At 69.2% G+C, this 57494-nt stretch carries 51 protein-coding genes and 1 pseudogene (1 of these 52 running past the window's edge); 26 read left to right on the top strand and 26 right to left on the bottom strand.

The features are described from left to right. Positions 1-246, top strand: partial view of a TetR/AcrR family transcriptional regulator gene (locus tag FHR72_RS24865; RefSeq protein ID WP_183473745.1) — the 3' end only. It extends 345 nt beyond the left edge of the window; the window shows 246 of its 591 coding nt (coding positions 346-591); its start codon lies off the left edge, out of view; the stop codon is at positions 244-246. Here FHR72_RS24865 and FHR72_RS24860 read toward each other — a convergent pair. From FHR72_RS24860 to FHR72_RS24850, 3 genes are all read right to left on the bottom strand, one after another. Then, on the bottom strand, positions 231-947 hold the full coding sequence (locus FHR72_RS24860; RefSeq protein WP_183473742.1) for a siderophore-interacting protein: 717 nt from the start codon (positions 945-947) through the stop codon (positions 231-233). The genes FHR72_RS24865 and FHR72_RS24860 overlap by 16 nt on opposite strands. A gap of 70 nt (positions 948-1017) precedes the next feature. Next, positions 1018-2169, bottom strand: a complete 1152-nt coding sequence (locus FHR72_RS24855; RefSeq protein WP_311736250.1) for an acyltransferase family protein — start codon at positions 2167-2169, stop codon at positions 1018-1020. Further along, positions 2166-3851, bottom strand: a complete 1686-nt coding sequence (locus FHR72_RS24850) for a DEAD/DEAH box helicase (protein WP_183473739.1) — start codon at positions 3849-3851, stop codon at positions 2166-2168. Before FHR72_RS24850 ends, FHR72_RS24855 begins: the two co-directional genes overlap by 4 nt. Before the next feature lie 144 nt (positions 3852-3995). Here FHR72_RS24850 and FHR72_RS24845 point away from each other — a divergent pair, with 144 nt between their 5' ends. The 5 genes from FHR72_RS24845 (at position 3996) to FHR72_RS24825 (ending at position 11825) form a co-directional block, all read left to right on the top strand. Continuing rightward, entirely contained in the window at positions 3996-4559 is a 564-nt protein-coding gene (locus tag FHR72_RS24845) for an LppP/LprE family lipoprotein (RefSeq protein ID WP_183473736.1), read from the top strand. 73 nt (positions 4560-4632) lie between these two features. Continuing rightward, on the top strand, positions 4633-5490 hold the full coding sequence (locus tag FHR72_RS24840) for a mechanosensitive ion channel family protein (RefSeq protein ID WP_183473733.1): 858 nt from the start codon (positions 4633-4635) through the stop codon (positions 5488-5490). 132 nt (positions 5491-5622) lie between these two features. Next, positions 5623-9054: a TM0106 family RecB-like putative nuclease gene (locus tag FHR72_RS24835; RefSeq protein WP_183473731.1), complete on the top strand. Its 3432-nt coding sequence runs from the start codon at positions 5623-5625 to the stop codon at positions 9052-9054. Continuing rightward, positions 9051-10409: an FAD-binding oxidoreductase gene (locus tag FHR72_RS24830; protein ID WP_183473728.1), complete on the top strand. Its 1359-nt coding sequence runs from the start codon at positions 9051-9053 to the stop codon at positions 10407-10409. The genes FHR72_RS24835 and FHR72_RS24830 overlap by 4 nt, the downstream gene beginning before the upstream one ends. Before the next feature lie 24 nt (positions 10410-10433). After that, the gene (locus FHR72_RS24825; RefSeq protein ID WP_183473725.1) at positions 10434-11825 is read left to right on the top strand and encodes an NAD(P)-binding protein; all 1392 of its coding nucleotides are present in this window, start codon (positions 10434-10436) and stop codon (positions 11823-11825) included. Here FHR72_RS24825 and FHR72_RS24820 read toward each other — a convergent pair. Further along, positions 11822-13651 (bottom strand): MFS transporter, encoded by a 1830-nt coding sequence (locus FHR72_RS24820; RefSeq protein ID WP_183473722.1) that lies wholly within the window; start codon positions 13649-13651, stop codon positions 11822-11824. The two genes, FHR72_RS24825 and FHR72_RS24820, sit on opposite strands and share 4 nt — an antisense overlap. 91 nt (positions 13652-13742) lie before the next feature. After that, complete coding sequence (locus FHR72_RS24815) at positions 13743-15038, bottom strand: multidrug effflux MFS transporter (protein ID WP_396888516.1); 1296 nt, start codon at positions 15036-15038, stop codon at positions 13743-13745. Between the two features lie 142 nt (positions 15039-15180). On the opposite strand from FHR72_RS24815, the gene FHR72_RS24810 reads away from it, so the two are divergent. Next, positions 15181-15924, top strand: a complete 744-nt coding sequence (locus FHR72_RS24810) for a hypothetical protein (RefSeq protein ID WP_183473719.1) — start codon at positions 15181-15183, stop codon at positions 15922-15924. A 258-nt stretch (positions 15925-16182) separates the two neighbouring features. Continuing rightward, a complete protein-coding gene (locus FHR72_RS24805; protein WP_221194387.1) occupies positions 16183-20031 on the top strand; it encodes a multifunctional oxoglutarate decarboxylase/oxoglutarate dehydrogenase thiamine pyrophosphate-binding subunit/dihydrolipoyllysine-residue succinyltransferase subunit in 3849 nt (1282 codons plus the stop codon). A 136-nt stretch (positions 20032-20167) separates the two neighbouring features. Here the strand turns inward: FHR72_RS24805 and FHR72_RS24800 are convergent, their stop codons facing one another. Then, positions 20168-20521 (bottom strand): DUF732 domain-containing protein, encoded by a 354-nt coding sequence (locus tag FHR72_RS24800; RefSeq protein WP_183473713.1) that lies wholly within the window; start codon positions 20519-20521, stop codon positions 20168-20170. Between the two features lie 377 nt (positions 20522-20898). On the opposite strand from FHR72_RS24800, the gene FHR72_RS24795 reads away from it, so the two are divergent. Continuing rightward, complete coding sequence (locus FHR72_RS24795; protein ID WP_183473710.1) at positions 20899-22341, top strand: PE family protein; 1443 nt, start codon at positions 20899-20901, stop codon at positions 22339-22341. 171 nt (positions 22342-22512) lie between these two features. Continuing rightward, entirely contained in the window at positions 22513-23343 is an 831-nt protein-coding gene (locus FHR72_RS24790) for an SDR family NAD(P)-dependent oxidoreductase (RefSeq protein ID WP_183473707.1), read from the top strand. A gap of 89 nt (positions 23344-23432) precedes the next feature. On the opposite strand, the gene FHR72_RS24785 is transcribed toward FHR72_RS24790, so the two are convergent. Together FHR72_RS24785 and FHR72_RS24780 are read right to left on the bottom strand one after the other, a co-directional pair. Continuing rightward, positions 23433-24287 carry a glycine betaine ABC transporter substrate-binding protein gene (locus FHR72_RS24785; RefSeq protein WP_396888517.1) on the bottom strand — a complete coding sequence of 285 codons (855 nt, stop codon included), beginning with the start codon at positions 24285-24287 and terminating at the stop codon, positions 23433-23435. Further along, on the bottom strand, positions 24284-25444 hold the full coding sequence (locus FHR72_RS24780; RefSeq protein ID WP_183473801.1) for an NAD(P)-dependent malic enzyme: 1161 nt from the start codon (positions 25442-25444) through the stop codon (positions 24284-24286). Before FHR72_RS24780 ends, FHR72_RS24785 begins: the two co-directional genes overlap by 4 nt. A 153-nt stretch (positions 25445-25597) precedes the next feature. Here FHR72_RS24780 and corA point away from each other — a divergent pair, with 153 nt between their 5' ends. Next, entirely contained in the window at positions 25598-26707 is a 1110-nt protein-coding gene (corA, locus tag FHR72_RS24775; RefSeq protein WP_183473704.1) for a magnesium/cobalt transporter CorA, read from the top strand. Between the two features lie 153 nt (positions 26708-26860). Here the strand turns inward: corA and FHR72_RS24770 are convergent, their stop codons facing one another. The 3 genes from FHR72_RS24770 to FHR72_RS24760 all read right to left on the bottom strand — a co-directional run bounded on the left by FHR72_RS24770 (position 26861) and on the right by FHR72_RS24760 (position 29273). Then, entirely contained in the window at positions 26861-27454 is a 594-nt protein-coding gene (locus FHR72_RS24770) for a suppressor of fused domain protein (protein ID WP_183473701.1), read from the bottom strand. Next, the gene (locus FHR72_RS24765; protein WP_183473698.1) at positions 27451-28626 is read right to left on the bottom strand and encodes an ABC transporter ATP-binding protein; all 1176 of its coding nucleotides are present in this window, start codon (positions 28624-28626) and stop codon (positions 27451-27453) included. Before FHR72_RS24765 ends, FHR72_RS24770 begins: the two co-directional genes overlap by 4 nt. 116 nt (positions 28627-28742) lie before the next feature. After that, on the bottom strand, positions 28743-29273 hold the full coding sequence (locus FHR72_RS24760; RefSeq protein ID WP_183473695.1) for a YflT domain-containing protein: 531 nt from the start codon (positions 29271-29273) through the stop codon (positions 28743-28745). Positions 29274-29397: 124 nt separating this feature from the next. Here FHR72_RS24760 and FHR72_RS24755 point away from each other — a divergent pair, with 124 nt between their 5' ends. Beyond that, positions 29398-30150, top strand: coding sequence for a DUF4190 domain-containing protein (locus tag FHR72_RS24755; protein WP_183473691.1), 753 nt, complete (start codon positions 29398-29400; stop codon positions 30148-30150). Positions 30151-30174: 24 nt separating this feature from the next. On the opposite strand, the gene FHR72_RS24750 is transcribed toward FHR72_RS24755, so the two are convergent. After that, complete coding sequence (locus tag FHR72_RS24750; RefSeq protein ID WP_183473798.1) at positions 30175-31131, bottom strand: HpcH/HpaI aldolase/citrate lyase family protein; 957 nt, start codon at positions 31129-31131, stop codon at positions 30175-30177. 37 nt (positions 31132-31168) lie between these two features. Here FHR72_RS24750 and FHR72_RS24745 point away from each other — a divergent pair, with 37 nt between their 5' ends. From FHR72_RS24745 to FHR72_RS24730, 4 genes are all read left to right on the top strand, one after another. Continuing rightward, positions 31169-32464 (top strand): magnesium transporter MgtE N-terminal domain-containing protein, encoded by a 1296-nt coding sequence (locus FHR72_RS24745; RefSeq protein WP_183473688.1) that lies wholly within the window; start codon positions 31169-31171, stop codon positions 32462-32464. Further along, complete coding sequence (locus tag FHR72_RS24740; RefSeq protein ID WP_183473686.1) at positions 32461-33015, top strand: DUF1003 domain-containing protein; 555 nt, start codon at positions 32461-32463, stop codon at positions 33013-33015. Before FHR72_RS24745 ends, FHR72_RS24740 begins: the two co-directional genes overlap by 4 nt. Positions 33016-33093: 78 nt before the next feature. Continuing rightward, positions 33094-34476, top strand: a complete 1383-nt coding sequence (locus FHR72_RS24735) for a lytic transglycosylase domain-containing protein (protein ID WP_183473683.1) — start codon at positions 33094-33096, stop codon at positions 34474-34476. Positions 34477-34530: 54 nt separating this feature from the next. After that, the gene (locus FHR72_RS24730) at positions 34531-35658 is read left to right on the top strand and encodes an Mrp/NBP35 family ATP-binding protein (protein ID WP_183473680.1); all 1128 of its coding nucleotides are present in this window, start codon (positions 34531-34533) and stop codon (positions 35656-35658) included. 9 nt (positions 35659-35667) lie between these two features. Here the strand turns inward: FHR72_RS24730 and tatB are convergent, their stop codons facing one another. The 4 genes from tatB to sigE all read right to left on the bottom strand — a co-directional run bounded on the left by tatB (position 35668) and on the right by sigE (position 38961). Further along, positions 35668-36105 (bottom strand): Sec-independent protein translocase protein TatB, encoded by a 438-nt coding sequence (gene tatB / locus FHR72_RS24725; protein ID WP_183473677.1) that lies wholly within the window; start codon positions 36103-36105, stop codon positions 35668-35670. Positions 36106-36107: 2 nt separating this feature from the next. After that, positions 36108-37598 (bottom strand): serine protease HtrA, encoded by a 1491-nt coding sequence (htrA, locus tag FHR72_RS24720; RefSeq protein WP_183473674.1) that lies wholly within the window; start codon positions 37596-37598, stop codon positions 36108-36110. 81 nt (positions 37599-37679) lie between these two features. Continuing rightward, positions 37680-38075 (bottom strand): anti-sigma E factor RseA, encoded by a 396-nt coding sequence (rseA, locus tag FHR72_RS24715; RefSeq protein ID WP_183473671.1) that lies wholly within the window; start codon positions 38073-38075, stop codon positions 37680-37682. 94 nt (positions 38076-38169) lie between these two features. Beyond that, positions 38170-38961, bottom strand: a complete 792-nt coding sequence (gene sigE, locus FHR72_RS24710) for an RNA polymerase sigma factor SigE (RefSeq protein WP_183473668.1) — start codon at positions 38959-38961, stop codon at positions 38170-38172. A gap of 177 nt (positions 38962-39138) precedes the next feature. Between sigE and FHR72_RS24705 the strand changes: the two genes are divergently transcribed. From FHR72_RS24705 to FHR72_RS24675, 7 genes and pseudogenes are all read left to right on the top strand, one after another. Continuing rightward, a complete protein-coding gene (locus FHR72_RS24705) occupies positions 39139-39819 on the top strand; it encodes an O-methyltransferase (RefSeq protein WP_183473665.1) in 681 nt (226 codons plus the stop codon). 204 nt (positions 39820-40023) lie between these two features. Next, on the top strand, positions 40024-40683 hold the full coding sequence (locus tag FHR72_RS24700; protein ID WP_183473662.1) for a TetR/AcrR family transcriptional regulator: 660 nt from the start codon (positions 40024-40026) through the stop codon (positions 40681-40683). Continuing rightward, entirely contained in the window at positions 40676-41578 is a 903-nt protein-coding gene (locus FHR72_RS24695) for an ABC transporter ATP-binding protein (RefSeq protein WP_183473659.1), read from the top strand. The genes FHR72_RS24700 and FHR72_RS24695 overlap by 8 nt, the downstream gene beginning before the upstream one ends. 77 nt (positions 41579-41655) lie before the next feature. Beyond that, entirely contained in the window at positions 41656-43194 is a 1539-nt protein-coding gene (locus FHR72_RS24690) for an ABC transporter permease (RefSeq protein ID WP_260156232.1), read from the top strand. Further along, a complete protein-coding gene (locus tag FHR72_RS24685) occupies positions 43191-43865 on the top strand; it encodes a methyltransferase family protein (RefSeq protein ID WP_183473653.1) in 675 nt (224 codons plus the stop codon). Before FHR72_RS24690 ends, FHR72_RS24685 begins: the two co-directional genes overlap by 4 nt. Before the next feature lie 18 nt (positions 43866-43883). Continuing rightward, positions 43884-44510: pseudogene (locus FHR72_RS24680) on the top strand (DUF4126 domain-containing protein). Positions 44511-44549: 39 nt separating this feature from the next. Beyond that, positions 44550-45032: an MSMEG_6728 family protein gene (locus tag FHR72_RS24675; protein ID WP_183473650.1), complete on the top strand. Its 483-nt coding sequence runs from the start codon at positions 44550-44552 to the stop codon at positions 45030-45032. Between the two features lie 6 nt (positions 45033-45038). Here the strand turns inward: FHR72_RS24675 and glgC are convergent, their stop codons facing one another. After that, the gene (glgC, locus tag FHR72_RS24670) at positions 45039-46253 is read right to left on the bottom strand and encodes a glucose-1-phosphate adenylyltransferase (protein ID WP_183473647.1); all 1215 of its coding nucleotides are present in this window, start codon (positions 46251-46253) and stop codon (positions 45039-45041) included. A 161-nt stretch (positions 46254-46414) separates the two neighbouring features. On the opposite strand from glgC, the gene glgA reads away from it, so the two are divergent. After that, entirely contained in the window at positions 46415-47578 is a 1164-nt protein-coding gene (glgA, locus tag FHR72_RS24665) for a glycogen synthase (protein ID WP_183473644.1), read from the top strand. Between the two features lie 6 nt (positions 47579-47584). Here glgA and FHR72_RS24660 read toward each other — a convergent pair whose 3' ends face one another. From FHR72_RS24660 to FHR72_RS24625, 8 genes are all read right to left on the bottom strand, one after another. After that, the gene (locus FHR72_RS24660) at positions 47585-47752 is read right to left on the bottom strand and encodes a DUF3117 domain-containing protein (protein ID WP_003931055.1); all 168 of its coding nucleotides are present in this window, start codon (positions 47750-47752) and stop codon (positions 47585-47587) included. A gap of 123 nt (positions 47753-47875) precedes the next feature. Next, positions 47876-48775, bottom strand: a complete 900-nt coding sequence (locus tag FHR72_RS24655) for an SAM-dependent methyltransferase (RefSeq protein ID WP_311736248.1) — start codon at positions 48773-48775, stop codon at positions 47876-47878. A 97-nt stretch (positions 48776-48872) separates the two neighbouring features. Beyond that, positions 48873-49478 carry a DNA-3-methyladenine glycosylase I gene (locus FHR72_RS24650; protein ID WP_311736247.1) on the bottom strand — a complete coding sequence of 202 codons (606 nt, stop codon included), beginning with the start codon at positions 49476-49478 and terminating at the stop codon, positions 48873-48875. Next, positions 49475-49870, bottom strand: coding sequence for a DivIVA domain-containing protein (locus tag FHR72_RS24645; RefSeq protein WP_183473641.1), 396 nt, complete (start codon positions 49868-49870; stop codon positions 49475-49477). Before FHR72_RS24645 ends, FHR72_RS24650 begins: the two co-directional genes overlap by 4 nt. Positions 49871-49913: 43 nt before the next feature. Further along, the gene (locus FHR72_RS24640; RefSeq protein WP_183473637.1) at positions 49914-50873 is read right to left on the bottom strand and encodes a glucosyl-3-phosphoglycerate synthase; all 960 of its coding nucleotides are present in this window, start codon (positions 50871-50873) and stop codon (positions 49914-49916) included. Further along, positions 50870-51745, bottom strand: a complete 876-nt coding sequence (gene folP, locus FHR72_RS24635; protein ID WP_183473634.1) for a dihydropteroate synthase — start codon at positions 51743-51745, stop codon at positions 50870-50872. Before folP ends, FHR72_RS24640 begins: the two co-directional genes overlap by 4 nt. A gap of 97 nt (positions 51746-51842) precedes the next feature. Continuing rightward, a complete protein-coding gene (gene fadD6 / locus FHR72_RS24630) occupies positions 51843-53648 on the bottom strand; it encodes a long-chain-acyl-CoA synthetase FadD6 (RefSeq protein ID WP_183473631.1) in 1806 nt (601 codons plus the stop codon). 39 nt (positions 53649-53687) lie between these two features. Then, entirely contained in the window at positions 53688-54245 is a 558-nt protein-coding gene (locus tag FHR72_RS24625) for a cytokinin riboside 5'-monophosphate phosphoribohydrolase (RefSeq protein WP_183473628.1), read from the bottom strand. 43 nt (positions 54246-54288) lie between these two features. Here FHR72_RS24625 and FHR72_RS24620 point away from each other — a divergent pair, with 43 nt between their 5' ends. Then, positions 54289-56280, top strand: coding sequence for an ATP-binding protein (locus FHR72_RS24620; protein WP_183473791.1), 1992 nt, complete (start codon positions 54289-54291; stop codon positions 56278-56280). Positions 56281-56283: 3 nt separating this feature from the next. Here the strand turns inward: FHR72_RS24620 and FHR72_RS24615 are convergent, their stop codons facing one another. Further along, the gene (locus tag FHR72_RS24615) at positions 56284-56481 is read right to left on the bottom strand and encodes a hypothetical protein (protein WP_183473625.1); all 198 of its coding nucleotides are present in this window, start codon (positions 56479-56481) and stop codon (positions 56284-56286) included. A gap of 104 nt (positions 56482-56585) precedes the next feature. Here FHR72_RS24615 and FHR72_RS24610 point away from each other — a divergent pair, with 104 nt between their 5' ends. Beyond that, a complete protein-coding gene (locus FHR72_RS24610) occupies positions 56586-57398 on the top strand; it encodes a type VII secretion target (RefSeq protein WP_183473623.1) in 813 nt (270 codons plus the stop codon). Positions 57399-57494 lie beyond the last annotated feature (96 nt).

Raw genomic sequence — 57494 nt, 5'->3', positions numbered from 1 at the left:
CGCCCGATCGGCGCGGAGATGGCCGAGGAGTCCGAGGTCATCAAAGCCCTGACGGAGGCCTTCGTCATCTCGCTGGGCCCCGATGACTCCGAGAAGGTCGCGCACCGGTCGCGATGGCTGGTGCGGGTGATGACCTCGCTGATGCTGTTCCCCGGCCACGACGAAGCCGACGAGCGCGCGATGCTCGAAGAGTTCGTCGTGCCGATCGTGCTGCCGAGCCAGGCCGCCGATCAGGCCACCCAGTAGGCCTGCGCCTTGACCGCTTTGCGCGGGATCTTGTATTCCTCGCGCAGCAGCTTGGCCACCGCGCGCGTGGTGCGGTTGTCGCAGCCGACCCAACCGAAGTGGTCGGACGCATCGAAGGCCGCAGAGCCCACCGCGGCCACCAGCGCCTCACCGGCGTTCTCCCGGTCCACCCACGTCACGTCCGCACTGCGCCGGACCGGGAGCTGCCTGTCGTCGTCGTGGGACGCCTCCAGGAACACCCGCGCGGGGGCGTCGCCGATCGCGTCGAGCAGCGAGTTGATCGCGGGCAGCGAGGCCGTGTCCCCGACGATGACGTACCCCGCCGGCTTCGGCTCCGGCAGGGAGAAGTTGCTGCCCAGGACCGTGGCCTCGATCCTGTCCCCCGGCTGCGCCTGCTCGGCCCACCGCGACGCGACGCCGTCGTGCACCGCGAACTCGATGTCGACGGTGTCGTTCTCCGGGTCGGGGTTGACCAGGGTGTAGCCGCGTTGGTGCAGCTTCTCCCCGTCGGTGAACCACATCCTGATCCACATCGTCGGGTGCAGGGCGCGGTCGGCGAGCAGACCGCCGGCCTCGAAGCTCAGCCGCAGGTAGTGCGGGGTCACCTCGGTGCGCCCCGTGACCGTCAGCTCGTAGTCGCCCGCGCGCAGAAGCTTGAGCACTGCGCCCGCGAAACCGCGCGACAACTTGGTGTCCGACATGAACTCATCACCCCTCGCTGCAGATAGTTAGGTCAGCTTAACCTAACTATCTGCCTGACCGGGTTTCCCGTCAGGTGCGGACGCGCGTGAAGCGGTGCAGCACCCACGCCAGTGGAATGGTCACGATCAGCGTTCCGAAGAACAGCAGCCACACCGACCCCGTGTAGATCGGGTAGCGCAGGATCTCGACCATCACCAGCTCCATGGTGACGAGATGGATCAGGAAGATCTCGTAGGAGATCTCGCCGAGGAAGATCATCGGCCGGCTCGCCATGCACCGCGCGTAGAGGCCCGTGTCCCGCAGCGCCAGGGGCGCCACCACCAGGGTGGCGATCGCGGCGTAGAACGCGGTCTTGAGAAGCGCTTCGTGCAGCCCGGCCGGCGAAGTGGTCGGCTCCCCGGCGATCGGCGTGGACACGATGACGTAGCTGACGACTGCCAGCGGCACGCAGACCAACGCGTAGGCGCGCACACCCATGGGCTGTAGAGCCGCCAGCAGCATCCCGCCGATGAACCACGCGAGGTAGCCCGGCAGCCACAGCTTCGCGCCGTCGGGCAGGAAGTCGGTCGTGTGCACCAGCCACATCCACCCCGGCGATGCCGCCGCCAGCACCACCAGCCCGGCCATCAGGAGCCGCGGACGCCACCGGCGCCGGCACACCACGACCAGCAGCAGGTAGGCCAACGCCGGCAACGCCACATAGAAGGCGACCTCCACCGCCAGGCTCCACATCTGCGTGAGCCCTTGGTGCAGAAACGAATACAGGTAGTCGTCGGTGTAGATCTGGGTCAGGGTCAGGTTACGGAACAGCCCCTCCCACGTGTGACCGGGGTTCGGGCCGGCGGTGCGGAAGTGGTAGACGAGGTAGGCCGCGAGGACGGTCACCGCGTAGGCGGGCATGATGCGGCGCACGCGATGCCAGGCGTAGCGCCGCACCGACGGTGACGGCGCACCGGCCTTCGCGGCCTTGACCCACGGAAGGAACAGCAGGAAACCCGACAGCACGAAGAAGATCGGCACGCCGATCTCCATCCGCGAATACACCAGGCCCACATAGCCTTGCGGGTACTTACCCGTCGTGTACGCCGCGTGGGTGAGCACCACCAGCAGGGCCGCGACAGCCCGGATGCCCGTCAGCGATGCGACCCGCTCCGTGGTGACCGACTCCAGTCCCCCGGCCGCCTCGACGCCAGACTCGCCCGAACGCACGGGCGAGGTCACTTCGTCGTGGGCTTCCCCCGATGCGGCTTGGGCCCGCGATCGGGTTGGAGCTGGATCAGCTGCCCCTGAATCCTGGTGTTCTCCAACGCCTTCAGAGTCTTGCCGGGAAGCTTGGCAGGCAGTTCGACGAGCGAATGATCCATCTTGATGGTGATGTGCCCGAAATCGCTGCGATGCAGCCCGCCTTCGTTGGCGATCGCGCCCACGATCGCGCCGGGGGCCACCTTGTGCCGTTTGCCGACGGCGATCCGGTAGGTGGCCAGGTCGCTGCGCCGCTCCCGCGGCTTGCGCGCCGGACCCTCACCCCGGTCACGGTCGGGGCGTTCGCGACGCTTCTCCGGCGGCGGCTCGGTCATCAGGAATTCCTCGCCGTTGCGGCTCTGCAGAGCCAGCGCCGCGGCGATGTCGGCCATCGGGACGTCGTGGTCGCGCTCGTAGCCCTCGATGAGCGTGCGGAACAGGTCGATACCCGGCTTGGCCAGTGCGTCGGTGATCGAATCGCGGAACTTGGCGACACGCTTCTCGTTGACGTCGTCGACCGAGGGCAGGTCGGACTCGACCAACTTCTGCCGCGTCACGCGCTCGATGGAGTTCAGCAGGTGGCGCTCGCGAGGCGTGACGAACAGCAGTGCCGTCCCCGACCGTCCGGCACGTCCCGTGCGGCCGATCCGGTGTACGTAGGACTCCGGGTCGTGCGGGATGTCGTAGTTCAGCACGTGCGAGATGCGCTCGACGTCCAACCCGCGCGCCGCGACGTCGGTGGCGATCAGGATGTCGATCGACCCGTCCTTGAGCGAGTTGATGGTGCGCTCGCGGACTGCCTGCGGGATGTCGCCGTTGATCGCGGCCGCGGCGAACCCGCGGGCGCGCAGCTTCTCGGCGACCTCCTCGGTGGCCTGCTTGGTCCGGACGAACACGATCATCGCGTCGCCCTGTTCGACCTCGAGCAGACGCGTCAGGGCGTCCATCTTGCGATTGCCCGCGACGAGCACGTAGCGCTGCGTGATGTTCTCGGCCGTCTGCGTCTTCGCCTTGACCGTCACCTCGACCGGATCATGCAGGTACTTGGCGGTGATCTTCTTGATCGCCGGCGGCATCGTGGCCGAGAAGAGGGCGACCTGCTTGTATTCGGGAGTGTCGGCGAGGATGCGCTCGACATCCTCGGCGAAGCCCATCTGCAGCATCTCGTCGGCCTCGTCGAGCACGAGGTAGTCGAGGTGCGAGAGGTCGAGGCTGCCCTTCTCCAGATGGTCGATCACACGGCCGGGCGTGCCGACGACCACCTGCGCGCCGCGCTTGAGGCCCGATAGCTGCGGTACGTAGGACGACCCGCCGTAGATGGGCAGGACGTTGACCCGCAGGTGGGCGCCGTAGCGGCCGAAAGCCTCGGCGACCTGCAGCGCGAGCTCGCGGGTGGGCGCCAGGACGAGCGCCTGGGTGTTGCGGCTGCCGGTGTCGATCTTCGACAGGATCGGGATGGCGAAGGCGGCCGTCTTGCCGGTGCCGGTCTGTGCGAGGCCGACCACATCGGAGCCCGCGAGCATCGCCGGGATGGTCTCCGCCTGGATGGGCGATGGCGATTCGTAACCGACGTCGGCGACAGCCTGCAGCACTGCAGGGTGAATCTGCAGGTCAGCAAAGGTCAGGTCGGCGGACGCAGGTTCCGCATTTGAGGACGTCATCGTCGTTGGAGTCTAGTGGCTGACGGCGGCTCTTCTCGCCTCCCGGCCGAAGCAGGGACGCGGCCCGCCGCGGTGCCCCCTACGCGGCCCGCCGCGGTGCGCCTCCGACGCGCTCCCCTCCCCCTCCCGGTACGGTGCGCAACTGTGAAGTGGGCAGCAGTCATCGGCTCGGCGATTGCAGCGGGCGCCCTCACCTTGACCGCCTGCAGTCCCGGCGACTCCACCGTGTCCAAAACGCCTGATCAGAGCACCCCGGCGCCTGCCCCGTCGGCGCCCACCACGTCGGCGCCGCCCTTGGGCCCGCCACCCGGGCCGGCCCCCGCCGCGGACCCGTGTGCCATCGATCTCGCCGCTCCGGAGATCACCAAGGCCGTCTCCGAACTCCCCCGTGACCCGCGCAGTAACCAGGGCTGGAACCCCGAGCCGCTGGCCGGCAACTACAGCCAGTGCGCCCAATTGTCGGCCGTCATCGTCAAGGCCAATACGAACGCCGAGAACCCGAACACCCGCGCGGTGCTGTTCCATCAGGGCAAGTTCATCCCGACCGGAGTGCCCGACACCTACGGCTTCAACGGTCTCGACACCACCCAGACCACCGGCGACACGGTCGCCCTGCAGTACTCCAGCGGCGTACCCGGCCTGGCCAGCGTCGTGAAGTTCCGCTGGAACGGTAGCGGTGTCGAGCTGATCGGCAACACTCCCCGCTAATTCGTTTCCCATCCCTGACGCCGGGTATGCCGCGGCCAGGTCGGGAAATTGACGCTCACGGAGGAGTGAACCCATGGAAGATGCCCTTCGGGACATGTGGCGCTCGGTCGCCACATTCGCCCCCAAACTGCTGGCCTTTATCGTCATCCTCGTCGTCGGTCTGATCGTCGCGAAACTGATCGCCAAGGCCATCGACAAGATCCTTGAGCGTGTCGGCTTCGACCGCGCGGTCGAACGCGGGGGCATCAAGCGTGCCCTTCAGCAAAGCAACTACGACGCGTCGACCATCGTCAGCAAGATCGTCTACTACGCGCTTCTGCTGTTCGTCCTGCAGCTGGCGTTCGGCGTCTTCGGACCCAACCCCGTCAGCGCACTGCTCGCCGGAGTGATCGCCTTCCTGCCCAAGCTGCTCGTCGCACTGATCATCGTCGTGGTCGCCGCGGCGATCGCCGCCGCGGTGCGCGACCTCGTGTCCAACGCCCTGGGCGGGCTGTCCTACGGACGCATGCTGGCCAACATCGCGAGCATCTTCATCCTCGGCCTGGGCATCATCGCCGCGCTGAACCAGGTCGGTATCGCCCTGACCGTCACGCTGCCCGTGCTCGTCGCGATCCTCGGCACCATCGGCGGCATCTTGATCGTCGGCGTCGGCGGCGGCCTCATCAAGCCGATGCAGCACCGGTGGGAGGACTACCTCAATCGCGCCGAGGAAGAAGGCCGCAAGATCCGCGAGGAGGCCGACAAGCGCCGCCCGGTGGACACCCCGACCCAGCAGATGCCGGCCTTCACCGGCGCGCCCACGGGTGTCCAGGGCGGATACGGCCAGACCCCGCAGCAGGGGTACCAGCCGACGTATCAGCCCACCCAGCAGCCCTACCAGCCGACGCAGCCGCCCTACCCGCCCACGCCCGGCTACAACGGGCCGCAGTAACCGCTCCTCCCCGCGGCCGCTCCTCCCGCGGCGCCGAACTGAGGTTCCGGGTCGTTGCGCGCAGCGCAATCGCAGCCTGGAACCTCAGTTCGGCGGTGAGTGGTGTCGGCGTGCTGACCTACAGTTGCGGGCGTGTTCGTCACCGACGACCGGGTCGTCTACAGCGCCTCGGACCTGGCCGCCGCGGCCCGGTGCGAGTACGCGCTGCTGCGCTCCTTCGACGCCCGGCTCGGCTGGGGTCCACCCACCTCCGGTGACGACGAACTGCTGGCCCGCACAGCAGAACTCGGAGCCCAACACGAACAGCGCCACCTCTCGGCGCTGCGTGGCGAGGCGGGTGTCGCGATCATCGGCCGGCCGCAGTACACCGTCGCGGGGCTGACGGCCGCGGCCGAACAGACCCTGGCCGCGATCGCCGACCGCGCGCCCGTCGTCTATCAGGCCGCCATGTTCGACGGCCGCTTCGTGGGCTTCGCCGACTTCCTGCTCCTCGAAGACGGCCCCGACGGACCTCGGTATCGCCTGCGCGACACCAAGCTGGCGCGCTCGGTCAAGGTCGAGGCGCTGCTGCAGATGGCGGCCTACGTCGAGACGCTGACCGCCGCCGCGGTGCCGGTCGCTCCGGAGGTCGACCTGGTGCTCGGCGACGGCGCCGTCGTCAGCTATGGAGTCGACGAACTGCTGCCCGTCTACCGGCCCCGCCGCGACGCCCTGCAGCGGCTGCTCGACGACCACCTGTCCGGCGGCAGGGCGGTCACCTGGGAGGACCAGCACGTCCGGGCCTGCTTCCGCTGCGCCGAATGCGACGAGCAGGTCCGCGCGTCCGACGACCTGCTGCTCGTGGCCGGAATGCGGGTCAGCCAGCGGGCCCGGCTGATCGACGCGGGCATCACGACCGTGCACGAGCTGGCCACCCACCAGGGCCCGGTCGCCGAGCTGTCCTCACGCACCGTCACCGCGCTGACCTCGCAGGCCCGCCTGCAGGTCGCCGACCGCGTCGTCGAGAACGGCACCGTGAAACCGCCCTACGAGCTCGTCGATCCGCAGCCGCTGATGGTGCTGCCCGACGCCGACAAGGGCGACCTGTTCTTCGACTTCGAGGGCGACCCGCTGTGGACCGTCGACGGCCACGACTGGGGCCTGGAATACCTGTGGGGCGTGCTCACCGTCTCCGACGACTTCCATCCCCTGTGGGCCCACGACCGCCACGACGAGCGGCAGGCCCTCAAGGATTTCCTGGCGATGGTGCGCAAGCGCAGACGCCGCTATCCCGGCATGCACATCTACCATTACGCCGCCTACGAGAAGAGCACGCTGCTACGGCTGGCCGGCCGGTACGGCGTGGGCGAGCTCGAGATCGACGAGCTGCTGCGCGACGGTGTGCTCGTCGACCTGTATCCGTTGGTGCGCAAGAGCATTCGCGTCGGCACCGAGAACTACAGCATCAAGTCGCTGGAGCCGCTGTACATGGGCACCGAGCTGCGTGACGGCGAGGTCACGACGGCGACGGCGTCGATCACCGAGTACGCCCGCTACTGCACGTTGCGCGACGAAGGCCGCACCGACGAGGCCGCGACCGTGCTCAAGGAGATCGAGGGGTACAACCGCTACGACTGCCGTTCGACGCGAAGGCTGCGTGACTGGATGATGGCCCGCGCCATCGAGTCCGGCGTTCCGCCGCGCGGGCCCCTCGCGGTGTCGAAGGACGCCGACACCGGTGTCGTCGAGGTCGACGACGTCGAACGCAGACTCCTGAAGTTCGCCGGTGACGGCATCGAGGCGCGGTCGGCCGAGCAGGTCGCCGCGGCGATGCTGGCCGCCGCCAAGGGTTTTCACAAGCGCGAGGACAAACCGTTCTGGTGGGGGCACTTCGACCGCGTCAACAACCCCGTCGACGAGTGGGCCGACGACAGCAGCGTGTTCATCGTCGACAATCACGAGATCGTGGCCGACTGGCACAAGCCGCCGAAAGCCCGCAAACAGCAACGCCACCTCCGGCTGCGCGGTGAGATCGCCACCGGTGAGCTGAACCGGGACATGTACGCCCTCTACGACCCGCCGTGCCCCGTCGGGCTGTCCGACGACCCGGACCGGCGCGGCTTTGCGACCGTGTCCGTCGCCGAATGCGACGACCCCGAAGCGCCGACTGAGGTCGTGATCGTCGAGCGTCAGCCCAAGGGCGGCGACGTGTTCGATCAGGTGCCCTTCGCGCTGACCCCCGGGCCGCCGATCAACACCGGCATGCTCGCCGACGCCATCGCCGACACCGCATCGCTGGTTGCGGCCGGCCTGCCGCAGCTGCCGCCCGACGCGCTCACCGACATCCTGCTGCGGCGCCCGCCGCGGACCCGCAGCGGCGCCGCGCTGCCTCGCACCGGTGACGCCGTCGCCGACATCACCTGTGCGCTTCTGGATCTCGACTCGTCGTACCTTGCCGTGCACGGCCCGCCCGGCACCGGAAAGACGTTCACCTCGGCGCAGGTGATCGCCGCCCTGGTCGCCGAACACGAGTGGACCATCGGTGTGGTCGCGCAGTCGCACGCGGTGGTGGAGAACCTGTTCGGTGATGTGATGCGTGCCGGGGTGGACGGCGCGCGGGTCGGCAAGAAGCTGCACACGGTCAGCAGCGGCTGGACCGAACTGGACCGCGACGACTACGCGGAGTTCCTCTGCCAGGGCGGCTGCGTGGTCGGCGGAACTGCGTGGGACTTCGCCAACGCCAACAAGTTCGAGCGCGACAGCCTCGATCTGCTGGTGATCGAGGAGGCCGGGCAGTTCAGCCTGGCCAACACCGTGGCGGTGTCCCGGGCGGCCCGAAACCTGTTGCTGCTCGGCGATCCTCAGCAGCTCCCCCAGGTCAGTCAGGGCACCCATCCCGAACCGGTCGACGGGTCCGCGCTGGGCTGGCTCGTCGACGGGCACAACACGCTGCCACCCGAACGCGGCTATTTCCTGGACCGCTCCTACCGCATGCATCCCGACGTGTGCGCGGCCGTCTCCCGACTCTCCTATGACGGGCGCCTGCACTCCCACGAGGCGGTGACCGCTGCGCGCACGCTCGACGGGGTGGCGCCCGGAGTCAGGACACTGACCGTCGATCACCTCGGCAATGCCAACGAGAGCCCTGAGGAAGCCGACGCGATCGTGGGTGAGATCCGCGGGCTGCTCGGGACGACGTGGACCGATCAAGACGGCACCCGGCCGCTGGGCCAGCGCGACATGCTGATCGTGACCCCGTACAACGCCCAGGTGGTGCTGCTGCGCCGGCGCCTCGACGCGGCCGGTCTGGGCGAGGTGCGCGCCGGCACCGTGGACAAGTTCCAGGGCCAGCAGGCGCCGGTGGTGTTCGTGTCGATGACCGCGTCGTTGATCGACGACGTGCCCCGCGGAATCTCGTTCCTACTCAACAGGAATCGACTCAACGTGGCCGTCAGCCGGGCGAAGTACCTGGCGGTCGTCGTCCGCTCCGGACACCTGACGGAGTATCTGCCGGGCACCCCCGACCGGCTGGTGGAGTTGGGCGCGTTCCTGTCCCTGGCCCCGTGTGATACACCGGCCCAGTGACCTCAGCCCTGACCGAGCAGCTCGCCGGGATCGTCGGAGCCGCCCACGTGATCACCGACGGCGACGTGCTCGACGGTCGCAGCATCGACCACACCGGGCGCTACCGGGGCCACGCGGCGGCGCTGGTGCGTCCGGGGTCGACCGACGAGGTGGCCGCTGTGCTGCGCGCATGCCGCGACGCCGGGGTCAACGTCACCGTCCAGGGCGGGCGCACCTCCCTGGTCGCCGGCACTGTGCCCGAACACGACGACGTCCTGCTGTCGACGGAGCGCCTGCGCGACCTCGGCGACGTCGACGTCGAGGAGCGCCGGGTCCGGGTCGGCGCCGGCGTGACGCTGGCCGAGGTGCAGCGGGCCGCCGCGGCCGCGGGCCTGGTGTTCGGGGTCGACCTCGCGGCGCGGGACTCCGCCACCGTCGGCGGCATGGCCTCCACGAACGCCGGCGGGCTGCGCACGGTCTGCTACGGCAACATGGGCGAGCAGGTGATCGGGCTCGACGTCGTGCTGCCCGACGGCACCGTGGTGCACCGCCACAGCCAGGTGCGCAGCGACAACACCGGCTATGACCTGGCGTCGCTGTTCGTCGGGGCGGAGGGCACGCTCGGGGTGATCACCGCGCTGGATCTGCGGCTGCACCCCCTTCCGCGTCACCGGGTCACCGCCATCTGCGGTTTCGCCGACCTGGACTCCCTCATCGCGACCGGCCGCGCCTTCCGCGACATGGAAGGCATCGCGGCTCTGGAACTGATCGACGCCCGGGCCAGCGCGCTGACCGCCGAACACGCCGGGGTGGCCGCGCCCGTCGACGGCGCGTGGCAGCTGTTGATCGAGCTGTCCGGCGACACCGATCTGACCGACCGACTGGCCGACGCGCTCGAGGACGCCGACCTGTGCGGCGAACCGGCCGTCGGTGTGGACACCACTGCCCAGCAGCGGCTGTGGCAGGTGCGCGAAGCGGTCGCCGAGGTTCTCGGCGTCTACGGTCCGCCACTGAAATTCGATGTCTCGCTTCCCCTTTCGAGCATCCAGGAGTTCGCCACAGACGCCGTCGCGCTGGTCGCCGAGCATGCGCCCGAGGCGATTCCGGTGCTGTTCGGGCACATCGGGGAGGGCAACCTGCACCTGAACATCGTGCGCTTCGACCTGACCGGAGAGGACGAACGTGCGCTCTACTCGGCGATGATGACGCTCATCGCGCGCCACGGCGGCAACGTCAGCTCCGAACACGGCGTCGGCACCCGCAAGCGCGACTACCTCGCGATGGCCCGCACCGAGGCCGACATCGCCACGATGCGCGCGGTGAAGGCCGCCTTCGACCCCACCGGCTATCTGAACCGCGCGGTGTTGTTCAGCTGACCCACTTCTGTACCGTGGCCCACGATGACCAGCATCGAAGCTGACTACCTCGTCGTGGGAGCGGGCGCCATGGGAATGGCGTTCGTCGACACCCTCCTGGCCGAGAGCGACGCGACCATCGTGCTCGTCGACGAGAACCACCAGCCCGGCGGGCACTGGAACTCCGTCTACCCGTTCGTGCGCCTGCATCAGCCCTCGGCCTACTACGGCGTCAACTCGCACGCACTGGGCAACGAGGACTCGGTCGACCGCAGCGGCTTCAACGAGGGGTTCTTCGAGCTCGCGAGCGGGCACGAGGTGTGCGCCTACTACGACCAGGTGATGCGCAACCACATGCTGCCCACCGGGCGGCTGACCTACCTGCCGATGACCCGCTACCTCGGCGACGGCCGGATCCGCACCCTCGACGGCCGCGAGCAGCAGGTGACCGTGCGGCGCCGCACCGTCGATGCGACCTACCTGCTGACCATCGTGCAATCGATGCGCTCGGCGCCGTTCTCGGTCGCCGACGGGATCGGCGTCGTCGCCCCCAACGACCTACCGAGGCGGGCCGGCGACCACGACCACTTCACCGTCGTCGGTGGCGGCAAGACGGGTATGGACTGCTGTTTGTGGCTGTTGCGCAACGGCGTCCCCGCGCAGAAGGTGCGGTGGGTCAAGCCGCGCGACTCGTGGCTGCTGAACCGCGCGAACATCCAGCCGGGCGCCGACTTCGCCTGGCGCCTGCGGGCGTCCATGGCGGCCAGGATGGAGGCGATCGCGGAGGCGTCGTCGCCCGACGACCTCTTCCGGCGGCTGGAGGCCGCCGAGATCCTGTTCCGACTGGACCCGTCGGTAGAGCCCACGATGTACCACTGCGCGATCGTGTCCGAGCGTGAGCTGGAGCATCTGCGGCTGATCGAGGACGTGGTGCGGCTGGGCCACCTCGAGCACGTCGAGCACGACCGGATCCGGCTGCGCGACGGCGCCCTCGCCGCCGGTCCGTCGCTGTACGTCGACTGCACCACCCAGGGCCTGCCGCGCCCGCCGTCGGTACCTGTGTTCGACGGCGACCGGATCACCCTGCAGAGTGTCCGCAGTTGTCAGCAGGTGTTCAGCTCGGCGTTCATCGCCCACGTCGAAGCGACCTACGGCGACGACCCGACGCGCAACGAGCTGTGTGTCCCGATCACCCATCCCGACGTCCCGATCGACTGGCTCCGGCACGCGATGGAGGACAACACCGCCACCATGCGCTGGGTGCAGGACCCGGAACTGATGTCGTGGCTGCAGGCGGCGCGGCTGAATGCGGTCCGCAACCTGTTCCCCGAATTCCCGCCGGGCAAGGAGCGGGTCCGCGATCGCGCGATGGGCGCGTTGGCGGTGGCGCTCACCAAAACCAACGGCGAGCTCGCCGCGCTGATGGGCGGCGCCTAGCTGCGGGAGTGCCGGCCGTCGACGGCCCCCGGGCCGTCGCCGACCGCCGGTACGCCGGAGCCGTTGTGCCCGCGTCCGTTCTGCTCGTCGAGCAGGTCGTCGAGGATGCTGCGCCACTCCCGCTCGGTTGTGGGCTCGCGCTGCGGCGGTTCGACGTCGGAGCCGCGCGGATCGGTGACCCGCTCGAGGACATCGGTGTCGACCAGGGCGCCGGCCGGCGCCGGCTCGTGGGCCTCGTCGTCCTCCCAGGTCACCTCGTACTCGACGTAGTCGTCCTCGCCGTCGGCCCAGTAGAGGTCGTGGTCGGGATCGAAAACCTCCTGCGGTTCCCGCGTCGCAGACGCCTGCGATGCCGGCCCCGACACTGCCGGCGTCCCGAACCACCCGAGCAGGAACAGCGCGGCGACGACGCCGAACAGCGCGACGAAGGCCGGTAGCAGCATGGACTGGGACATCGCGAGAGCGAACGGCGCGTGCAGGAACCCGGGGAGCTGGGCGACCTGGCCTCCGGCCTGCGCGGACGCGCCCCCCGGGCCCGGAAGCTTCGACGAGAGCTCGGAGGCCATCAGCGCTGCCATGCCGGCGCTACCCAGGACCGAGCCGACCTGCCGGGTGGTGTTGTACACACCGGAGCCCGCACCGGCCAGCTGCGGGGGCAGGTTGCGGGTGGCGGTGGCCGCCAGCGGAGACCAGATGAACGCCATCGCCGCACCCATCGCCGTCAGCGGCAGCACCAGACGCCAGATCGGGGTGTCGGGCGTCATCTCGATGGACAGCCAGGTAACGCCGATCGCCATCAGAGAGAAGCCGAAGCCGACCACCGACCGCGGGTGCGAGCGGTCGACGAGCCTGCCGACGAACGGGGCCAGCACCCCGGTGGCGACCGCCATCGGGGCGGTCAGCAGCGCCGCGCGCGTCGGGGTGAGCCCGCAGACCGCCTGGGCGTAGAACATCAGCGGCAGGATCATCCCGGTGGCGACGAAGCCGATGACCGCGACGCCGAGGTTCGACATGGAGAAGTTGCGGTCGCGGAAGATGACGAGGGGGATCAGGGGTTCGCCCGTGTTGATCTTCTGCCAGTAGACGAACGCCGCCATCACGGCGACGCCGGCGAGGATGGTGACCCAGATCCAGGCGGCCCAGTCGTGGGTCTGCCCCTCCTGCAGGCCGAACACGACGAGGAAGAGCCCGACGCCGGAAAGCACGACGCCGGGCACGTCGAACCGCTGGTTCGGTTGGGTGGGCAGCGACGGGACCAGCCAGACCGCCAGGGCCAGGCCGAGGATGCCCACGGGCACGTTGACGATGAAGATCCACTGCCAGCCCAGATGGTCGACGAGCACCCCGCCGGCCAGGGGGCCCACAAGCGTGGCCACCCCCGCCGTGGCGCCCCATACGCTCATCGCCACCCCGCGACGGTGCGCGGGGAACGTCCGCGTGATGACGGTCATGGTCTGCGGCGTCAGCATCGCCGCGCCCACGCCCTGGACGACCCGGGCGGCGACCAGCGTGCCGATCGAATCCGCCAGCCCGCACCACAGCGACGCCGCGGTGAAGACGGCGAGGCCGGCCAGGTACAGATTCTTGGGCCCGTACCGGTCCCCGAGGCGCCCCGCCACCAGCAGCGGTACCGCATAGGCCAGCAGGTAGGCGCTCGTCACCCAGATCACCGAGTCGTAGCCGGCGCCGAGGCCGGCCATGATCGCCGGGTTGGCGACCGCGACGATCGTCGCGTCGACCAGGATCATGAAGAACCCGATGAGCAGGGCCCACAGCGCATGCCACGGGTTGGCGCCCCGGGCGCGCGGCGTCACAGAATCGAACATGGTGGGAGTCAGTCAGATATCCATCAGGAGATGATCAGTTCGGCCCGACGCTACGGTCCGCCGGTTGTCCCGACAAGTCAGCGACGGCCGGTCAGCGCGGCGATGCGGGCTCGGCGACGGCGTCACCAGGCACGCGAGCCGGCGCAGTGTTCCGGTGCACACCGGTCACCAACAACGCCGTCAGCGCGACGATCACGCCCGCGGCCATCACGACCGCCATCGCCAGCTCGTCGTTGCCGAGCACGCCGACCACCGGTGCGATCGCGGCGCCCAGCCCGAACTGCACCGCGCCCAGCAGTGCCGCGGCGGTTCCGGCCGCGTCCGGGTGCCGCGTCAACGCGACGGCCGGTGCATTCGGGATGACCAGACCCATCGCCGCGAGGATCGCCCATACCGGGACGACGAAGCCGAAGAGCCCGCCGACGTGGCCGGCGGCCAGCGCGACGAACACCGCACCCGACACCGAAGCGGCGACCAGCGCCCACAGCATGATCTGCTGCGGGCTGAACCGCTTGAGCAGAACCACGTTGAACTGGGTGGTGCCGATCAGTGCGATCGCGCCGGCACCGAACACCAGCGCGAACGCCGTCTGCCCGAGGCCGAACCGGCCCTGCAGGACGAACGAGGCACCGGCGATGTAGGCGAACAGGCCCGACATTCCGAGCGCGCCGATGAGCACGAGGATGACGAATCGGACGTCGCGCAGGAGCTCGAGGTAGGTCAGCGAGATACCGCGGATCTTCAGCGGTCGGCGGTGGCTGACGGGCAGGGTCTCAGGGAGCGCGAGCACTGCCATGACCAGCAGGGCCCCGGCGACCACGACGAGCGCTGCGAATACCCAGTGCCAGGAGCCGTGCACCAGCACCGCGGCTCCCAGCGACGGCGCCAGGACGGGGGCCACGCCGAGTACCAGCATCAGCCGCGACATCACCGTCGCGGCGGCGGAATCTTTGTACAGGTCACCGACGACGGCGATCGCCACGACCATTCCGGCCGCAGCTCCCATGCCCTGGAGCCCGCGCGCGATGCCGAGCACCGCGATGTTCGGGGCGAACAGGCACAGCAGCGACGCGAGCATGTGCAGCACGATGCCGGCGAAGAGCGGCTTGCGGCGGCCCAGCGAGTCCGACAGCGGGCCGATCACCAGCTGGCCGATCGCCAGTCCGGCCAGGGTGCCGGTCAGCGTGAGCTGAGCGACCGACGACGACACCGACAGCTCCTCGGCGATCTTCGGCAGCGCGGGCAGATACATGTCGATCGTCAGCGGACCGAGCGCGACGAGCAGCCCGAGCACCACGATCATCTTGATGCGATTCGGCATCGGGAGCTGGTTCGGCGGCGACCCGACCGGCTGGGGCTTCACGTCCACGTCTGGGGATACTGCCATGCACTTGGTTAGCGACGCTTCTCAATATTTTCTTCCCCGATCCCGCAACAGTGAGCGCAATCACGTTCGGGCACGTGGGGTTCGCCGCCGTTCGTTGGACAACGGTTAGCCTGAAATCAGGTTCACACAGGGAGGTACGCCCATGAGTGCCAGATCACGAACCAAGAGCCAGGTCCCGGCTGTGCCCGACGACGATCCGGGTGTCGCCGCGAAGGTGCTGTCGCAGATCATCGAGCGCGGAGCGAAAGTCCAGGGTCCAGCGGTGAAGGCGTACGTCGACCGGCTGCGCGAGGGCAACCCGAATGCGTTTCCGGCGGAGATCATCGGCAAGCTGGACAAGCAGTACATGGCTACTGTCATGGCCAGTGGCGCCGCCGTCGGTTCGGCGGCCGCGTATCCCGGGATCGGCACCCTCATCGCCATGTCGGCGGTCGCGGGTGAGACGGTCGTCTTCCTGGAGGCGACGGCGCTGTACGTGCTGGCGGTCGCCGAGGTGCACGGCATCCCCGTCGAGCATCGCGAACGGCGCCGCGCGTTGGTGCTCTCGGTCCTCGTCGGGGAGGACAGCAAGCGTGCCGTCGCCGACCTCATCGGCCCCGGCCGGACCAGCGGCGCCTGGGTGTCGGACGGAGCGGCCACGCTGCCGCTGCCCGCGCTGTCGCAACTCAATTCGCGGTTGCTGCGCTACTTCGTGAAGCGCTACACGCTCAAGCGCGGCGCCCTGGCTTTCGGGAAGATGCTGCCGGTGGGGATCGGTGCCGTCGTGGGCGGGGTCGGGAACCGCATGATGGGCAAGAAGATCGTGGCCAACGCCCACAAGGCGTTCGGCGATCCGCCGCCGCGCTGGCCGTCGGCGCTGCATCTGCTACCCGCACCGCGCCGTTGATCGCGCCGGACCGACCGTTCGACGGGCGTCTGACAGCCGTCGCGATGTGACCGAAATGACCATAAGTACGTTGCGTGGGCTGCGCCCTAGCAGAAGCGCTAGCCTTTATACGGCGGAACCGCGGGAGAACCGCACACCGGGTTGAAAATGGGGTGGCCGGCTGCTTGCTGGGCGCTGGCCCGAAGCGAAGAATTGAGGCGAATAGCAGCCGTGAGCTCACCTTCACCATTCGGTCAGAACGAGTGGTTGGTCGAAGAGATGTACCGCAAGTTCCGCGAGGATCCGTCGTCGGTCGATCCCAGTTGGCATGACTTCCTCGTCGACTACTCCCCCGAACCCACGAACGACACCCCGCCCGAATCGAACGGCAAGCGCGCCACGGCGCCCACGTCTCCCCCCGAGCCCGCCCCGGCGCCCAAGCCCGCCGCGTCCAACGGGTCCTCGGCTCAGCAGTCGAAGCCGGCATCTAAAGCCCCCGAAAAAGCCTCTGAGAAAGCCCCCGAAAAGGAGTCCGAGAAAGCCCCCGAGAAGTCGGGCGAGAACTCGGCCGGGAAGTCCGCTCCGAAACCTGCCGAGAAGTCCTCGGAGAAGCCGGCGTCCAAGAGCACCGAGAAGTCCTCAGAGAAGGCCCCCGAGAAGGCCCCCGCGGCCAAGTCCGAGTCGAAGAGCGATTCTGCACCGGCGAAGGCCAAGGCGTCGTCGTCGAGTTCAAACTCCAACCAGGACGAGGCGCAGGTGCTTCGCGGCGCCGCCGCGGCCGTCGTGAAGAACATGTCGGCATCGCTGGAGGTGCCGACCGCGACGAGCGTGCGCGCGATCCCGGCCAAGGCGATGATCGACAACCGCATCGTCATCAACAACCACCTCAAGCGCACCCGCGGCGGCAAGATCTCGTTCACCCACCTGCTGGGATACGCGATCGTCCAGGCGGTCAAGAAGTTCCCGAACATGAACCGGCACTTCGCCGAGACCGACGGGAAGCCCACCGCGATCACGCCGGCGCACACGAACCTCGGCCTGGCGATCGACCTGCCCGGCAAGGACGGGAAGCGCTCGCTGGTGGTGGCGGCGATCAAGAACTGCGAAACAATGAAGTTCGGGCAGTTCATCGCCGCCTACGAAGACATCGTGCGCCGGGCACGCGACGGCAAGCTCACCGCCGAAGACTTCTCGGGCGTGACGATCTCGCTCACCAACCCCGGCACCATCGGCACCGTGCACTCGGTGCCGCGGCTGATGCAGGGCCAGGGCGCGATCATCGGCGCGGGCGCGATGGAGTACCCCGCGGAGTTCCAGGGCGCCAGCGAGGAGCGCATCAACGAGGTCGGCGTCGGCAAGCTGATGACCCTGACCTCCACCTACGACCACCGCATCATCCAGGGTGCGGAGTCCGGTGACTTCCTGCGCACGATCCACACGCTGCTGCTCGACGACGACTTCTACGACGAGATCTTCCGCGAGCTCGGCATCCCCTACGAGCCGGTGCGCTGGCGCATCGACAACCCGGATTCCATCGAGGACAAGAACGCGCGGGTCATCGAGCTGATCGCGGCGTACCGCAACCGCGGACACCTGATGGCCGACATCGACCCGCTGCGGCTGGACAAGACCCGCTTCCGCAGCCACCCCGATCTGGACATCAACACCCACGGGCTGACGCTGTGGGACCTCGACCGTGAGTTCAAGGTCAATGGTTTCGCCGGCCAGACGCACAAGAAGCTGCGCGACATCCTCGGCCTGCTGCGCGACGCGTACTGCCGTCACATCGGCGTGGAGTACACCCACATCCTCGAACCCGAGCAGCAGCAGTGGCTGCAGGAGCGCATCGAGGTCAAGCACGAGAAGCCGACGGTCGCCGAGCAGAAGTACATCCTGTCCAAGCTCAACGCCGCGGAAGCCTTCGAAACCTTCTTGCAGACGAAATACGTTGGGCAGAAACGGTTCTCGCTGGAGGGCGCGGAAACCGTCATCCCGATGATGGACGCCGGCATCGACCAGTGCGCCGAGCACGGCCTCGACGAGGTTGTCATCGGCATGCCCCACCGGGGCCGCCTCAACGTGCTGGCGAACATCGTCGGCAAGCCGTACTCGCAGATCTTCACCGAGTTCGAGGGCAACCTGAATCCGTCTCAGGCCCACGGGTCGGGCGACGTGAAGTATCACCTGGGCGCCGGCGGCACCTACATCCAGATGTTCGGCGACAACGACATCGCGGTATCGCTGGTGGCCAACCCGAGCCACCTGGAAGCCGTCGACCCGGTCCTGGAAGGGCTGGTGCGCGCCAAGCAGGACATGCTCGACAAGGGCAACGGTCCCGACGGCTTCACCGTCGTGCCGATGATGCTGCACGGCGACGCGGCCTTCGCCGGCCAGGGCGTGGTCGCCGAGACGCTGAACCTGGCGCTGCTGCGGGGTTACCGCACCGGCGGCACGATCCACATCATCGTGAACAACCAGATCGGCTTCACCACCTCGCCGTACGACTCGCGCTCCTCGGAGTACTGCACCGACGTCGCGAAGATGATCGGCGCACCGATCTTCCACGTCAACGGCGACGACCCCGAGGCCGCGGTCTGGGTGGCCAAGCTCGCCGTGGACTTCCGGCAGAAGTTCAAGAAGGACGTCGTCATCGACATGCTGTGCTACCGCAGGCGCGGGCACAACGAGGGCGACGACCCGTCGATGACGCAGCCGTACATGTACGACGTCATCGACACCAAGCGCGGGGTGCGCAAGACCTACACCGAGGCGCTGATCGGCCGCGGCGACATCTCGATGAAGGAGGCCGAGGACGCGCTGCGCGACTACCAGGGCCAGCTGGAGCGGGTGTTCAACGAGGTCCGCGAGCTCGAGAAGCACGAGATCGAGCCCAGTTCGTCGGTGGAGTCCGACCAGATGGTGCCCGCCGGGATGAACACCGCGGTGGACAAGTCGCTGCTGGCCCGTATCGGTGATGCGCACCTGGCGTTCGGCGAGGACTTCAACGTCCACCCGCGCGTCAAGCCGGTGCTGGAGAAGCGCCGCGAGATGGCCTACGAGGGCAAGGTCGACTGGGCGTTCGCCGAACTGCTCGCGCTGGGCACGTTCCTGGCCGAGGGCAAGACGATCCGGTTCACTGGTCAGGACACCCGACGCGGCACGTTCACCCAGCGCCACGCCGTGATCATCGACCGCCAGAGCGGACGCGAGTTCACTCCGCTGGACCTGTTGACCGTCGACAGCGACGGCAACCCGACCGGCGGCAAGCTGATGATTTACGACTCGGCCCTGTCGGAGTTCGCGGCCGTGGGCTTCGAGTACGGCTATTCGGTCGGCAACCCCGACGCGATGGTGCTGTGGGAGGCCCAGTTCGGCGACTTCGTCAACGGCGCACAGTCGATCATCGACGAGTTCATCAGCTCCGGTGAGGCGAAGTGGGGTCAGCTCTCCGACGTCGTGCTGCTGCTGCCGCACGGTCACGAAGGGCAGGGCCCGGACCACACCTCCGGCCGCATCGAGCGGTTCCTGCTGCTGTGGGCCGAGGGATCGATGACGATCGCGATGCCGTCGACGCCGGCGAACTACTTCCATCTGCTGCGCCGGCACGGCCTCGACGGGATCCACCGGCCGCTGATCGTCTTCACGCCGAAGTCGATGCTGCGCAACAAGGCTGCGGTCAGCGATCTGAAGGACTTCACCGAGATGAAGTTCCGGTCAGTGCTGGAGGAGCCCACCTACGACGAGGGCGACGGCGACCGTTCCAAGGTCAAGCGCATCCTGTTGACCAGCGGCAAGATCTACTACGAACTGGCGGCGCGCAAGAAGAAGGAAGGTCGCGACGACGTGGCGATCGTCCGGCTCGAGCAGCTGGCGCCGCTGCCGAAGCGACGGCTGGCCGAGACGCTGGACCAGTACCCGAATGCCGAGAAGTTCTTCTGGGTGCAGGAGGAGCCGGCCAATCAGGGCGCGTGGCCGACGCTGGGGCTGACTCTTCCCGAGGTGCTCCCGGAGAAGCTGGCCGGCATCAAGCGGATCTCGCGGCGGGCCATGTCGGCGCCGTCCTCGGGCTCGTCGAAGGTGCACGCCGTCGAGCAGCAGGAGATCATCGACGAGGCGTTCGGCAAGTAGGTCTGCCGGACTCGCACCGGCCTGCCGGACTCGCACCGACTCGCACCGACTCGCACCGCGAGCGCGCGTGTCTGCACGCTGACGCGCCGTGAACCGTGTGCATATGCGCGCGGTCACGGGCGTCGAGCGGTGCCGATCAGCCGAAGAACGAGAACGGCACACCGTCGGTCATCGCGGTGACCGCGCGCGGGCAGAAGATCGAGATCGCCAGGCCGGTGAACATCGTGGCGGGCCCGAGCGGGCGGCCCAGGTCGTCGGCGATGTCGGCGGCGACGTTCGCCGCGTTCTGACCCGGCTCCGACAGCATCGGGCACACCTCCTGGCCGACACGCACCGCTGTCGCGGGATCGATGTCACCGAGGCGGTAGTGCTGCAGCGTGGAAACAAACGCGTCGGTGGTCGGGTCTGCCTGTGCGGGCGCCGCGGACATCGTGGCGGCGACGGCGGCCGAGGCAACGAGCACGGCGACCGCGGGGTACTTCAACGTCATGCCTTGATTGTCGCCGTCTGGCCTTCCGGCATTACCCGGCCGCCCGGCGCGATACCCGGGTCGTCGTCGCGTGGCCCGTCGAGAATGGAGTAGTGCACTACGCACGCTGACCGCGGCATTCGCACCTACTTTGGGCGACGACACACGTCATCGACCGATCCCCGGGGGTTGCCATGTCCACTGCCGCACGTCAATCACGCTGCACAGAAGGCCGAAAAGTCACGACGACGGCGTCGCTCACCGCGGTTGTGGCCGCCGGCGCACTCGCCTTCGGCGGCGTCGCGACCTCGATGCCCCAGGCGCCGAGCAGGCCGGCGCCCCCTCAGGCGCAACTACCTGCCCTTCACGCGACCCCGCCCTCTCTCACGGAGCCGATCGTGCTGACGGCGCTGGGTATCCCCGTGACCGGCAACGGCCCCGCTGGCTCCCAGGACACGTGGGTCGCAGGGGTCTCGCCCGCAGAGGTCTCACCTGCCCCGGCCGGGTCCTCTGCGGTCACGGCGCCCGCGGGACCGCCCGCAGTACTGAGTACCGAAGACGTCGCTTCGCTGCTGCGGCTCACAGACCCGGCCACGTCGACCACTTCCTCGACCCGGGCTCATCAAGCGACGGTGCTGAATCTGCGCGGCGGCAACGTCGGTCCGTCTGCCGCCGCACCCGGCACGTCCGCGCTGCGTCCGATGATCGGTGACGGCGGCTGGCTCATCGGCAACGGCCTCGACGGCGCCGCGGGCGAGAGCGGCGGCGACGGCGGCATCCTGTGGGGCAACGGCGGCCGCGGCGGCGACGGCCTCGCGGGCCAGGCCGGCGGGAACGGCGGCCGCGGCGGGCTGCTCGGCGGCAACGGCGGTGACGGCGGAAACGGCGGAGTCGGCGGCGCTACGGGCGGAAACGGCGGCAGCGCACAGCTTTTCGGTAACGGCGGAGCAGGCGGCAACGGCGGCGTGGGCGCCACCGGAGCGGCAGGGGTGAATCCGTCGCCGACATACGATCCGCCCTCGACAGCGGCAAAAGGGCCGGACGGGATGGATGCGATCCTGCAGCCCGGCGACATCGGCAACGCCAGCGGGCAGGACGCCGGGAACGGCGCCAACGGTGTTGCCGGCCAAGCCGGCGGCAGGGGCGGCTGGGGCGGAACGGGCTCGGGATACAACGATTCCCACACCTACGGCGGCAACGGAGGTCAGGGTGGCGTCGGCGGCGCCGGCGCACCGGGTGGCGACGGCGGAAACGGCGGCGGCGCGAATCAGAGCGCCACCGATGAGTGGAACGCCGAGGGCGGCGACGGCGGCGACGGCGGGATGGGCGGGACCGGGGCTGACGGCGGCGATGGTGGCCACGGCGGAGGGGTCTCCGGCACCGGCGGGCCTGTCCGTGCGTTCGGTGGACGCGGCGGCAACGGAGGTGACGGCGGTCAGGGCGCGGCGGGCAGCCAGGGCGGCACCGGAGGTGCCGGCGGCAAGGGCGGCAACGGCGGCAGCATCTCCGGCAACGGCGGAACGGGCGGCAACGCCGGCAACGGCGGCAAGGGCGGCAGCGGAGCCTCCGGCGGCAATGGCGGCGGGGGCGGAGACGGCGGAAGCGTGTCGGACATCTTCGGCGTCTACGAACCGGGCGCCGGAGGCAAAGGTGGCCGCGGCGGGCTCGGCGGGGACGGCGGCGCAGGCGGTGCGGGCGGCCAGAACGTCGGCTCGGGCGGGCGCGGTGGGTTGTTCGGCAGCAAGGGAGGCGCCGGATCCGCCGGGAAGGCGGGGAGCGTCGGCGACCGGGGCGAGTCGGGCGAGGACGGCTCAGACGGAGATGCCGGCACCGTCGACTGAGCCATCGACTGAGCGATTGGCGAGCATGAGGGGCCGGTGGGCATCCGGGGCGTGCCCACCGTCCCCTCGCGTGCGGCGCGGCGCACCCCGTGTGACCCCGGACATATTAGGGACCCCGGGTAACGGGTAGGCTCGCACCCACTCAACACGCGTACAACACCAGGAGTGCATATGCAGGGCTTCGCGGGCAAGGTCGCGGTGGTCACCGGCGCCGGCTCGGGCATCGGGCAGGCACTGGCCATCGAGTTGGGCCGCTCAGGTGCCCTCGTCGCGATCAGCGACGTCGACACCGAGGGCCTGGCCGTCACCGAGGAGCGCCTCAAGGCGATCGGCACCCACGTCAAGAGCGACCGCCTCAACGTCACCGAGCGCGAGACGTTCCTGCAGTACGCCGACTCCATCGCCGAGCACTTCGGCCGCGTCAACCAGATCTACAACAACGCCGGCATCGCGTTCACCGGCGACGTCGAGGTCTCCGCGTTCAAAGACATGGAGCGCGTGATGGACGTGGACTACTGGGGTGTGGTGAACGGCACGAAGGCGTTCCTGCCGCACCTGATCGCCTCGGGCGACGGCCACGTCGTCAACGTCTCCAGCGTGTTCGGTCTCTTCGCCGTGCCGGGACAGGCTGCGTACAACTCGGCGAAGTTCGCGGTTCGCGGGTTCACCGAGGCGCTGCGCCAGGAGATGGCACTCGCTGGCCACCCGGTCAAAGTCTCGTGCGTGCATCCCGGCGGCATCAAGACCGCCATCGCCCGGAATGCAAGCGCCGCCGAAGGTCTCGATGCCGAGGCGTTGGCCAAGACCTTCGACAAGAAACTTGCCAGCACGTCGCCGGAAAAGGCCGCGAAGGTGATCCTCGACGGGGTCCGCAAGAACAAGGCCCGCATCCTGATCGGCAACGACGCCAAGATGTTCGAGATCGCGATTCGCGTGCTGGGCGCCGGCTACCAGAGCGTGTTCCCCAAGGCTGTCGCGCGACTGACCCCGCCGGCCAAATAGGCACGCTCGGCGGCGGTGAGCGCGCGCCGAATGCCAGAGTTTGCGGCGCGTCGGTGTGCAGACACGCGCGCTCGCGGTGCCCCTCGGTACTAGTTGCCGACGCCGAGTGGGTGTTCGTCGAGCCAACGGCCCGCGACCGCGTCCGGCGACGCACCTTCGGCGACCTGTCGCCGCATGTCGGCCAGCGAACCCGTGTCCAGCACGCCGGCGATCTCGTTGAGTGCCAGCACCTGCGATTCGGTGAGCTCGTTGCGCCGGTACAGCGGCACCAGGTTCTCCGCACGGATCAGCGACGTCTTGTCGCTCAACACCACCACGTCCGAGGGAACGTCGGGAGCCGCCGTCGTGGTCCACGCGGCCTCGATGCGGCCGGCCGCCAGCGCGTCGAACATGGATGCGTCGCTGGGGAATTCGCGTGGCCGCCCCAGCGTGCAGGTGCCCACCGACACGGGCCGCGGCGCAGACGCCACCGCGCCGAAAGACGCCCCATCGCACCGGCGGGCCAATGCCGACACGTCGCCGCCCCACGCCGCGGCGGTCCGCTCGGTCACCGCGACCGCGGGCTTGTCCTCCGCCGACGTCGTGTAATCGCCTGCGGCGATCCCCTCCGGCAGCACCGAGAGCAGCGTCCGATAGACCTGCACATCCGAACGTGCCGGGGCGTCCGGAGCGAACCGCTCCAACAGCCGCCCGGTGAGCCCGGGCACCACCCGGATCTCGCCGGTGTCCAGTTCCGCGAGCGGATCCTCGGTCACCTCGACATGTGCCGGGTTGCCGTAGAACCTCAGCGCGGCCGCGTAGAGATTCGCGACCAACTGCGACTCCGCGCCCCCCTGCGCCCCTACCGGGATCGACGGCGGGGAGGATTCACCACCACAGCCCGCCGCGACCAGCGCCGCGACGATCAGCAGGACGAACCGGTGTGCGCGGTTCAGCCGACTCAGTCCTCGGACGCCGCGGCCACCGCAGCCGCAACCGCGGGACCGACCCGCGGATCCAGCGCGCTGGGCACGATGTGGTCGACCGCGAGATCGTCACCGACGACGGAGAAAATCGCCTCCGCTGCAGCCACTTTCATTTTCTCGGTGATGCGGCGGGCGCCCGCGTCGAGGGCGCCACGGAAAACGCCGGGGAACGCGAGAACGTTGTTGATCTGATTGGGGAAGTCGCTGCGCCCGGTGGCCACCACGGCGGCGTACTTGCGGGCGGCGTCCGGGTGGATCTCCGGATCGGGATTCGACAGAGCGAACACGATGCCGTTGGGGGCCATCGTCGCGATGATCTCTTCGGGCACCAGACCTGCGGAAAGTCCCAGGAACATGTCGGCGCCGTCGAGAGCTTCGACCACGCCGCCGGTGCGCCCGGCAGGATTGGTCCGCTCGGCCAGCTCGGCCTTGAACGGGTTCAGATCGCTGCGGCTCGAATGGATGATGCCCTTCGAGTCCAGCACCGTGATGTCCGTGATGCCCTTGGCCAGAAGGATGTTCGCGCATGCGACGCCCGCTGCGCCCGCCCCGGAGATCACCACGCGCAGCGTGTGCATATCGCGGTCGAGCACCTTCGCCGCGCCGAGCAGGGCCGCCAGGACGACGATCGCCGTGCCGTGCTGGTCGTCGTGCATCACCGGGCAGTCGAGCGCCTCGATGACCCGCCGCTCGATCTCGAAGCACCGCGGCGCCGAGATGTCCTCCAGGTTCACCGCGCCGAAGGTGGGCCGCAACCGGATCAGCGTCTCGACGATCTCGTCGGGATCCTTCGTGTCGAGCACGATCGGGATCGAGTCGAGGCCACCGAAGGTCTTGAACAGCGCGCTCTTGCCCTCCATCACCGGCAGCGACGCCGCCGCGCCGATGTCGCCGAGGCCGAGCACCGCGCTGCCGTCACTGACCACCGCGACCAGCCGGCTCGCCCACGTGTACTTGGCGGCGAGCGTCTTGTCCGCCGCGATGGCACGGCTGACCTGCGCGACTCCCGGCGTGTATGCGATCGACAGCGCCCGCTGGGTGTCCAGTGGCGATTTCAATTCGACCGAGAGCTTGCCACCCTCGTGAGCTTCGAAGATTTCGCTGTCCTCGATGACAACCTGCGGAGTCCGCACCATTTCCGACACGGGCGTCAGGGTAACCGACCCCGCGAACTCACAGGAATGGGTTCCCCCTCGGTGAGAAGAACGCCGCTGGTGAGGCGCGTACGATTTGCCCGGGTGCCCCGACGGGCACACCGACGCGTACGCCCGCACGAAGGGAGGTGGCGCATGCCCTCGTTCCGCGCCCTACCGCCGTCTCTGCTACGCCAAGGCACCCGACCGCGCACCGACGCCGAACCCGACGCGCGCCGCATCCACGTCCCGGTCGCCCGCGCGATGGTCGACTGCGGCGTCTACTGCGACGGAACCCGACTGCCCGGCAAGTACACCCATGCCGCAGCGCTGAGCAAGGTGCGGGAGATCGAGGCCGACGGCCGCAACGCGTTCGTCTGGATCGGGCTGCACGAACCCGACGAACATCAGATGCAGGCGGTGGCCGACGTGTTCGGCCTGCATCCGCTCGCAGTCGAGGACGCGGTGCACGCCCATCAGCGTCCCAAGCTCGAGCGCTACGACAAGACGCTGTTCCTGGTGCTCAAGACGGTCACCTACGTCGAGCACGACTCGATGAACAAGGCCCGGCAGATCGTCGAGACCGGCGAAATAATGATCTTCGTCGGGGCCGACTTCGTCGTCACCGTCCGCCACGGCGAACACGGCGGGCTCGCCGGCGTGCGTAAGGACCTCGAAGACACCCCCGAATCACTCAAACTCGGCCCCTACTCGGTGATGCACGCGATCGCCGACCACGTCGTGGATGCCTACCTCGACGTCACCGACCTCATCGAGCACGACATCGACGTCATGGAAGAAGACATCTTCTCCCCGCTGGCGCACACCAACATGGAAAGCATCTACCTGCTCAAGCGGGAGGTGGTCGAACTGCGACGTGCGGTCAGCCCCTTGGTGCCCGACCTGCAGCGCATCGGCACAGAACACGACGACCTCATCAACGTCGAGATCCGCCAATACATGCGCGACGTCCTCGACCACACCACCAAGGTGTCCGAGCGCATCGCCAGCTACGACGAACTGCTCAGCTCCCTCGTACAGGCCGCACTCGGCAAGGTCGCGATGCAGCAGAACGTCGACATGCGCAAGATCTCCGCGTGGGTCGCGATCGCCGCCGTACCCACCGCGATGGCCGGCATCTACGGCATGAACTTCGAGCACATGCCCGAATTGCAGTGGACCTTCGGCTATCCCCTGGTGCTGCTGGTGATGACGGCCGTGTGCTTCACGCTCTACCGCAACTTCCGGCGCAACAACTGGCTCTGAAGCTCACGTCGGATCGGCGGCTCGCCGCTCACGTCGGATCGGCGGCTCGCCGCTCACGTCGGATCGGCGGCTCGCCGCTCACGTCGGATCGGCGGCTCGCCGCTCACGTCGGATTGGCGGCTCGCCGCTCACGTCGGATTGGCGGCTCGCCGCTCACGTCGGATTGGCGGCTCGCCGCCGGGCATCCGCGGTGTCGACCCCGTCCTGCACCCACGCCTCCCTCATCGCATCGGCACCTTTGAGCCGCACCCACGCCGCCTCGGTCGCCGTGATCGGCACCGCCGACAGCACTGTGACCGGGGACAGCGGCGCAGGCAGGTCGACGTCGTCGATGTCGCTGCGGCCCAACAGAAATGCAGTGAACGGGGCACCCTCCCACAGCGGCATCTCCAGGTCGACCAGCGCGTCGGGCGCCAGGATCAACCCCTCCACGGCGGGCGCAGCGGCGACCACCGCGACCGACCGCGGCAGTCCCGCCGGCGTGGGTCCACGCAACTCCACGACGACCTCCGCCCGCGGACCCGCCACCGGATCGGCGATCATCTCGGCGGGGTCGACCATCGGATGCCGCGAACATCCCAGCGAAACGTAGTGCACCGCAGCATCTCCCGGCCCGGCGAAACGCAGGACGTCGATGCGGTCGGTACCGAGGAAGGTGACGCTGGCCTGGTCGGGTTCCGACGTGATGCCGCGGCGGGCGAAGTGGTCGCGCACGTGGGCGCGGACCGAGTCGAGGATGTCGCTCATGCGCCGGCCGCCGGGAGTGACAGGTTCGCACCGGTCCGCGGATCGAAGATCATGACGTCGTCGGGGTCCAGCGCCAACTGCAGCGTCTCCCCGACCGTCGCCGCGGACTGCACCGGAACCCGAGCGACGAATTCGTTCTCGGCCGCCGCCGAGCCCGCCGCCACCTCCGCCAGCTGAACGGCTTCGGCGCGGGGCCCGTCCATGCCGAAGTACACATACTTGTCCGCGCCCAGCGATTCGACCATCTCGACGGTGACGTCGAAGACCAGCGCCCGGATCCTGGCGTAGGCATCGATGACGCCGGCGTCGGCCAGGTGCTCCGGTCGCACCCCGACCACCAGATCCGAGGCCGATCGATGGTTCTTCAGGCGGTCGTAGACCTCGCCGGTCAGCGGGATCTCGCCGAACGGAAGACGCACCCCGATCTCGGTCAGCGCCGCGGGGAAGAAGTTCATCGCCGGGGAGCCGATGAACCCGGCCACGAACAGGTTGGCCGGCCGCCGGTACAGCTCGTCGGGCGGGCCGATCTGCTGGACCGATCCGGCCAGCATGACCACCACGCGATCGCCGAGGGTCATCGCCTCCGTCTGATCGTGGGTCACGTACACCGTGGTGGTTCCGAGACGCCGGTGCAGCCGCGCGATCTCGGTACGCATCTGGACTCGCAGCTTGGCGTCGAGATTCGACAGCGGTTCGTCGAGCAGGAATGCCTTCGGATTCCGCACGATCGCGCGTCCCATCGCAACCCGCTGCCGCTGACCACCTGAGAGCTGGCTGGGCTTGCGGTCCAGAAGTTCGGTCAGGTCAAGGGTTTTCGCGGTCTGCTCCACCTTCTGGGCGATCTGCCGGCTGTCGGCCGCGGTCAGAGTCAGGGGAAACGCGATGTTCTGCCGCACCGTCATGTGGGGATACAGCGCGTAGGTCTGGAACACCATCGCGATGTCGCGGTCCCTGGGCGAACGCTCGTTCATCCGCTCGCCGTCGATGCGCACCTCGCCCGCAGAGATCTCCTCCAGGCCCGCGATCATTCGCAGCGTGGTCGATTTGCCGCAGCCGGAAGGTCCGACCAGGATGACGAACTCGCCGTCGGCGACGGTCAGCGTCACATCGTTCACCGCCGCCGTGCCGTCGGGGAAATGCTTCGTCACCCCGTCCAGAACGATTTCAGCCATCGAGCTCCCTTTCACGGCACAGGCATTGGGATCAGCCGATCCCGACCCGTCCGACGGGCTTCTCCTGCGGGGCAAAACTAGGGCCAAAGGTGCAGGGCGCGCAACATCGCCCTGGGCTAGATGGCCAAGCGTCCCAGCAGGTCCCGGCCCTTCTCGGCGCTCGGCGGATCGCACAGGACGTCGTAGCGGCCGGCGACCAACTGCAACGTGGAGCTGAAATCTCTTGTGCCACGGGCCATCGCATACGGGATCGCCGAGGTGATCAGCCCGAAGAACACGCCGGCGACGAGGCCGGTGATCAACGAGCTCCACGGGTTCGGGCTGAAGAACCCCAGGATCAGACCGATGAACAGACCCAGCCACGCGCCGGTCAGCACGCCGCCGCCCAGCACCTTGGGCCACGTCAATCTGCCCGTCACCCGCTCCACCTGCATCAGGTCGACGCCGACGATGGTCACGTGCTCGACGGGAAACTGCTGGTCGGAAAGGTAATCCACCGCGCGTTGGGCTTCGGCGTAGGTCGGATACGAACCGATCGGCCACCCCTTGGGCGGCGTAGGCAGGCCGACCTGGCGACCACGCCCCGCAGCGGGGCCGCCCGCGGCCGCCGCGCCGGGATTCTGCCCTGGCTGGAACGGACTGGTCATGATCTTCGCTCTCCTTCGATACCGCGCATACGACGCTAGTCCTTCGACAACGGGCAGGACAGCCCAAAGGTGCCCGCATGCAGGCTCACCTCGGCTTACCTGCCCTTAGGCTAGGTTGATCAGCATGACAAGTCCGGACAACGACCCCGACCGGGCCGAATCCTCCGGTCCCGCCTCCGGTGGGTCCGAGCCGTCCTCGGCGGGCTACGAGGCACCCCCGATCGAGCAGACGCAGAATCCCGCGACCACACCGGATCCGGCGCAGGACGACACGCCGCCGCAGGGGTACACCCCACCGCCGGCGTACAGCCCGCCGACCTACGTACCGCCGACCCCCGGCTACGACCAACCCCCGCACACGCCGATGAGCGGCTACCCGCCGCCAGGAGATTTCTCAGGTCAGGCCTATCCGCCGCCTCCGCCGTCGGGCTTCGCACCCCCGTATCCCGACGCGGGCCCGCCGCCCTACCCCGCGCCGCCCTATCCCGGGCCGGGATACGGCGCAGCGGGTTACCCGTCGCCGCCGGGATACGGCGCACCGGGATTCGGGACGCCGGGCTATCCGCCCTCGCCGTACGGAGCGATGCCCAACGGCTACCCGGGCGGCGACTACGGTTACGGCGCACCGGCTCCCCAGGGTTCCAACGGGTTGGCCGTCGGTTCGCTCGTCGCGTCGCTGATCGCGATACCGCTGAACCTGGCCTGCTTTTCGGGAACCGTCGCCTCCATCGTCGCCATCGTGCTCGGGATCGTGGCGCTGGGCCAGATCAAGAAGACCGGGCAGGGCGGCAAGGAAATGGCCATCGCCGGAACGGCGATCGGTGCGCTGGGCCTGCTCGGCGCGTTCGTGCTCGCGCTGCTGATCGCCGCCGTCTAGCTGAGACCCCGCCACGCCCGGTCCTCAGCTGGGCGGCGTGAAACGGGGGCCGGTGCGTTGCATTCCTGCGGCACGGCCCTTTCCGGCGATGACGAGCGCCATCTTGCGGCTGGCCTCGTCGATCATCTCGTCGCCGAGCATCACCGCTCCGCGCGCCCCGCCGGCGCGTGACGTGTGCCACTCATAGGCTTCCAGGATCAGCTCGGCGTGGTCGTACGCCTCCTGTCTCGGACTGAAAATCTCGTTGCCTGCGTCGATCTGATCGGGATGCAGCACCCACTTGCCGTCGTAACCCAAAGCTGCGGAACGCCCCGCGACACGGCGGAACGCCTCGACGTCGCGGACCTTCAGGTAGGGCCCGTCGATCGCGGCGATGCCGTTGGCGCGCGCGGCCACCAGGATCCGCATCAAGATGTGGTGATAGGCGTCGCCGACGTCGTACCCCTCGGGTTGCTCACCCACCTCCAGGGTGCGCATGTTCAGGCTCGCCATGAGGTCAGCGGGGCCCAGCACCAGGGCCTGCACCCGCGGCGCCGCGGCGATAGCGTCGACGTTGGTCAAACCCCGGGCGTCCTCGATCTGCGCGTCGATGCCGATGCGTCCCGCCGGCAGGTCGTGCACGGCCTCCAACTGGCTGAGCAACAGGTCCAACGCGACGACATGGGAGACATCGGTCACTTTCGGCAGCACCACGATGTCCAGCGACGCGCCCGCCCTCGCCACGACTTCGATGATGTCGGCGTGCGTCCACGGGGTCGTCCAGTCGTTGATGCGGACGCCGCGCAGTTGCCCGGCCCACCCGTCTTCGGCGAGGGCCTGCGCAACCTGTTGCCGCGCTTGCTCTTTCGCCTCAGCGGCGACGGCGTCTTCGAGATCGAGGAACACCTCGTCGGCGGGGAGCGACTTGGCCTTCTGGATCATCTTCGCGCTGCTGCCCGGCACGGACAGACATGTCCTCCGGGGCCGATACCGGTTTTCCACTGAATGCACCTCCGGACACTCTTCTACCCTTACATCCATGGCGTCGGTCAACAGGGTCTATGCGGCTCGTCTCGTGGGGATGGTGGTGCTCGGCCCCGACGGGGAATCCATCGGCCGGGTGCGAGACGTGGTCATCGGTATCAGCCTGGTGCGCCAGCAACCTCGGGTGCTTGGACTCGTGATCGAATTGCTCAGCCGCAGAAGGATTTTCGTTCCCATCCTGCGCGTCACGGCCATCGAGCCGGGGGCGGTCACCCTGTCCACGGGCAGCGTGTCGCTGCGCCGCTTCTCCCAACGGCCCGGTGAGGTGCTGGTGCTCGGTCAGGTCGTGGAGACGCGGGTGCGCGTCACCGACCCCGACCTGCCACAGCTCGAGGGGCTCGACGTCGTGGTGGTCGACCTCGGTATCGAACAGACCCGCACCCGCGACTGGATGGTCACCCGGGTCGCGGTGCGGCCGCAACGACGGCTGGGCCGGCGCAGCAACATCTATTCGACGGACTGGGTGCACGTCCAGGGCCTCACACCGTCCGGGCTGGCGATGCCGGACCAGGGTGTGGCGCAACTGCTCGAGCAGTTCCAGGGACAGCGGGCCGTCGAGGTGGCCGACGCCATCCGCGAGCTGCCGGACAAACGCCGCCACGAGGTGGTCAACGCGCTCGACGACGAACGCCTGGCCGACGTACTCCAGGAGCTGCCCGAAGAGGAACAGGTCGAGCTGCTGCGCCAGCTGAAGACCGACCGCGCCGCCGACGTGCTCGAGGCGATGGACCCCGACGACGCGGCCGACCTGCTGGGCACGATGACACCGGCCGACGCCGAGCAGTTCCTGCGCCGGATGGATCCCGAGGACTCCGAGGACGTCCGCCGCCTGCTCAGCCACTCCCCCGACACGGCCGGCGGTCTGATGACCTCCGAACCCGTCGTGCTGGCCCCCGACACCACGGTCGCCGAAGCGCTTGCCCGCGTGCGGGATCCGGACCTGACGCCGGCACTGGCGTCGCTGGTGTTCGTCGTCCGCCCCCCGACGGCCACGCCGACCGGCAGTTACCTTGGCTGCGTGCATCTGCAGCGGCTGCTGCGAGAACCTCCCGCCGCGCTGGTCAGCGGCATCGTCGACAAGGACCTCCCCAGCCTGCAGCCCGAGGACTCCCTGGGCGCGCTGACCCGCTACTTCGCTGCGTACAACCTGGTCTGCGGGCCGGTCGTCGACGACGAGAACCACCTGCTGGGGGCCGTCTCCGTCGACGATGTGCTAGACCATCTGCTGCCAGACGACTGGCGTGAACACGAAGCCGAACCCGTGATCGTGTCCGCGGAAAGGACGACATGAGCGAAACGTCGTCCCGGCAGCGTCTCGACACGCCCCGGACTTCACGGTCCCTCGCGTCGCGGTTCGACGTCGAAGCCGTCGGCAGGTTCAGCGAGAGGATCGCCCGCTTCCTCGGCACCGGCCGGTACCTGGCGATCCAGACGATCGTGGTGATCATCTGGATCCTGCTGAACTTCGGCGCGTTCGCCTGGCAGTGGGATCCGTATCCGTTCATCCTGCTCAATCTCGCCTTCTCCACGCAGGCGGCCTATGCGGCACCGCTGATCCTGCTGGCCCAGAACCGCCAGGAGAATCGCGACCGCGTCTCGCTCGAAGAGGACCGGCGACGCGCCGAGCAGACCAAGGCCGACACCGAGTTCCTGGCCCGCGAACTCGCGGCGCTGCGGCTGGCCGTCGGCGAAGTCGCGACCCGCGATTACCTGCGGCGGGAACTCGACGAAATACGGACGATGATCGAGCAACTGCACTCCTATGCCACGGTCGGCGGGCCCGAATCGAGCAAACAAGACGCAGGTGAGCGCAAGTCGAAGAAATCCGGACGAGACAGCTGAGCCATTGCTGTTACACCGCCGTAGCCGAATAGGTATGGTGACTTGGTTCACAAGCGATCTCACAGCTAGGACGGTCGAGTGCATATAGGGGGAGGACCGGCCCTCGGAGCCGCACGGCGTCGAGCAGGTCAGTTAGTCCGCACGCCCGCAGTCGGCGTTGCAGCCATGCTCACTCCCCTGGTGCTGGCCGGCGCCGTCGGGGCGTCGGCACCCACGACCACACCGACAAGCGACGCGGCCGTCATGCCGCTGGCCGCGGTCGCACCGGCGGGCAACGACCGGTCGGGCGCGTCCGTGGTCGCCGTCGCGAAGGCGCCCGCCCCGCTGCGCACCGTCGCGAGCAGCGCCTCCGCTCCGCCGCCGCCGGTGGTGGTCAACGCCCCGGGCACGCTGCGGATCCCGTCGATGGCGCTGTCCGCCTACCGCAACGCCGAAACGATGATGGCGGCCGCCTACCCGGGCTGCGGGGTCAGCTGGAACCTGCTGGCCGGCATCGGTCGGATCGAATCGATGCACGCCTACGGCGGAGCGACCGACTCCCGCGGCACCGCGGTGCGCCCGATCTACGGGCCCGCGCTCGACGGCACCCTCCCGGGCAACGAGGTCATCGTCGAGAGCCGCGCCACCGACCGCGTGGTCTACGCGCGGGCCATGGGCCCCATGCAGTTCCTGCCGGGCACCTGGTCGCGCTATGCCTCCGACGGAGACGGCGACGGCAAGGCCGACGTGCAGAACGTCTACGACGCCTCCCTGGCGGCGGCCCGCTACCTGTGCAGCGGCGGGCTGAACCTGCGCAATCAGGCCGACGTGATGGCCGCGATCCTGCGCTACAACAACTCGATGGCCTACGCCCAGAACGTGCTGAGCTGGGCCGCGTCGTACGCGACCGGCGTCGTGCCGCTCGACCTGCCCCCGATCACCGGTTCGGTGCCCGAGCTGCAGACCGCCGACGCGGACCTGACGGCACACCTGGACCGGCGTGCCGGGCTGGGGCCGGGCCTGCCGTTGAATGCGACCGGACTGCCGGCCAATGACCCGCTGGCCCTCATTCCGCTGATGGAGCGCACGGACGTCGCCAGCCAGATCAACACCGGGGTGCCCGGGTTCGTGCCGAGTCAGACGCTCGGCCCGCTGCCCGGTCCCGCTCCGCAGGCCGTCCCGCAGCCCGCGGCACCGCAGCCCCCGACCTGGGTCCCGCCGTGGATGCAGCCGCCGCCGCAGAAGCCCGCCCAGTGCGCGGTGTTCTGCATCCAGGACATGCCGGCCGCACCGGCCCCGGCCGCACCCGCGCCCGGCCCGCTCGGCCTGACACCTCCGGCGCCGGCCGCCCCGGCTCCGGGTCCGCTCGGTCCGACGCTGCCGGCACCGGCCGTGCCGCCGGCCCCCGCCGCGGCGCTGCCCCCGGCACCGGGACCCGCTCCCGGGCCGGCACCGGGACCCGCGCCCGGTCCCGTCGCCTGAGGCATCGCGCCCGAATTCGGGCCTTGAGGTCGCCGGAGCCTAGACTCGCAGGTGATGTCCTCAACTCCGAATGACCTGCACGCAGCGGTTCGTGCCGCGCTGACCAAAGTGATCGACCCCGAGCTGCGTCGGCCGATCACCGAAGTCGGGATGGTCAAGAACGTCACAGTCGACGCGGATGCCTCGGTACACGTCGAGATCTACCTGACCACCTCGGCGTGTCCGAAGAAGACCGAGATCTCCGACCAGGTGACGCGGGCGGTGCAGGACGTGCCGGGCACCGGCCCCGTGAAGGTCAGCCTCGACGTGATGAACGACGAGCAGCGCGCCGAACTGCGCAAGCTGTTACGCGGGGACTCCCGCGAGCCGGTCATCCCGTTCGCCCAGCCCGGCTCGCTGACGCGGGTGTATGCGGTCGCCTCCGGCAAGGGCGGGGTGGGCAAGTCGAGCGTGACGGTGAATCTGGCCGCTGCGATGGCGGCCCGCGGCCTGTCCGTCGGGCTTCTCGACGCCGACATCTACGGCCACTCGGTGCCCAGAATGATGGGGACGACGGACCGTCCGACCCAGGTCGACTCGATGATCCTGCCGCCGGTTTCCCACGACGTGCGGGTGATCTCCATCGCGATGTTCACCCAGGGCAACACGCCCGTCGTGTGGCGCGGGCCGATGCTGCACCGCGCACTGCAGCAGTTCCTCGCCGACGTGTACTGGGGTGACCTCGACGTGCTGCTGCTGGACCTGCCCCCGGGCACCGGCGACATCGCGATCTCGGTGGCCCAGCTGATCCCGGGCGCCGAGATCCTGGTCGTCACCACCCCGCAGCTGGCCGCCGCCGAGGTCGCTGAGCGTGCCGGGGCGATCGCCCTGCAGACGCGTCAACGGATCGCCGGAGTCGTGGAGAACATGGTCGACGGACCGGTCATCAAGATGTTCGGCGAAGGCGGCGGACGCCATGTCGCCGAGAGCCTCTCCCGCTCGGTCGGCGCCGATGTGCCGCTGCTCGGTCAGGTGCCGCTGGACCCCGAACTGGTCGCCGCCGGCGACTCCGGCGTGCCGCTGGTGCTCAGCGCCCCGGATTCGGCCGCCGGCAAGGAATTACGCAAGATCGCCGACGCGCTGTCGAGCCGCAAGCGCGGCCTGGCAGGCATGTCGCTGGGCCTCGACCCCGCCGGACGCTGAGTCCGGCCGTCAGGTCGCGTCCGCATCGAAGGGCGTCGACGTCGACGGTTCCGGGCGGCCGGCCGCAGGCGCGGACGGCTGCTGCCCCTGTACGGCACCGGGACCGGGACCCGACTGCGGCTTCTCCGGTGGGCTCTGCCCGTTCCTGTCCGCGTCGAACTTGCCGGTGAAGATCGAGTCGTCACCGTCGAGCAGGTGCTTGGTCAGCGCCGCGCGCGGCGTCATCCCCCGCAGCCTCTGCAGTTCCGACAGCGGTTCCCGCAGGTCGTCGAATTCGGGCCCCAGATCCTCCCGGAGTTGGCTCGTCGCGCCCGTGATGTAGTCCCGCGCCTGGCGCACAGCGCCCGCGGTCCAGCGGATGGCGCCGGGCAAGCGTTCGGGCCCTAGGATCACCAATCCGGCGATCACCAGGACCAACATCTCGCCCCAGCCGACGTTCGCGAACATCGTTACGTGCTGTCGTCGCCGTTGGGTGTGACCGTCAGCGTCACGTTGCGGCCGTCACGTACGACCTCGATGGGCGCGGGCTGGCCGATCTTGAGCTGACGCACGGCGACGATGAACTCGTCGGCGTCGGCGACCTCCCGGTCGCCCACCTTCACCACGACGTCGTTCTCCACCAGGCCGGCCTGCTCCGCGGGACTGCCGGGTTTGATGTCGGCGATCTGCGCACCCTTGGACACGTCGTTGCTGACCGAGCGCGCCGTCAGGCCGAGCGTCGGGTGGGCGATCTTGCCGTTCTGGATCAGTGTCTCCACGACCTGCTTGACCTCGTTGACCGGGATCGCGAACCCGAGGCCGCTGGCGCTGTCGGACAGCGACTTGCCCGCGGTGTTGATGCCGATCACCTCGGACTGCATGTTGATCAACGGGCCGCCGGAGTTGCCGTGGTTGATCGATGCGTCGGTCTGCACGCCGTCGATGACGGTGTCGGTGTCGGAGCCGTCACCCGAGAGCGGGACCGGCCGGTGCAGTGCGCTGATGATGCCGTGGGTGACGGTGCTGCGCAGCCCGAGCGGGGCACCCGCGGCGATCACTTCTTCGCCGACCTGGAGCTTCTCGGAGTCACCCATGCGCGCGACCGACAGGTTGTCGACGTTGTCCACCTTGAGCACCGCGAGATCGGTCTTCGGGTCGCGGCCGACCAGGTTGGCGGGGACCTCGGTGCCGTCGTTGAACACGACGGCCATCTTGAACTCGCTCGGATTGGTGGCGGCTTCGGAGATGACGTGGTTGTTCGTCACGATGTAGCCCCGGCCGTCGACGACGACGCCGGAGCCCTGAGACCCCTCGGTCTCACTCGTCGCCTCGATAGTGACCACCGAATCAGCAACGGCGGCAGCCACTTTGGCGAACTGGCCGTCCGGCTCGTCGCCGCTTCCGGCGGTCTCCAGCGTCACCTTCGAGGTGGTGAACGCACTGACGACCTCGGCGGTCTTGCGGCCGACGACACCGCCCACGATGCCGATCACCAGGGCGAAGATGCCGAGGGTGACCAGAGTGATCGCCGAGACCCTGCCGCCGAACAGCACGTCGCGGACACCGAGCTTGCCGACCGGACCCCCGGCGACGGGTGCGGCCGCGGTGTGGGCCAGCGCCGGTGTACCCAGCGCCACCGGGGCGCCCGGGTTGCGCCAGGGATCGTCGGGCTCGTCGTTGTCCCCGTCACGCTCGGCGGCCAGCGCACCGGCGTCGGTCGGATGCCGCTGCAACGAGTCGCCGCCGGCGTAGGGGCGGCTGAACGCCTCGGCCAGCACGGGGTCCGGGGGCTGATCCTTCGGGGTGAACTCGCCCTGGTCGCGGTGCTTGTCGGCGCCGAGGAAGGAACCGTCGACTCCGGCAGGCCGGCCGAACGCGCGCTGCGCCGCCGGATCCACCGGCGGGCGCGACACCGGTCGCGGCTCAAGACGTTCCCGACCGGTCTCGTCCAGATTGGTCACCCGTTCTTCGCCCTTCTCGATTGCCTCTGCCGAGGTGTCAGCAATCGCCGACACACGCCGGTGATTGACGTCGCACCCACCCTACCGACGCTTGCGTCGGGCGCGTTGCACGCCGTCGGCCAACTGCGGTGATTCGGCCGGCTCCGCAGCGTCGACCGGGGTGTGGTGCGGGATCTGGGACAACAGCCCCAGCAAATTGCTCGGCATCGCTACCGGCCGCGAGTCCCGTAAGGCCTCGCGGGCCTGCCGCTGCGCGTCGACCTCCAGGGCGCACTCGGGACACAGCGACAGGTGGTGAGCGGCGCGCAGGTGAGCCGTCATACGCAGCTCACCGTCCACGAACGCGGCGATGGCCTCGATGGAGAGGTGTTCGGTGGACCCGAACTGACGTGGCCCGACCGGAGCATCGCTTTGCGAAGCAAATTGCGACGGAAGCCACGAGAATGCCCGGCGGAACGCATGTCCGGGATCGAACACCGCCCAGCTCCTCTCCACGTGAGTCTCGTGCGCCTGCTTGTCGAAAGTCGCCCTTCGAATGTAGCGCGGCACGCGAGGACGCATCGCGCGAACGTCAGGCCGACTTGGCCGTGTCCTGCACGCTACCGTCGGAGTGGCGGGCCAGGTGTTCCCGAAGGGCCTGGCGGCCGCGGTGGATACGGCTGCGGACCGTGCCGAGCTTGACGCCCAGCGTCGCACCGATCTCCTCGTAGGACAGACCCTCGATGTCGCAGAGGACCACGGCGGCGCGGAACTCCGGCGCCAGCGAGTCCAGTGCGGCCTGCAGGTCCGGACCCAACCGGGAGTCGTGGTAGATCTGCTCAGGGTTGGGCTCGTCGGCCGGCACCCGGTCGTAATCCTCGGGCAGCGCTTCCATCCGGATGCGCCCGCGACGGCGGACCATGTCGAGGAACAGGTTGGTCGTGATGCGGTGCAACCAGCCCTCGAAGGTGCCGGGCTGGTAGTTCTGCACCGACCGGAATACGCGGATGAACGTCTCCTGCGTCAGATCCTCGGCGTCGTGCTGATTGCCGGACAGCCGGTAGGCCAGGCGGTACACCCGGTCGGCGTGCTGGCGCACCAGCTCGTCCCAGCTCGGCATCGCCGCCTTGTCACCGGTGGCATCGAACACAGCGGTGCCGGTCAGCTCGTCGGTCTGCTCCACCCACTCGGCGTCGGTGTACTGCTCACGGTGAGCCATCGACACGGGGGCGGCCACGGGGCCGTTGACGGTGGTCGTCGGATCCTCCAGTTCGTGATGAAAACGGGCCTTTGCTGCCCGATCAAAAGCGACAACGCGGCCTGCCTCGGTGTTGTTCCCCGGAAGGCCGGTGCCACTGCGTGCGCTGGATGCGCCGTCTGTCATGGGATCACCGTCTCCTGTGGGGGTGTGCCAGGCATATGAGCAAACTGAACATTTCCTGAGAAAGCCGCTACCCCTTTTCGGAGGGGTGAAAACGAATGGTCGCGACACGGAATTCTGACGTCCTGGGCCGGGCGTGTCGTTGCTGCAGGCCTCCGGGCTTGGCTCTACGCTGCGGGCATGGCCAGCACCGACGAGCCTGGAGCCGGCTCCGGCGATCCCAACGCGCACGCACGGCAGGCCGAGGCGATCGTCAACCACGCCGAACATTCGATCTCCGAGGACGCGATCGTCGCGGCTGCCCGTGAGCGTGCGGTCGACATCGGGGCGGGTGCGGTCACCCCCGCAGTCGGCGCGCTGATGTGTGTGCTGGCCAAGCTCACCGGCGCCCGTGCCGTCGTCGAGGTCGGCACCGGGGCGGGCGTGAGCGGCCTGTGGCTGCTCTCCGGCATGCGCGAAGACGGCGTGCTGACGACCATCGACGTCGAGCCCGAGCATCAGCGCATCGCCAAGCAGGCGTTCAGTGAGGCCGGCGTCGGTCCCGGCCGGACCCGGCTGATCAGCGGTCGCGCCCAGGAGGTGCTGACCCGGCTGGCCGATGAGTCCTACGACCTCGTCTTCATCGACGCCGATCCCGTCGATCAACCGCAGTTCGTCGTCGAGGGCGTGCGGTTGCTGCGTGCGGGCGGGGCGATCGTGGTGCATCGGGCCGCGCTCGGCGGACGAGCCGGCGACGCGTCCGCCAAGGACAACGAGGTGGCCGCGGTGCGCGAGGCGGCCCGCCTGATCGCCGAGGACGAGCGGCTGACGCCCGTCCTCATCCCGCTCGGTGACGGACTGCTCGCCGCAGCCCGCGACTGACCTTTTCCCGCACGGCGCGCGACTCACTTTTTCAGCCCGACTCTCAAGGCGGGCTTCGACGCGCGCTCGCGGCCGTCGACCGCGCGCTGCTGCACACAATTCACGGCGCGCCCCTGTGCAGACACGCGCGCTCGCGGTGCCGGGCCTTGACCTCGCGATGCCGGGTCTTGACGCCGCGCTGAACGGGTGTTTAGTGTACTGAACATGCGTTCAGCCGATGATCTGACCGCGGCCGCCCGGATCAGGGATGCTGCCGTCGACCTATTCGGTCGCGAGGGATTCGCGGTCGGCGTGCGCGCCGTGGCCACTGCGGCCGGCGTGAGCCCCGGCCTCGTCATCCACCACTTCGGTTCCAAGGAGGGCCTGCGCAAGGCGTGTGACGACCATGTCGCCGAGACCGTGCGCGCCGCCAAGAGCGAGTCGATCCAGACGTCGGATCCGGCGACGTGGTTGGCACACATGGCCGAGATCGAGGAGTACGCCCCGCTGCTGGCCTACCTGGTGCGCAGCCTGCACACGGGTGGTGATCTGGCAAAGATGCTGTGGCGCACCATGATCGACAACACCGAGCAGTACCTCGAAGAAGGCGTGCGGGCCGGCACGGTCAAACCCAGTGCCGACCCCCGGGCCCGCGGGCGATTTCTGGCGATGACCGGCGGCGGCGCCTTTCTGCTCTACCTGCAACTGCACGACAGCACCGATCTGCGCACGGTACTGCGCGATTACGGCGAGGACATGGTGCTGCCCGCCCTGGAGCTCTACACCCAGGGCCTGATGACGGACTCGACCATGTACGACACGTTCCTCGCCCAGCGCGCACAAGGCATCCCGTTCACCTCGACAGAAGGAGCGCACGATGACTGACACCTCCCCGGCGGTGGAGATCTGCGGTCTGCGGAAGTCGTTCGGCCGCACCAAAGCTCTCGACGGCCTCGACCTCACCGTCGCCCACGGCAGCGTGGCCGGCTTCCTGGGCCCCAACGGCGCGGGCAAGTCGACGACCATCCGGGTCCTGCTCGGCCTGCTGCGCGCCGACGGCGGCACCGCCAGACTCCTGAACGGAGATCCCTGGCATGACGCGGTCTCGCTGCACCGCCGGATCGCCTATGTACCCGGCGATGTCACGCTCTGGCCGAACCTCACCGGCATGCAGGCCATCGACTTCCTCGCCGGCCTGCGCGCCGACGGCACCGACGAGAAGCGCCGCGACCAGCTGATCGAGCGTTTCGAGCTGGACCCGCACAAGAAGGCCCGCACCTATTCGAAGGGCAACAGGCAGAAGGTCGCGCTGATTGCGGCGTTCGCGACCCGCAGCGAGCTGTTCATCCTCGACGAACCGACCTCGGGGCTCGACCCGTTGATGGAGCAGGCGTTCCAGCAGTGTGTCCGGGAGGTCGCCGAGCGCGGCGCGGCGGTGCTGCTGTCGAGCCACATCCTTGCCGAGGTCGAAAAGCTCTGTGACACCGTCACGATCGTGCGCGGCGGCCGGACGGTGCGTTCCGGCACCCTGGCGGACATGCGGCACCTGATGCGCACCACCGTCACCGCGCGCACCCGCGGCAGCGGACACGACCTGCAGCGCGCGCCGTATGTGCACGACCTGCGGGCCGGCGAAGGCGATGTGCACTTCGCCGTCGACCGCGACGATCTCGACCGCGCGATGTCCGATCTCGTGGCACTCGGTATCGATGAATTGACCGTCGCCCCGGCATCTTTGGAGGACATGTTCCTCCGCGAGTATCAGGGGGCGGACCGGTGAGCACCGCGACCTCCACGGTCCACGGCCGGCACCTGGCGCCGACGGCGACGTCACCGTGGACGGGCACGGGCCATCTCATGCGACTCGCGGTACGCCGCGACCGCGTACGGCTGTCGGTGTGGATCGCCGCACTGACGATGATGATGGTCTACGCGCCCAACGCCCTCGAGCTCGCCTATCCCGAAGAGGCCCAGCGTCAGACGCGGGTGAACCTGCTCAAGACGCCCGCGGGCATGATGCTGGGTGGTCCGATGTTCGGCGGCAACGAGACCGAGCTCGGCGCGATGATGGCCAACGAGCTGATGCTGACCCTGATCGTCGCCGCCTCGATCCTGAGCATTCTCACCGTCATTCGGCATACGCGTGCCGAGGAGGAGAGCGGCGCGGCCGAACTCGTGCTCGCCGCGGGAGTGGGGCGGTACGCGCGAACCACCGCCGCCCTGGGTGTCGCGTTCGGCGTGAACGTCGTTCTCGCGGTGACGATGACGGCCGCGACGTCGGCCGCCGGCTTCTCCGTCGCGAATTCCGCCGCGATGTGCCTCGGGGTCACGGCCGTCGCGTCCGTGTTCGCCGGCGTCGCTGCGGTGACGGCCCAGCTGTGGCGGGTCGCGCGAGCCGCCACAGGTGCAGCAATGGCAGTGCTGGCGGTGGCCGCACTGGTCCGCGGGGTCGGCGACGTGATCGACAACTCCGGCAGCGCGGTGAGCTGGTTCTCCCCCATCGCGTGGGCGCAGCAGATGCGGGCGTTCGTCGAGGTGCGGTGGTGGCCGCTGGCGCTCCTGGTCGGTCTGACCGTGGCGCTGGTCGCGTCGGCCGCAGTCCTGGAGTCGCGCCGCGAATACGACGACGGCATCATCGCCTCCGGTGGGGAGCGTCCCGACGCCCGCCCGATACACGGGGTGTTCGCACTGCACCTGCGGCTGCAGCGGGGCCAGATCATCGGCTGGTCGGCCGGGCTCGTCGTGGCCGGCCTCGCGTTCGGGTCGATGACGAAATCGCTGCTGGACGCTGCCGCGACCAACCCGCTGCTGGCGCGCGTGCTCTCGGCGCAGGGCACCGACGGGGTCTACACCACCATGTCGCAGTTCCTGGCGGCCGCTGCGGGTGCCTACGTGGTCTCAGCGGTGTTGCGGGTCCACGCCGACGAGCAATCCGGGCTCGGCGAGGCAGTGCTGGCCGGCGCGGTGTCCCGCCGGCGCTGGCTGGTCAGCTCCGTGGCCGCAGCGCTCGTGGGCGCGTTCCTGCTGATGTTCTGCGCAGGCCTGGGCAACGGGCTCGGGGCCGGCCTCACACTCGGGGAGCCCGGGACCGTGCTGCGGCTGACGCTGGCGGGCCTGGCGTTCGTCCCGGCGCTGTCGGTGCTCGCCGGTGTCGCGGCCCTCGCGGTCGCCGTGCGTGCGCCGTGGATCGCCTGGAGTGCAGTCGCTTTCGTCGTCCTGGCGCTGTACCTGGGTGCGCTCCTGCGGTTGCCACGCTGGCTGATCGACCTGTCGCCGGTCGGCCGCACGACCGCACCCACCGACGTCCCCGTCGTCCCGATGCTCGTGATGGTCGCGGCCGCCGCGCTGTTGACCGCGATCGCCGGCGTTCTGTACCGCCGACGGGATGCCGCATGACACCCGTGGTTCGGACCCTGGTCTCGTCGTCCGCCGGTGTCGTGTTCTTCGCCGCGGTGCTGTTCGTGCCCGCGGGCACGCTGAACTACTGGCAGGCGTGGCTCTTCCTCGCGGTGTTCATGGTGACCACTGCAGCGCCGAGCGTGTCGCTGGCCGTCCGTCACCCCGACGCGCTGGCCCGCCGGATGAAAGCGGGGCCGGCCGCCGAGACCCGGCCGGCGCAACGCGTGATCATCACTCTCACGGTGGGTCTGGTGCTGGGCACGATCGTGCTGTCGGCGCTGGACCATCGGTTCGGCTGGTCGGCGGTGCCGGTGTGGCTCGTCCTGGTCGGCGCGACGCTGGTCGCCGTCGGGCTCGGCATCGCCCAGTTGGTCATCGTGCAGAACCACTACGCCGCAGCCACGGTGACGGTCGAGGCCGGGCAGACGGTGGTGTCGACCGGCCTGTACGCCCTGGTGCGGCACCCGATGTACACCGGCACGGTGCTGATGATGATTGGCACACCGCCCGCGCTGGACTCGCTGTGGGGCCTGCTGGGCGTGGCGGCGTCCGTTCCGGTGATCGTCGCCCGGATCCTCGACGAGGAGAAGATGCTGACCGCGGAACTGCCCGGCTACCGGGAGTACGCCCGGCAGGTCCGCTACCGCCTCGTCCCCCATCTCTGGTAGCCGCCCCATACTGATCCCATGGAGCTGCTCACCGGCTTCGGCCTGGCCACCGCCGCCGGTCTCAACGCTTACATCCCGCTGCTGGCGCTCGGGCTGCTGGCCCGCTTCACCGACCTGGTGAGCCTGCCCGCGGGATGGGTCTGGCTGGAGAACGGCTGGGTGATGGCGATCGTGGCCGCGCTGCTGCTGATCGAGGTCGTCGCCGACAAGGTGCCCGCCCTCGACTGGGGGCACCTCCCCGCCGCAGGCTAGGGGGATGTGAACGACGTCGTGCAAACGTTCGTGCGGCCGACTGCAGGGGGCGTCGTGTTCGGTTCCGGCGCCGCCGCGCAGACGCACACGGTGACCGATCCGGCGGCGTTCGCACACTCCGGACAGTGGGTGCCCGTGACGTTCGGCGTGGCCGTCGCTCTGGTGGTCTCGCTGACCAAATCCACCGTGCGGCCCGCGGCCAACGTCGCGACGGCGGGCGTGGCCGCACCGGTGCTGAGCACCCTCGAAGATCTGGCCAGTGTTGCGCTGGTCGTCGTGGCCGTGCTGGTGCCCGCACTGGTCCTGGTCGCGGTGATCGCGCTGGCCTGGGCGGCGGCGCGGCTGTGGCGGCGGCGACGGACCCGATCGCGCGACGGCTCGCCGGCGGCATGACGGGCCCGTGACGTCGCCGACAGTGGGTACCCGGGCGCCATGCAGACGTTCCTGCCCTGCCCCGGCTTCGCCGACTCGGCGAGGGTGCTGGACACCAAACGTCTGGGTAAGCAGCGCGTCGAGACCATCCAGGTGGTCCGCGCGCTGACGGTCCCGGGCTACGGCTGGCGCCACCACCCCGCCGCCGCGATGTGGGCGGGTTACGAGGAAGCCCTCGTCCGGTACGGACTCGTGACGTGCGAGGTGTGGTGCAGTCAGGGTCGCAGCGACACCTGCGCGGCCACGATGGTCACCGACCTCACGGCCGGCACCGGGCTGGTCACCATCCGCACCGAGCCCGAACTCGCCGCGGCCGGCGAGCTGCCACCGTGGCTCGGCGACACCGCTTTTCACCAGAGCCACCAGTCAGCGCTGGTGCGCAAGGACCCCGGGCACTACCGGCCGATGTTCCCGGATGTCGCGGACGACCTGCCCTACGTGTGGCCGGGCTCGGACCGGCCCCGGCGCGTTCCCGTCAGCTGACGGTCGTCAGATCCAGACGCCCTTGCCGACGGCCACCACGCCGCCGGTGCTGACGGAGAATCGCTCGCGGTCCTTGTCGAGGTCCACGCCGACCATCTCACCGGGCCCGACGACGACGTTCTTGTCCAGGATCGCGTGCCGCACCACGGCCCCGCGTCCGATGCGCACACCCGGCATGATCACGCTGCCCTCGACGATCGCCCCGTCGTCGATGGCGACGTTGGACGACAGGACCGAATTGCGCACCGAGGCCGCTGAGATGATGCTTCCGGCGCCGACGACCGACTCCTGGGCGGACCCACCGTTGACGAACTTGGCGGGGGCCAGGTTCTCGGCGCCACCGCGGATCGGCCAGCGCTTGTTGTACAGGTTGAAGATCGGGTGCACCGACACGAGGTCCATGTGCGCGTCGTAGAACGCATCGAGGGTGCCGACGTCGCGCCAGTAGCCGTGGTCGCGCTCCGTGGCGCCGGGGACCTCGTTGTTGTTGAAGTCGTAGACCGACGCCATTCCGTCGGCCACCAGCCGCGGGATGATGTCGCCGCCCATGTCGTGGTCGGAATCGTCGTCCTCGGCGTCGGCGCGGATCGCATCGATCAGCACCTTGGTGGTGAAGATGTAGTTCCCCATCGACGCGAACGTCATCTCCGGGTCGTCGGGGGTTCCCGGCGGGTCGGCCGGCTTCTCCACCCAGCCGCGGATGCGCCCGGAATCGTCGGCGTCGATGCAGCCGAACGCGCTGGCCTCGGAGCGGGGCACCCGGATTCCGGCGACGGTCGCGCCGGCACCGCTCTCGATGTGCTGCTGGACCATCTGCTCGGGGTCCATGCGGTACACGTGGTCGGCGCCGAAGATGACGATGTAGTCGGGATCCTCGTCGTAGATCAGGTTCATCGACTGATAGATCGCATCGGCCGACCCCGTGTACCAGCGGGGTCCGAGCCGCTGCTGGGCCGGGACCGGGGTGATGTACTCGCCGGCCAGGCCCGACAACCGCCAGTTCTGCGAGATGTGGCGGTCCAGTGAATGCGACTTGTACTGCGTCAGCACGCAGATTCGCAGATAGCGGGCGTTGACCAGGTTCGAGAGCACGAAATCGATGAGCCGGTAGCCGCCGCCGAAGGGCACCGCGGGTTTGGCGCGGTCCGCCGTGAGCGGGTACAGCCGCTTTCCCTCCCCGCCTGCGAGGACGATGCCCAACACATGTGGCGCTTCCCTCATGCTGCCAACCTATCCGCACGTGGGGACGGCGGCTAGCCATTCCGGCTTTTGCCGCGTTGCGCGCACCGGTCGACAACGCTGCGACGACGCGTTTTGGGGCTGTCCGTCAAGACAATTGGGGATGGGGCGCAACGGGTCGCGAGATTGGATACGGTCACAGCATGCGGGTGGCGATGATGACTCGGGAGTATCCACCCGAGGTGTACGGCGGCGCTGGTGTCCACGTCACGGAGCTGGTCGCCCAGCTGCGGCACCTGTGCGAGGTGGACGTGCACTGCATGGGAGCAGACCGCCCCGGGGCGACGGTGGCCAAACCGGACCCGGCCCTCACCGGGGCCAACGCGGCGCTCGCGACGCTCTCGGCGGACCTGACCATGGTGAATGCCGCGTCGGCGGCGACGGTGGTGCACTCGCACACCTGGTACGCCGGGATGGCCGGGCACCTCTCGGCGCTGCTGTACGGGGTGCCGCACGTCCTGACCGCGCACTCGCTGGAGCCGATGCGGCCGTGGAAGGCCGAACAACTCGGCGGGGGCTACCGCATCTCCTCGTGGGTGGAGAAGACCGCTGTCGAGGCCGCGGACGCGGTCATCGCCGTCAGTGCGGGAATGCGCCAGGACGTCCTGCGCACCTATCCGGCGCTGGACCCCGACAAAGTGCACGTGGTGCGCAACGGCATCGACACCGACGTCTGGTACCCCGCCGCCCCCGAGGCCGAGGGCTCCGTCCTCGCCGAGCTCGGGGTGGACCCGTCACGCCCGATGGTCGCGTTCGTCGGACGCATCACCCGCCAGAAGGGCGTCGCCCACCTCGTGGCCGCCGCCCACCACTTCGCGCCCGAGGTGCAGCTGGTGCTGTGCGCGGGCGCCCCGGACACTCCCGAGATCGCCGAGGAGGTGGCCTCGGCGGTCCAGGAACTGTCCCGCGCGCGCACCGGCGTCTTCTGGGTCCGGGAGATGCTGCCCACCCACAAGATTCGCGAGATATTGACGGCGGCAACGACATTCGTGTGCCCGTCGGTGTACGAACCGCTCGGCATCGTCAATCTCGAAGCCATGGCGTGTTCGACGGCCGTGGTCGCCTCGGACGTCGGGGGCATCCCCGAGGTGGTCGCCGACCGCACGACGGGGCTGCTGGTCCACTACGACGCCGACGACGCAGCGAGTTTCGAGCGCGGCCTCGCCGACGCCGTCAACACCCTGGTCGCCGACCCCGAACGGGCCAAACAGTTCGGTCTCGCCGGGCGTCAGCGCTGCATCGACGAGTTCTCGTGGGCACACATCGCCGAGCAGACCCTGGAGATCTACCTCAGGGTCTCGGCGTAGCGGAGGCTAGCTCGTCACACCCTTGAGTTCGTCCCCGAGCGCAGCCGCCTCCTCGGGGGTCAGTTCGACGACGAGCCGTCCACCGCCTTCCAGTGGTACCCGCATCACGATGCCTCGCCCCTCCTTGGTTGCTTCCAACGGACCGTCTCCGGTCCGGGGCTTCATCGCCGCCATCGAGTGCTCCCTCCACATGGGCGTGCCCGTCAGGGCCTGGTCTGTCCGTGAGCCGGAGCCACGCACCGTTCGACGTGCACTGACAGCACCCGGCTCTGAACTGCTACAGACTGCCATTGTTCCCTATCCGGGCCTGCTCGTGTGCAAAGACCCGCTATAGCTGCCCGGAGGGGGCCTCCCGGGCGCGCGACCGGTGTCCTTGACCGCCTGCACGAAGTAGCCGCGCGGGGCCTGCAGGGCGTCCGCGGGAGCGGGGGGTGCCGGCCACCGTCCCCAGGCGTGACCCGGTTCGGCGATGTCGGTGACGGTGGCGGACCAGCCGTGTGCCTGGGCGAGCTCAGCCGGGGCGTCGGTGCCGAACAGCCACGGGGAGCCGCGTTCGGCCATCGAGCGGCGCACCTCGGCCAGGGCCGGTGAGTTCAGCAGCGTCTCACCGACGACGTCGTAGAGAAGCACCGAACCGGGCGCCGACAGCGAGTCGACGCCGCGGAACACCGTGCGCACGGTGGGCTCGTCGAGATACTGCAGCAGACCTTCGATGAGCCAGGCCGTCGGGCGCCCGGCGGCGTGACCGGCGGCCGACAACGCCGACACCCAGTCGGCGGCGAGGTCGGCGCCGATCGCGATCCGCCGGCAGCGCGGGCGCTCGGCGATCAGGGCCGCCTCCTTGGCGGCCAGCACCGTCGGCTGATCCAGCTCGTAGACAGTGGCGCCGGATGGCCAGGGCAGTCGGTAACTCCGGGCATCGAGGCCCGCCGCGACGAGGACCACCTGATCGACCGTCTGAGCCGCGGCCAGCAGCGCCTCGTCGAAGAACCGGGTGCGCACGACGATCTGGTGGGTCGGCTGCTCCCCCACCTCGGCGATCATCTGATCCAGCATGGCCATCCCCGCGTCGCCGGCCAGCCGCGCGGCGAAAGGATCGGCGAACAGTGGCGTATCCCGCCGAGATTCGCGCGCCCGGATGGCCGCGACGAGGACAGCCGTATCGGCGACTGCAGCCTTGTTCGAGGTGTCGTCCACCCTCCGATCATCGCGGTTGTCGCGACGAATGGCCGGCGATCGGGTGATCCGCGCGCGGCCGAAATGCGGTCGACAGCAACGGTTCAGGGTCGCGCGGTCAGTCCTGCGGCCGCGGCACCCAGCAGTTGGCGACGTGGTCGTCGACCATCCCGGTCGCCTGCATCAGCGCGTAGGCCGTCGTCGGGCCGACGAACCGGAAGCCCCGCTTCTTCAGGTCCTTGGCCATCGCCTTCGACTCGGCGGTCACCGCGGCGACGTCGGCGAGGCTCGCGGGGCGCGGCCGGGTGGCGCGGTCGGCCGGCGCGAAAGACCACAGCAGCTCGCCGAGATCCACCCCCGCGTCTGCCAGGTCGGCGACGACGCGCGCGTTGGCGATCGTCGCGTCGATCTTGGCCCGGTTGCGCACGATTCCCGGGTCACCCATCAACCGGTCGACGTCGCGGTCGCTGTAGCGCGCGACGCGTTCGACGTCGAAACCGTCGAACGCGGCGCGGAAGTTGTCGCGCTTGCGCAGGATGATCAGCCACGACAGCCCGCTCTGGAACGCCTCCAGACTCACCCGTTCGAACAGAGCCGTCGAATCCCGAAGCGGCCGGCCCCATTCGGTGTCGTGGTAGTCGCGGTACAGCTCGAAGTCCTTCTCGGACAGCCGCGACTGATCGATCCAGCCGCAGCGGATCCGCTTGTCGACCTCGACCGTCACGTGTCGTCCCGCGCGTACTGCGGCGGCAACGCATGGGCCCCGCCGGGGGCGTCACCGTCGCCGGGGGTCTCGGCATCCGGGTCGGCCGCGGGGTCCTCGATGCCGTGGGTGGCGCGCAGCGTGGCCAGCTCGCCGCGCAGCATGTCGAGTTCCTGGCCGAGCCGGTCGAGCACCCAGTCGACCTCGCTGGTCTTGTAGCCGCGCAGCGTCTGGGCGAACTTGACCGCTTCGACGTCGGCGCCGGTGACCCCGGAGGCGGGCAGCACCGTGGCCGTCGTCGCGTGCGGGAGCGGGGGCAGCACCTCGCCGCGGCCGAACAGCGCGCTGCCCACGGCGAACAGCACGATGCCGACGAGCACGAGCACCACGAGGTAGAGCAGGACGAGAGTCACACCCCGATACTGCCCGACGGCACCGACGCACCGCCGCAGATGTCTACCTCGGGCGCAGGGTGATCATCGGCGGTCGGTCGTTCAGCGAGACCGTCGACGTCCTCGGGGTGTAGTCCTGCCCGTCGGCGAAGAACTGCGTCAGCCCCACACCCGAATCCGGGATGCCGCAGCGCGACAGCAGAGTGGCGATGACCTGCCTGCTCATCGCAGCGAGCTCGGTCAGCGGCCGGTTGCGGTGCGTGCGGACGCCGAGGTTGACCTGAGCGATGGCGTCCAGCCCCAGGCGGTCGTAGGTGTCGATCAACAGCCCGATCTCCACGCCGTAGCCCGGGGCGAACGGCACCGCGGTCAACAGCTCGCGGGTGCCGGCGTACTCGCCGCCGAGCGGCTGGTAGAGGCACATCAGCTCCGGGCGCAGCGCCGCGAGCAGCGGTCGAGCCACCAATTCGGTCACCCGTCCCCCGCCGTTGGCGTCCTCGGTGCCGCTGACCTTCAGGGGCCGCCGGTAGAAGCCCTTCACCAGGTGCACACCGTCGCTGGTCAGCAGCGGGCCGAGCAGCTTCGGCACGAACATCGGGTCGGGGTCGATCAGGTCGGAGTCGACGAAGGCGACGATGTCGCCGGTGGTCGCGGCCAGCGACCGCCACAGCACCTCGCCCTTGCCGGGCTGGGGCACGACCTCGGGCAGCGCCACCTCGCGGCTCACGACGCGGGCGCCGGCGGCCACCGCACGGATCTCGGTGTCGTCGGTCGACCCGGAGTCGAGCACGATCAGTTCGTCGACGAGACCGCCCAGCAGCGGGGTGATCGTCTCGACGACGCTGGCGACGGTCTCCTCTTCGTTGAGCGCCGGCAGGACGACCGACACCGTGCGTCCCTTCTTGGCGGCTTCGAGCTCGGCGATCGACCAGCTCGGCCGGCTGAAGCTGTGCTCGCGATGCCAGCGGTGTCCAGCGACTCCGTGCGTGGCCAGCTCGACCTCGCGATCAGACAGAACAGTCATGCCAGTCCCCTCACCGTGCGTTTCGGTTGACGGGCGCCGTGGATCGACGCAACCATCTCCAGTACCCGACGTGTGGGCCCCACCTCGTGCACGCGGAACATCGCTGCTCCCTCGGCGGCCGCGAGTGCGGTCGCGGCCAGGGTGCCCTCGAGGCGTTCGGTGAGGCTCACACCCAGAGTTTCCCCGACAAAATCCTTGTTGCTCAGGGCCATCAGGACCGGCCATCCAGTTTTTACAAGGTCTTTCACGTGGCGCAACAAACTAAGACCGTGATAAGTGTTCTTGCCGAAATCGTGGGTCGGATCGATGAGGATGCGGTCCCTGGCGACCCCCATCGCGGCGGCCCGTTCGGCGGCCGCGGTCACCTCGGCGAGGACGTCGTCGACGACGCCGCGCTCGGACAGCCCGTAGTTCACCCGGAACGGGCGGGTGCGCGGGATCGCCCCGCCGGTGTGGGAACACACCAGCCCGGCGTTGAACTCGGCGGCCACACCGGCGAGGTCGGGATCGACGCCGCCCCAGGTGTCGTTGATGAGGTCCGCGCCCGCCGCGCAGGCCTGCTTGGCGACCTCCGCCCGCCAGGTGTCCACGCTGATGACCCGGTCCGGGAAGGTGCTGCGCAGCCATTCGATGAACGGGACGACGCGCGCGATCTCTTCGTGGACACCGACCGTCGCGCCCGGCCCCGCCTTCACACCGCCGACGTCGACGATGTCGGCGCCGTCCTCCACCACCCGGTGCGCCGCCTCCTTGGCCGCGTCGTCGGTGAAAGTGGCGCCGCGGTCGTAGAACGAGTCGGGCGTGCGGTTCACGATCGCCATGATCAGCGCGCGATCACCGGCGACCGGCCGTCCCAGAAACGTCGACTCCACCACTCAAGGCTACGTTTCCGCGCGGTTTCCCCGCGCGCCGCGCGGTTTCGGTGCAGTTGGTCGTCCTCAGCGTGACCAACTACACCGAAATCGCGCCCTACTTGGGCTTCTTGCCGTCCTTGACCTCGGTCAGGTACTCCTCGTAGAACGGCACGTAGCCCTCGCTCTTGCCCGACAGCACGTAGATGGGGTCCTCGACCTTGACGTCGTCGTCGTCACCCTCGCCGCTGGATCCGCCGAAGCCCTCCTTGCGCAGGTCGCCCTTCTGGCTCTTGAACGTCGACGTGTGGGCGAGCTCCTCGACGATGCGGACGAACAGCGGGACCGCGTAGCCGGGCAGCTTGTCGTAGGCGGCCTTGGCGAGCGCCTTGCCGTCAAACTCCCTGCCCTCCTTGAGCTGGATCGCCACCATGCCGGCCTTGCCGCCGGTGTCGGGCACCTCGACACCGAAGACGGTGCATTCCTCGACCTGTTCGTCGGTCGACACCGCCGCCTCGACCTCGGTCGTCGCGACGTTCTCACCCTTCCAACGGAAGGTGTCGCCGAGCCGGTCGGTGAACGCGGCGTGGCCGAAGCCCTGGGCACGCATCAGGTCGCCGGTGTTGAACCAGACGTCGCCCTCTTTGAACGCGTCGCGGACGAGCTTCTTCTCCGATTCTTTCTTGTCGGTGTAGCCGTCGAACGGCTGGAAGCTGCTGACCTTGGACAACAGCAGTCCGGGTTCACCGTTCTTGACCTTCTTGACCCGACCCTGATCGTCGCGCACGGGATCGCCCGACTCGTCGTACTCCACGAACGCCACCGGGCTGGGGCAGATGCCGGTGGTCTTGTCGAGGTTGAAGAAGTTGACGAACGCGGTGTTGCTCTCGCTGGCCGAGTAGAACTCGCAGACGCGCTTGATGCCGAAGCGCTTGGTGAAGTCGTCCCAGATGGCGGGCCGCAGACCGTTGCCGCAGATGACCCGGACCTTGTGCTTGCGGTCGGTCGGCTTCTCGGGCTGGTTCAGCAGGTACGCGCAGACCTCGCCGATGTAGACGAACGCCGTGGCGTCGTAGCGGATGACGTCGTCCCAGAACTTCGACGCCGAGAACGACTTGCCGATCGCCAGGGTCGCGCCGGAGTTCAGCACCGACGACAGCGCGACCGTCAGCGCGTTGTTGTGATAGAGCGGCAGGCAGCAGTAAAGGGTGTCGCTGCTGTTCAGCCGCATCCCGAGCCCACCGAAGCCGGCCAGGGCGCGCAGCCAGCGGTAGTGCGTCATGACACTGGCCTTCGGCATGCCTGTGGTGCCCGAGGTGAAGATGTAGAAGGCCTTGTCCTTGGCCAGTACCGCCGAGGTGGTCGCCGGGTTGGTGTTGGGGGCGGTCTCGGCGAGCTGGTTGAGCTCGTCGAGGGTGATGAGCCCGTCGGTGTCCGCGCCGGAGTCGGTGATGTGCTCGACGAATTCTGTCTCGGCGACCACGACTGCGGCATCCAGCAGGCCCAGGCTGTGCTTGAGCACGTCGTCGCGCTGGTGGTAGTTGAGCATCCCGGAGATGGCGCCGCACTTGACGGCCGCGAGCATCAGCAGGACCGGCTCGGGCGAATTGCGCATCATGATGCCGACCACGTCGCCGTGCCCGACGCCCTTGGCGGCCAGCACCGCGGCGTAGCGGTTCACCGTCTCGTTGGCCTCGTCGTAGGTGATCTCACGATCCTCGAAGCGCAGGAAGACGTTGTCGGAGTACTGGGCGGCCCGGTCCTGGAAGACCTTCCCGATCGAGGTCTTGGCCGACGGCCTGGCGCCGAAGCCGGTGACGACGCCGCGCACCATCGTCGGCGTGTCCTTCAGCAGACCCGGCATCTGTTTGGCGATGTCGATCAACCCGACGCTGCTGCGGGTCCCGGACTTCTGCTCGGTCATCGGCCGTTATTCCTCCGCTTCGATTTTTGTGGGGTCACCCTAGCCGGGCGCGCAGGCGTCCAGAGCGGCATCGATGTCGTCGACGACGGTGAGGCGACGCATCGCGCCGTCGGCGACATATCCCGTTCCGACCAACCCCCGCAGCCAAGCCAGGAGACCGTCGTAGTGCCCAACAGTGTCGAGCATCACGATCGGTTTGGTGTGCATACCCAAATAGCCCGCTGTCCAGGCTTCGAAGAATTCTTCCAGGGTGCCGATGCCGCCGGGAAGCGCGATGAACGCGTCGGCGCGGTCCTCCATGATCTGCTTGCGCTCCCGCATGGTGTCGGTGACCACGAGCTCGTCGGCGTCGGTGTCGGCGACCTCGCGGTGCACGAGGGCCTTCGGGATCACGCCGACGGTGTATCCCCCGTGCGAGCGTGCCGCGGCCGCCACGGCGCCCATCGCCGAGACGTTGCCGCCGCCCGAGACCAGGGTCCAGCCCCGGTCGGCGATGCCCTCGCCGACTTTGCGAGCCAGCTCCAGCAGGTCGGGATGGACGGGGCCCGACGCGCAGTAGACGCAGACAGCCCACTCACGGTCTGGATCTCGGGACACACCACCAACCTAGCGACATAGACTCCGCCATGTGCCCACGCCTCTGCCCCTCGGTTGGGTGACCGCCCCGACCGAACCGGCCCTCGACCAGCTGGAATTCGGGGTGCGCACCCGCGCGGGGGCTGTGCTGCTCGGCCCCGCCGGGGTCGGCAAGACGACGTTGGCGCGGCTGGCCGCCGAGCGCCTGGACGGCCGCTTTCCGCGTGTCGACTGGGTGCACGCGACGTCCTCGCGGCGCGCCGTTCCGTTCGCCGCGTTCGAGCGGCTCGTCGAGGTGCCCGAGAGCGGCACGACGGCGACCGTGCTGCGCGCGGCCCGCGACGAGCTGGGTGACGGTCGGCTGCTGGTCGTCGACGACGCGCACCTGCTCGACCCGCTCTCGGCGGCCCTGGTCTACCAGCTGGCCGTCGCGGGGACGGTGCGCCTGGTCGTGACCGCTTCTGTGGGCGAGTCGCCGGTGCCCGGCGAGATCTCCGCGCTGTGGCGCGACGGCCTGGTCACCAGGATCGACCTGCAGCCGCCCGGTCACGACGACGGCCGCCTGCGGGCCCACGTCGACGAGTTCGTCGAGACCCTGCCGGCCGGGGCTCACCGGGTCCTGGAGTTCCTGTCGGTATCGGATCCCCTGCCCCGTGCGGATGCCGAGGCGCTCGCGGGCGCCGAGGCCGTCGAGACGGCGCTCGGATCCGGGGCGGTCGTCGCCGAGCGCGACGAGCTGCAGGCGGCGCATCCGTTGTTCCTCGACGCCGTCCACGACGCGCTGGGCGGGCCGGACCTGCGTCGGCTGCGCACCGCGATGGTGGAGCGGATCGCCGCGGATCCACACCCGGGCGTGCTCCGGCGGCTGCGGATGGCGGCCCTCGCGATCGACAGCGATCGGCCGCAGCCGGCGACCGAGGTGTGCGACGCGGCCCGCGAGGCCCTGCGGCTCGGCGATCTGGAACTCAGCGAGCGACTCGGGCGCGCGGCGCTGGGGCAGTCCTCGGCCTTGGACGCGCGATTGACCGTCGGCTACGCGCTGGCATGGCAGGGCCGGGGCCGCGAGGCCGACGCGGTGCTGGCCGACATCGATCCGGGCTCGCTGTCGGAGGACGAGCTGCTCGCGTGGGCGCTGCCGACGGCGGCCAACCAATTCTGGATGCTGTCCGAACCGGAGCGGGCGACGGCCTTTCTTCGCGCCACCCGCGGGAAGGTGTCCTCCCCCACCGCACGCATCACCCTGGATGCGCTGTCGGCGACGTTCACGATGAACGCCGGCAACGTCGTGCGCGCCGCCGAACTCGCCGAGGAGGTGCTGTCCTCCGCGGACGCCGACGACACCGCGATCGGGTGGGCGGCGTCGGCGGACGCGCTCAGCTCGGCGCGCAGGGGCCGGTTCCAGGATGTCGACGGGTTGGCCGAGCGCGCGTTGTCCGCCGGCCAGCCTGGCCTACTGCGGTTCACCAGCGGGTACGGGCAGACCACCGCGCTGGTGATGACCGGCAAGAGCGGCGACGCGATCGCGCTGGCGCAGCAGCTCACCGACTTCGCGCAGCGCCGTCAGCCGGGGCGCGCGATCGGCGAGGTGGTGATCGCCGATGCGTTGATCGCCTCGGGAGATCTGCCGCGCGCGGTGTCGCTGCTGCGCGAGGCCGCGACGACGCTCGCCCCGACCGGCTACTCGTGGGGTCCGCTGGCCTGGATGCTGCTCGCGCAGGCGCTCGGGCAGCTCGGCCAGACGGTGGAGGCCGGAAAAGCGTTGTCGCGGGCCGAGTCCCGACATGGCCTCAAGTCGATGCTGTTCGCCCCGGAGCTGGCGCTGGCGCGGGCGTGGACGATGGCGGCCCGCCGCGACGCCCACGGGGCCGTCGCCGCCGCGCGGGACGCGGTCAAGGCCGCCGAACGGGGCGGTCAGCTGGCGGTCGCGCTGCGCGCGTCGCTGGACTGCGTGCGGCTGGGTGACCCGCGAGGCCGGGACACGTTGTCGCGGCTGGCCGGGCAGGTCGACTGCGCCTTCGGGCAGGCGGCGCTGACCCATGCCGCCGGAGGCACCTGAGGGTTACGCCCGGGGATCCTGGTCTTTCGCCCAGTCCGGAAGCGGTGTCGCGGGCCCGGCGCCGAAGTAGATCTGATCGAAATGGTCCGACGACTGCCGCGCCGGGAATCCTTTCGCGACGACATTGCGCACGAAGACCACCATCAGCGTCAGCACGGCGACGGCCAGGAAGACGAGCAACGCGATCTTGAGGACGTCCACCAGTCGACCATAGGCCTCTGAGCGTTCGCGCCCGTGCGTATTTTCGCGCGCAGCGGTGTCCCGCTGCGGATTTAGGATCGGGTCGACGAATGTGGAGGATTGAGATGACCGAGCCGTTGTCGGTGGATCCCTCAGGTGTGCACTCCCTCGGGGACATCCACACGAACATCTCCGCCGGGCTCGCGGCGCTGTCGGCCTCGACACCCGGCGCCCCTCCGGTTGCGGCGTCGCACGGACCCATCGCCGCGGCCGTCGGCACCGCGCTGACCGGGGCTCTCGGCAGCCGGTCGGCGAGCATGACGAGCACGCAGGCCGCAGGTGGTTTGATCTCCGAACTGCTGCATCAGGCGGCCGTGGCCTACGAGCGGGGCGACGAGAAGGGCGCCGAGGCGATTCGCGCCGCGGCCGACCAGATCGCCCAGGGCGAGTCCGGTCCCTCCGGTTCGGGCGGCGGCGCAACGCAATCGGCCGGGGCGCCCGCCGGCGCCGATGCCCTCGGGCAGGCCGTGGGTCAGCTGGGCCAGCTCGGAGCGTTGGGCCAGCAGCTCGGCGCTCCATTGGCCGCGCTCGCCCAACCCTTGCAGCAGCTGCCGCAGCAGCTCATGCAGGGGCTGCAGCAGATGGGTCACAAGTCCTCGGGAGCAGCGGGTTCGGAGAACGACGGCGTGCCCGGTGCGCGTGCCGCCCAGCCCGATTCGGACGCGCCGGATGCCCGAAAGGGCGAGGAGAGACCGGAATCCGAGCAGGAGCGCGAGGAACGCGAAGACCGCGAGGACCGTGAGGACCGCGCGGGAAGTGAGGGCGGCGCGGGGCGTGAGGGCGACGGCGCGGGCGCGGGTCAGGACCCCGCCGCCGGCCCCGCCCCGCTCCCACCCGCGGGCCCGCAGCCCGCGCCGACCCGGCCGTCGTTCGGCTAGGTGTACTGACCTGACATGTTAGGTACACGGCTGGCTGGTGGTTGACCGCCGAGTGCTGTGTGGCCGCGATGGAGATTGTAGGTGTGCAGCCAGAGC

The organism is Mycolicibacterium iranicum (genome assembly GCF_014190915.1).
Lineage (GTDB): Bacteria > Actinomycetota > Actinomycetes > Mycobacteriales > Mycobacteriaceae > Mycobacterium > Mycobacterium iranicum_B.
Note: the sequence above shows the minus strand (reverse complement) of the source record. Positions and strands in the feature narration are given on the sequence as shown.

Excerpts from the sequence above, each read along its gene's own strand:
- FHR72_RS24695 (WP_183473659.1), top strand. The coding sequence starts at position 40,676 with ATGACTGACACCTCCCCGGCGGTGGAGATCTGCGGTCTGCGGAAGTCG.
- FHR72_RS24740 (WP_183473686.1), top strand. The coding sequence starts at position 32,461 with ATGAGCGAAACGTCGTCCCGGCAGCGTCTCGACACGCCCCGGACTTCA.
- FHR72_RS24610 (WP_183473623.1), top strand. The coding sequence starts at position 56,586 with ATGACCGAGCCGTTGTCGGTGGATCCCTCAGGTGTGCACTCCCTCGGG.
- FHR72_RS24700 (WP_183473662.1), top strand. The coding sequence starts at position 40,024 with ATGCGTTCAGCCGATGATCTGACCGCGGCCGCCCGGATCAGGGATGCT.
- FHR72_RS24770 (WP_183473701.1), bottom strand. The coding sequence starts at position 27,454 with ATGAGCGACATCCTCGACTCGGTCCGCGCCCACGTGCGCGACCACTTC.
- sigE (WP_183473668.1), bottom strand. The coding sequence starts at position 38,961 with ATGACAGACGGCGCATCCAGCGCACGCAGTGGCACCGGCCTTCCGGGG.
- FHR72_RS24755 (WP_183473691.1), top strand. The coding sequence starts at position 29,398 with ATGACAAGTCCGGACAACGACCCCGACCGGGCCGAATCCTCCGGTCCC.
- FHR72_RS24815 (WP_396888516.1), bottom strand. The coding sequence starts at position 15,038 with ATGGCAGTATCCCCAGACGTGGACGTGAAGCCCCAGCCGGTCGGGTCG.
- fadD6 (WP_183473631.1), bottom strand. The coding sequence starts at position 53,648 with ATGACCGAGCAGAAGTCCGGGACCCGCAGCAGCGTCGGGTTGATCGAC.
- FHR72_RS24800 (WP_183473713.1), bottom strand. The coding sequence starts at position 20,521 with ATGACGTTGAAGTACCCCGCGGTCGCCGTGCTCGTTGCCTCGGCCGCC.
- glgA (WP_183473644.1), top strand. The coding sequence starts at position 46,415 with ATGCGGGTGGCGATGATGACTCGGGAGTATCCACCCGAGGTGTACGGC.
- FHR72_RS24840 (WP_183473733.1), top strand. The coding sequence starts at position 4,633 with ATGGAAGATGCCCTTCGGGACATGTGGCGCTCGGTCGCCACATTCGCC.
- corA (WP_183473704.1), top strand. The coding sequence starts at position 25,598 with ATGCCCTCGTTCCGCGCCCTACCGCCGTCTCTGCTACGCCAAGGCACC.
- FHR72_RS24730 (WP_183473680.1), top strand. The coding sequence starts at position 34,531 with ATGTCCTCAACTCCGAATGACCTGCACGCAGCGGTTCGTGCCGCGCTG.
- FHR72_RS24660 (WP_003931055.1), bottom strand. The coding sequence starts at position 47,752 with ATGGCGGCGATGAAGCCCCGGACCGGAGACGGTCCGTTGGAAGCAACC.
- FHR72_RS24805 (WP_221194387.1), top strand. The coding sequence starts at position 16,183 with ATGTACCGCAAGTTCCGCGAGGATCCGTCGTCGGTCGATCCCAGTTGG.
- FHR72_RS24765 (WP_183473698.1), bottom strand. The coding sequence starts at position 28,626 with ATGGCTGAAATCGTTCTGGACGGGGTGACGAAGCATTTCCCCGACGGC.
- FHR72_RS24825 (WP_183473725.1), top strand. The coding sequence starts at position 10,434 with ATGACCAGCATCGAAGCTGACTACCTCGTCGTGGGAGCGGGCGCCATG.
- FHR72_RS24690 (WP_260156232.1), top strand. The coding sequence starts at position 41,656 with ATGCGACTCGCGGTACGCCGCGACCGCGTACGGCTGTCGGTGTGGATC.
- FHR72_RS24860 (WP_183473742.1), bottom strand. The coding sequence starts at position 947 with ATGTCGGACACCAAGTTGTCGCGCGGTTTCGCGGGCGCAGTGCTCAAG.
- FHR72_RS24850 (WP_183473739.1), bottom strand. The coding sequence starts at position 3,851 with ATGACGTCCTCAAATGCGGAACCTGCGTCCGCCGACCTGACCTTTGCT.
- FHR72_RS24780 (WP_183473801.1), bottom strand. The coding sequence starts at position 25,444 with ATGGTGCGGACTCCGCAGGTTGTCATCGAGGACAGCGAAATCTTCGAA.
- glgC (WP_183473647.1), bottom strand. The coding sequence starts at position 46,253 with ATGAGGGAAGCGCCACATGTGTTGGGCATCGTCCTCGCAGGCGGGGAG.
- FHR72_RS24640 (WP_183473637.1), bottom strand. The coding sequence starts at position 50,873 with ATGACTGTTCTGTCTGATCGCGAGGTCGAGCTGGCCACGCACGGAGTC.
- FHR72_RS24745 (WP_183473688.1), top strand. The coding sequence starts at position 31,169 with ATGGCGTCGGTCAACAGGGTCTATGCGGCTCGTCTCGTGGGGATGGTG.
- FHR72_RS24685 (WP_183473653.1), top strand. The coding sequence starts at position 43,191 with ATGACACCCGTGGTTCGGACCCTGGTCTCGTCGTCCGCCGGTGTCGTG.
- FHR72_RS24820 (WP_183473722.1), bottom strand. The coding sequence starts at position 13,651 with ATGTTCGATTCTGTGACGCCGCGCGCCCGGGGCGCCAACCCGTGGCAT.
- FHR72_RS24675 (WP_183473650.1), top strand. The coding sequence starts at position 44,550 with ATGCAGACGTTCCTGCCCTGCCCCGGCTTCGCCGACTCGGCGAGGGTG.
- FHR72_RS24705 (WP_183473665.1), top strand. The coding sequence starts at position 39,139 with ATGGCCAGCACCGACGAGCCTGGAGCCGGCTCCGGCGATCCCAACGCG.
- tatB (WP_183473677.1), bottom strand. The coding sequence starts at position 36,105 with ATGTTCGCGAACGTCGGCTGGGGCGAGATGTTGGTCCTGGTGATCGCC.
- FHR72_RS24760 (WP_183473695.1), bottom strand. The coding sequence starts at position 29,273 with ATGACCAGTCCGTTCCAGCCAGGGCAGAATCCCGGCGCGGCGGCCGCG.
- FHR72_RS24810 (WP_183473719.1), top strand. The coding sequence starts at position 15,181 with ATGAGTGCCAGATCACGAACCAAGAGCCAGGTCCCGGCTGTGCCCGAC.
- FHR72_RS24790 (WP_183473707.1), top strand. The coding sequence starts at position 22,513 with ATGCAGGGCTTCGCGGGCAAGGTCGCGGTGGTCACCGGCGCCGGCTCG.